A 56,400-nucleotide genomic window follows, 5' to 3' on the forward strand; every position below is an offset into this window, starting at 1 on the left:
CCGTGACCAAAGCGCCCACCGCTAAACCGGCCGATCGTTCTGACCACACACTGGGGCCCTCCACCCTGGCTCCGGCGGGCGCCCCCGACGTGCTGCACCGAGGCTTGGGGTTGCCGCAGGCGGTAAGACTTCCTATCGCGTCAGCCGAGATAGGGATAGAGCGGGAAGCGATCGGTCAGCGCCACGACCTTGGCCTTGACCGCAGCTTCGACAGCGGCATTGCCCTCGTCGGAATTCGCAACCTTGAGACCGTCCAGCACTTCGGCGATCAGCTTGCCGATCTCGCGGAATTCGGCCTGGCCGAAGCCGCGCGTGGTGCCGGCCGGGGTGCCGAGACGCACGCCCGAGGTGACGAAAGGCTTTTCCGGGTCGAACGGGATGCCGTTCTTGTTGCAGGTGATGTTGGCGCGGCCCAGCGCCGCCTCGGCGCGCTTGCCGGTGGCGTTCTTGGGCCTGAGGTCGACCAGCATGAGATGGTTGTCGGTGCCGCCGGAGACGATGTCGAGACCAGTCTCCTTGAGGCTGGAGGCGAGCGCCTTGGCGTTGGCGGCGACGCTCTCGGCATAGACCTTGAAGCTCGGCTTCAGCGCTTCGCCGAAGGCCACCGCCTTGGCAGCGATGACATGCATCAGCGGGCCGCCCTGCAGGCCGGGAAACACCGCCGAATTCATCTTCTTGGCGATGTCCTCGTCATTGCACAGGATCATGCCGCCGCGCGGGCCGCGCAGCGATTTGTGCGTCGTGGTGGTCACGACATGGGCATGCGGCAGCGGCGACGGATGCACGCCGCCGGCGACCAGGCCGGCGATGTGCGCCATGTCGACCATCAGATAGGCGCCGACCGCATCGGCGATCTCGCGAAAACGCTTCCAGTCCCAGACGCGCGAATAGGCGGTGCCGCCGGCCAGGATCAGCTTCGGCTTGGTCTCATGCGCGGTCTTCTCGATGGCGTCCATGTCGAGCAGATGGTCGTCCTGGCGCACGCCGTAGGAAACGACCTTGAACCATTTGCCGCTCATGTTGACCGGCGAACCGTGGGTCAGATGGCCGCCGGAATTGAGGTCGAGGCCCATGAAAGTGTCGCCGGGCTGCAAGAGCGCCAGGAACACCGCCTGGTTCATCTGGCTGCCGGAATTCGGCTGGACGTTGGCGAAGTTGCAGCCGAACAGCTTCTTGGCCCGCTCAATGGCCAGTTCCTCGGCCACATCGACGAACTGGCAGCCGCCATAGTAACGCTTGCCCGGATAGCCCTCGGCATATTTGTTGGTCATGATCGAGCCCTGCGCTTCAAGCACCGCGCGGGAAACAATGTTTTCCGAAGCGATCAGCTCGATCTCGTGGCGCTGGCGACCGAGTTCGTTGCGGATGGCGCCGAAAATCTCCGGATCGGCGTCGGCCAGCGTGGTTTCGAAGAAGGATTCGAATTTGTTCGACACTGCCGCTGCTGTTGCCATGGCCTGAAATCCTCGGGGTTCGGGGACAATTTTTGATTTATGCATGTCGTTGTCCCAAAATCGCTGCACACTTTTGGGCGACATGCATTTGCCGCGCCATTAACACAGTTGTTTTCGCCCCGCCACGTTTGCGGCGCGAAATTTGCTGGCCGGATTGCGCCAGCGAAGCCGCAGGCCGCTATTTCCTCGCCTTGCGGCCTTTCAGCAAGGCCTCGGTGAGCGTGATCTCGGTAAACAGCGCCTGCGACGTATGGTCGTTGATTTCGCCCCGACGAAACATGGCACGCACGGCCTCGCGCTCGGCTTCGATGCCCGCAAATCTCAGTTCAAGTTCCAGCCTTCCGGCTTCGCGCGCCTCGGCGCGCGCCTCATCGGCTTCGTCGGAGGCGGCGATGCGGCGCCGGTAACCGGCGACAATGCTATCGGCGGCGGCAAGCCTGGCGCCAGGCACCTCGCCTCCCTCATCATCAGCAACTCCGGCGATGCTCTCGATGCGCGCGATTGCCGCCTTGGCAGCGCCGACACGCGCCAGGCGCTCCTCGGCGGCACCGGCATCCTCACCGGGCTCGACCAGCCCCCTGGCGATCGTCGGCAGAGCGAGACTGGCGAAGACAAGCGTGCAGATGATGACGCCGGCGGCGAGGAAAATGACCAGGTCGCGCGCCGGAAACGGCGAGCCGTCCGGCATGGCGAGCGGCAGCGACAGGATGCCGGCCAGCGTGATCGCGCCGCGCACACCGGCCACTGAACCGGCGAGCCGCACGCGCAGCCCGAACGGCTCCACCTTGCGCTTGCCCAGACGCGCGGCGATGCCGGCTGCGATATCGCCGATCCATATCCACAGGAAGCGCAGCGCGATCAGGCACAGCGTCAGCGCGATGACGGTCGCGATCGGCTGGATGATCGGATGCAGGCTCATGAGTTCCGGCGGCACACGGCGGATGATGTCGGGAAGCTGCAGCCCGAGCACGATGAAGAGAGCGCCGTTGAAAACAAAGGAAAGCGTCGTCCATAGCGACATCGTCTGCATGCGCGCCGAGACGCCGAGGAAGCGGAACACGCCGGAGCCGCCGGTGAGCAGGCCGGCGGTGACCGCCGCCAGGATGCCGGACGCTCCGACGTGCTCGGCGCTGAGATAGGCGATGAAGGGCAGCAGGATCATCACCAGCACCTGCGCCTCGGCCGGCACGCCGCCGATGCGGTTGAGCAATTGCAGCAGCTTGGCGGCGACGAACAACGCCGCCACGCCGATCAGGATGCCGGCGGCGACGGCATAGAGGAAACTGAGCGAAGCCGCGGCGAAGGAAAAGCTACCTGTCAGCGCCGCCGCGACGGCGAAGCGGAACATGACGAGGCCGGAAGCATCGTTGAGCAGCGACTCGCCTTCCAGAATGTGCATCAGCCGCGCCGGAACGACATTCTTGTCGACGATGGAGGACACGGCCACCGCGTCCGTCGGCGACAGCACCGCGGCGAGCGCGAAGGCGACCACCAGCGGGATGCTCGGCACCAGCCAGTGCAAGGCATAGCCGAAGCCGACGATGGTGAAGAAGACGAGCCCGATGGCTAGATCCAGGATCGGTCCACGCAGCGCCATCAGTTCGCGCTTCGGCGCGCCATAGGCATCGCCGAACAGCAGCGGCGGGATGAACACCAGCAGGAACAGTTCCGGATCGATCTCGACATGGATGCCGCGCACGGGCCAGGCGAGTGCGGCGCCGATCGCGATCTGCAGCACCGGCAGCGGCACGCGCACCAAGCGCACCAGCGCGCCTGAAAGCGCGACGAAGACGAGCACGATCAGAATAAAGACGGCGACTTCCATGATCCGGCTCCAGACTTGTCCGCCGACCATGCGCAAAGCCGGCCGATCCGTCCAGCCGCCCCTCCCGCGAAAAACGCAGCGGGACCCAAGCAACGAAAAGGCCGCCCTGACAGGCGGCCTTTTCTGTAAAAAAATCAGCTATTTAAAGCGATGACGTGATCTGCAGCTCGTTATTGCCATCGAGCGCGTAGACGTCGTCGCGGAACTGCACGACGCCCGGGCCTGTCGACCAAGCCGAGAGGTAGAGGAAGTGGACCGGCACCGGGTTGGTGACCTGGACCGGGGTGTTTTGGCCGGTCTTGATCGCCGCCTCGAAATGCTGGCGGTCCCAGCCGGGCGTGTCGCGCAAAATCCAGGTGACGAGGTCGCGCACGTTCTGTACGCGCACGCAGCCCGAGGAATCGAACCGCATCATCTTGCCGAACAGGCTCTGCTGCGGGGTGTCATGCATGTAGACGCCGTCGGGGCTCGGGAAATTGATCTTGACCGAGGCCATGGCGTTTTCCGAACCCGGATCCTGGCGGAACCGGTACTTCTCCGCGTCGTCGGTCGACCAGTCCACGTTCAACGGGTCGACTTCGCTGCCATCCGGTGCGAACAGGCGGATATGGCTGTCCTTCAGATAATCGGGATTCTTCCGCATCAGCGGAATGATATCCTTGCGCACGATCGAGACCGGCGCGTTCCAGTACGGATTGACGATGATCTCGTTGATCTTGGAATTGACGATCGGCGTCTGGCGATCGATCTTGCCGACGATCGCGGTATGGCGAAGCACGACGCGGTCGTTCTCGACCGCTTCGATCTGCGCTGCCGGAATGTCGACCAGCACATAACGGTTGCCCAGCGTGCCGGCCTTTTCGCGTAGCCGCTGCAGATTGGTCTGCAACTGGCCAAGCCGTATCTGCGCCGAGACATTCATCGCCGCGTAGGTGTATTTGCCGAGCGCACCGTCGGCAGGCAGGCCGTGGCGCAGCTGGAAGCGCTTGACCGCCGAGTCGACGTAGGAGTCGAAAGCTGTCGAAATGCCGGCGCTCTGCGACAGGTCGCCCGCGACCATCAAGCGCTTGCGCAATGGCACCACATCGGGATCATCGACGCCGAGCTGCAGTTTCTTGGTCGCGGGAACATCGACCCAGCCACCCTGCCCGACAATATTCTGATACTGCGCGACTGCCTGTTCCGTGAAGGCGACGGTCTGCAGACTGAAGATCGGCAGCGTCGAGGCCACCTTTCCGCCCTCGCTGGCGCGGGCGTCGAACTGGTCGTCCCAATTGCCGCGCGCCGAGGATTTCAGGATATCACCGATCACATCTTGCGCATTGGCGCCGCCGGCGACCACCGCTGCTGCGAGCGCGGAGGCTCCGGAGAGGAAAAAACGACGGCTGGTTCTCATGGACGTTCCAGACATTTGTAGCAGTTCGATCACTTGCTGCGTTGATCACCGGGCGATCTCGCCCGCACTGTAAAATTGGCAATCTTAACAATTAGCCAACCATGCTCCGTATCACCTTGGTGTGACAGCGCCCAGGCGCGATACGGATTGCGGGTGAACGCATGGTCTTCACACCAGCATCACTGCCACTCTCGGTTCCATTGGAATATGGCGGCAACGTGGCCTTGGCCCGCGATTTGCATCGGGCGCCGCAGCGAAATGAAAGGCCCGTGCTTTTTCGGTATCGATCGGCATCCTTGATCGCGTCAAGCAGACGGCGGTTCGGCCGCTCCACGAGACGCGCTGCCTATCCTCACGATCCCTCAGTGTGAGGTTTCAACCTTTGGGCCCGGACCTGGCTTCGCCTTCAATTCCGAACATCGTTGCAACACCTCATGCTGGGGGTAGCGCAGGACTTTGTTGTCCTCGAGTTTGAGCAGCAGCTCCCGCCTCTTGTCTGTGCTCTCGCCGTCCGTACACGTCATATCCAGGATGACGACATCCAGGCGGTTGATCTTCTGAACCTTGTCCAACGTGCAGCGGACCTCCCACATTTCCATTGCTTTGTCGGTAAACGTCACTATCGAGTCATTGTTGTCACAGGGCTCGCTGCCTTCCCCAGCGAAAGAATCCTTCCACCATTCCTCGGCAAAAGCCGTTTGCGAGACCAACAAAAGCACTGCGGCAACCGAGCAAATCTTCGTGCGTTTTCCCTCACCCATAACGCGCCCCTCCAGGCCGTGACATTAGGCACTGCTGCAGCGAAAGCAAACCTGGCCGGATATTTGGGCTTTGGGATCAGGAAAAGAAAAGGCCGATGCCTCTCGGCACCGGCCCTGACTGAAGGTCGATATTTCGGCCGCGCTTCTGTGGCGCGGGCCGGATCCGATGCGGCGCCTTACATCCGGTAGGCGATGGTGTCGTTCCAGAAGCGGTCGAGCCGCTGCAAAGCGCGGTTCATCTGCTTGAACTCGTCGGTGTTGATGCCGCCGACCTGTTCGATCGAGCCGACATGACGCTCGTAGAGGCCGGCAACGACCTCCGCCACCTCGTTGCCCTTCGGCGTCAGCGAGACACGGACCGAACGGCGGTCGATGCGCGAGCGCTGGTGGTTGATGAAGCCGAGATCGACCAGCTTCTTCAGATTGTAGGAGACGTTCGAGCCGAGATAGTAGCCACGCGAGCGCAGCTCGCCGGCGGTCAGCTCGGAATTGCCGATATTGAACAGCAGCAGCGCCTGGATGGCATTGATGTCGGAACGGCCGTTGCGGTCGAATTCGTCCTTGATCACATCAAGCAGGCGGCGGTGCAGCCGCTCAACAAGCTGCAGCGATTCCATGTACAGGGAACGGATAGCCTCGCGGCGATCGTCGGATACGTTGGCGGTCTTCGCCGCCGGACGCGAATTGATCATTGTCTTTGCCTCTCGTTTGTCGCCCTGGTGATTTTTTGTTTTTCACCTTGATCGCGACACTATCGAATACTCATAAAATTCGACTTAAACGCTAGGGCTAACAAGAGCTTACCGGTAAGAGGTTTCGCAAGAGGCTTAACGAACGGTCACCCGAGCAAGGATAATTAACCTAAAGATTTCGGCAACGATTGCGGGGCTCATTCGAGGCGACAGCGGGGCCGCCAATGTGCTCAAGGGCTTAGTGGCGGACCGGGCGCTTCTGCAGGTAGATGACGACGCGGAAGACAATGTAGAGCACCGCCACCGCCGCATGCGAGACGACAATCAGCAAGCGATGGCCGAATAGCTCGGGAAAGCCGGCATACATGACCGTCTCGGTCACCGCGCAAATGAACCAGATCACCGGGCCCCAGGACGCCAGCATCCACAGGCCGGCAGCGGCAAAGGGGAAGAACACGGCGAGCACCACCGCCGCGACCTGCCAGTGCACGGGCATCAGGTCGAACCGCCACAGCGTACCCGGATAAAAGCCGATCAACCTGATCCAGTAGAGAATGCCGAACAGCAGGCAGTAGCCCGATATGACGCGCTGGAACCAGGCGAAGATCACCTCCACCCCGGAGGGCTGCAGCACGACGCGCCTCGAGGTCACCTCGCTCATATCAAGAGTTCCCGTTCGCCGAGCGGAGCGAAATAGGCATCGACATCCGCTTCGCTGACCGCAGCGAGGCTTGCCGGCCGCCATTGCGGCTTCGAGCCCTTGTCGATGATGGCGGCGCGGATACCTTCGTAGAAATCATGGCCGGCGAGCATCCGGTTGAGGATGCGGAACTCCATTTTCATGCAGGCTTCCATGGACAGCGTCAGTCCGGCGCTGATCTGCCGCCAGGCGACGCGCAGGCTGGTCGGCGAGCAGGTGCGGATCGTCGCCAGTGTCTTTGCCGCGAACTCATCGGCGGCGGCCGCACGCTCGAGGCTGTCGATGACGCGGTTCAGGGACGGTTGCGAAAAATGGCGGACAATCGCCTCCAGCGTCGGTCTGTCGGTTTCTCGCCTTGCCTGCACGAAGAAGCCGCGCAGCACCGATTCCGGATCGCCGGTCAGTGTCAGCCGGTCGAGGAAGCCAGCCTGGTCCTCGGCCTTGATGGTGTGGGTGGCCAGCCCCGACCACAGCGCATCGCCATAGCGGATGCGATTGCCGGTCAGCGCCAGATACATGCCGAAGGAGCCGCCGAGATCAGGCAGCAGGTGGCTGGCGCCAACATCCGGAAAAAAGCCGATGCCGACCTCCGGCATGGCAAATTGGGCATTCTCGGTCATCACCCGGTGCGAGCCATGGAAGGAGATTCCGACACCACCGCCCATGACGATGCCGTCGATCAGGGCCACATAAGGTTTCCTATAACTGTTGATGCGGGCGTTGAGGCGATATTCGTCGGCGAAGAACTCGACCGGCGGTTTTCCCGCCCGGCCTGTCTCATAGACATGCAGGATATCGCCGCCGGCCGAAAAGGCCCTGCCCTCGGCCCTGACGACGACGACATCGACGCCCTGGTCGGTCTCCCAGGCGGAAAGGGCAGCGTCGAGCGCCCCGATCATGCGGTGCGTCAAGGCATTGAGCGCCTGCGGCCGCGTCAAGGTGACGACGCCGGCCCGGCCCAGATGTTCGAAGCGGATCTCGTCGCCTCCGCCAAAATCCATCGTGAAGAATCCCTCCCCCGGCCGCCGGGACTGAAGTGCTAAAGCGTGGCGCATGGGTGCGTCAATGGCGAGCACACCGGTGCAAGCTCTGGCCCGGACCAGGAGCCGGTACTAAAAATCGAGCTGCAATACTGAAAAACTGGATAGAGTTCATTGCAGCGCAGCTCTGGCGGGTCTTCGAACGGGACGATTGGTTATGACTCGATTTTCACGCTTTGCGCCGGTGGCAATTGGGCTGAGCATCTGCTTGGCTGTTCACCCTGTCATGGCGGGGACTTTGGAAGACCTCTACAGTTCGCAGACCATCGTCAACGGCAAGTACGAGAAGAACCGCCAGTCCGGCTTCAAGCGCTGTCTCGACGCGGTTCTGGTGCGGATTTCCGGTGATCAGCGCCTGCCGGCGAAACCTGAAATGACGGTATTGCGTGATAAGGCCGGCAGCTTCGTCGCTGGCTTTCGCTACCGCGACCGCATGGAAGGCATTCCCAACCATGACGATCAGGGCACGTACGATCGGCCTCATAATCTTTATTGCCAGTACAAGCCGGCTGACATCGACCCGGTGCTGGCTTCGCTCGACAGCAGGCCGTGGCTGACCGAGCGGCCACGGCTGGCGGTGTTTTTGGTGACCGAACGCGGCCCAAGGCATGCCGCGCTCGATGCCAATGACGAGCGCGGCATGCTGATGCGCGAATCCTTCAGCAATGCCGCCGCGCCACTGGCCATGCAGGTGGCTTTTCCCACGGCAGCACTGCTGTCGCAGGCCGGGCTGGACGATCAGACACTTCGCAACGCCGAGATGACCAAGCTCGACAGCATCGCGAAAAAGGCCGGTGCCGACCAGGCGCTTTCCGGCAACCTTGTCTGGAGCGACAAGGAACTGGGCTGGATCGCCGACTGGCGGCTGGCCATGGCCGGCAAGACCTACATCTGGCAGGTGCGCGGTGTCGGCTTCGACGAGGCTTTCCGTGTCGCCATCAGGGGCGCAGCACAGATTCTGTCAGGCAATGGGCAACCCGAATAGACCTCGACCGCGTCGCTGGCACAATCGTGCCGCATTGGTCAGCGGCGGGAGCTCGTGGTAAAAGCCTGCCCGAACGAGAGTATTGGCGATGAACAAATTCACCCCCGCAAAGCCCGCCGGCGCGCGCGGCGTCGACGAGATCACCGGCAGCCGCCGTCTGCGCCGCATGCGCAAGGCCGACTGGTCGCGCCGCCTCGTGCAGGAGAACCGGCTCACGGTCGACGACCTGATCTGGCCGATCTTCGTCGTCGAGGGCAAGGGTGTCCGCGAGCCGATCGCCGCCATGCCCGGCGTCTTCCGCCTGTCGATCGATCTCGCCGTCAAGGAGGCCGAACGCGCGGCAAAGCTCGGCATTCCCGCGCTCGCCACCTTCCCCAATGTCGACATCTCGCTGCGCGACCAGACCGGCTCGCACATCCTCGACCCCGACAATGTCATCAACCGCGCCACCCGCGCGATCAAGGACGCGGTGCCGGAGATCGGAATCATCACCGACGCCGCGCTCGACCCGTTCACCAGCCACGGCCATGACGGCATCCTGCGCGACGGCATCATCGTCAACGATGAGACAGTGGAACAGGTAACCGCCGCTGCCGTCATCCAGGCGGCCGCCGGCGCCGACATCATCGCGCCGTCCGACATGATGGACGGCCGCATCGGCGCCATCCGTGACGCGCTCGACGCCAACGGTTTTCAGGACGTCGCGATCATGTCCTACGCGACCAAATTCGCGTCGGCCTTCTACGGCCCCTATCGCGAGGCTGTGGGCACCGCCGGCCTGCTCAAGGGCGACAAGAAGACCTACTATATCGACCACGCCAATTCCGACGAAGCAGTGCGCGAGGCCGAACAGGACATTGCCGAGGGCGCCGACATGCTGATGGTCAAGCCCGGCCTGCCCTATCTCGACATCATCCGACGGCTGAAAGACGAGTTCCAGATGCCGACCTTCGCCTACCAGGTGTCGGGCGAATATTCGATGATCAAGGCGGCAGGCGCCAATGGCTGGATCGACGGCGAGAAGGCAATGCTGGAATCGCTGCTCGCCTTCAAGCGCGCCGGCTGCGACGGCATCTTGACCTATTTCGCGCCCGAAGTGGCGGAACTGCTGAAGGGATAGCCGACATTGCTGCGAAGGCTGGGCAAGCATTTCAGATCATTGTTTGTCCCCGTGCCACGCGGCGACACTGCTACGCCCGGCTATCACGCCTACGTCACGCTCCATGACTGGATTGTGCCGAGCCTAAAACTGTCAAACGCTATCGGGCAGCTTTCGGACAAACATAAATCCGCGGTCGAGGCGATATGGGCAGAGCTGGAGAGCGGCCTCGCCGGCTGGAGGACGAAGCATCTGATTCTGGCAGCGGATATTGCCACTGAAGTCCGGGATAGCGTATCGGCGCCTGACCGCGCTGACACGGTCGTCTCCATTCTCGTCGACCAGTCCGGATCGATGCGCGGCCAGAAAATGCTGTACGCGGCTGCTTCAGTCGACATTGCACAGGAGTTTCTGCGGACACTCGGCATAAAGGTCGATATCCTTGGGTTCACCACGCGCAATTGGCGCGGTGGGGAATCGCGGCGCATCTGGAATGAAGATGGCCGGCCCAAAAATCCGGGAAGGCTGAACGACCTGCTGCACATTATCTACCGGCAGGCCGACGACAGCCGTCAGAGCAGTTTGGGTCATGTTCTCAAGCCGATGTTACGGCCGGACCTTCCCAAGGAGAACATCGACGGCGAAGCCATCGAGTGGGCCGTTGGGCGTCTGCGAGAACGACCCGAGGCCCGTAAGGTTCTGCTTGTTGTCTCAGACGGAGCACCCGTTGACGACGCCACGCTGCTGGCAAATGGAGCGCACTATCTCCAAGACCATATTTTGCAGGTGATTGGGCAGGTTGAGGCAGCCGGAGATATCGAATTGCTGGCCGTTGGTCTGGGCTTTGCCGTCGACCGATACTACCGGACGTCGGCGCATTGCGAGGCGCCCGACGAGCTTGCCGGGACGGTGTTGTCCCTCTTGCGGGACCATTTGATCGCTAAACGGGACAGTAAAGTCGAGCCGAGCTGACAAGGCTGCACCCCGCCTTTCGTACCCCAGCGTTGCAGGTCCGCTACGTTGGGAGATTGCTGCCGCCAGAAAACTGCTTGCAATTAAAAACCAGTTTGATACAAAACAACTGCTTGCAAAATACAACTGGTTGTCGAGGAGGCTCGCATGTCCAAACTTCGCGTCAACGCTTTCACCCTGTCGCTCGACGGCTATGGCGCCGGTCCTGATCAGGATCTGCAAAATCCGCTCGGCGTCGGTGGGGAATCCTTGCACAAGTGGTTTGTCGACACCCGCACCTTCCGAGAGATGGTGCTCGGACAAGATGGCGGCACCACCGACGTCAACGAGGCGTTCGCGGCGCGCAGCTTCGAAAATGTCGGCGCCTGGATCCTCGGCCGAAACATGTTCGGACCGATCCGCGGCGAGTGGCCTGACGACAGCTGGAAGGGCTGGTGGGGCGACAACCCGCCCTATCATGTGCCGGTTTTCGTGCTCACCCATCACAAGCGGGAACCGATCACGATGGAGGGCGGCACCACTTTCCACTTCGTCACTGACGGTATCCATTCAGCTCTTGAACAGGCTAAGGCTGCCGCTGGCGGCAAGGACGTGCGGGTCGGCGGCGGCGTCGCCACCATCCGGCAATATCTGCAGGAAAAACTGATCGACGAGATGCATCTGGCGATCGCGCCGGTGCTGCTGGGCACGGGCGAGAACCTTTTTACCGGCCTCGACATGCTCAAGCTCGGTTATGTCTGCAACGAGCAGGTGGCGACGCCGCTCGCCACGCACGTCATCATCAAGCGGGCGTAGGTGGAGAGCCAATCTCCCCCCTCGAGGGGGAGATTGCAGCTTCGTCTATCTCAATACTTCTCCGGCACGTAAAGCTCGCGCGGCAGCACTTGGCGTTCGTATTCGGGGTTGAAGACGCGCTCCGGCAGCGTGATCTCCTCGTGCGGCACCTCCTCGTAGGGCAATTGCTTGAGCAGATGGTCGATGCAGTTCAGCCGCGCGCGCTTCTTGTCGTTGCCCTCGACGATGAACCAGGGCGCTTCCGGGATGTTGGTGCGGGCGAAGGTCTCTTCCTTGGCCTTGGTGTATTGCTCCCAGCGCACGCGCGACTGCAGGTCCATCGGCGACAGTTTCCACTGCTTCATCGGATCATGGATGCGCATCAGGAAGCGCATCTGCTGTTCCTCGTCGGTGATCGAGAACCAGTATTTGACCACGGTAATGCCCGAGCGGACCAGCATGCGCTCGAACTCCGGCACGTCGTGAAAGAATTCTTCGACCTGATCGGGCTGGCAAAGCCCATCACCCGCTCGACGCCCGAGCGGTTGTACCATGAGCGGTCGAACAGCACGATCTCGCCGCCGGCCGGCAAATGCGGGACATAGCGCTGGAAATACCATTGCGACTTTTCGCGCTCGGTCGGTGCCGGCAGTGCCACGACACGGCAGATGCGAGGGTTGAGCCGCTGGGTGATACGCTTGATGACACCGCCCTTGCCGGCCGAGTCGCGTCCCTCGAAGATCACCACCAGCTTCTTCTTGTGATAGACGACCCAGGACTGCAGCTTGATCAATTCGGACTGCAGGCTGATCAGGTCGCGAAAATATTGCATGCGATCGATCGAAGGCGGATGCGAATTCTTGTAGATCTTGGCGATCTCCATCGACAGCGCCGGCTCCGACATTTCGAGCTCATAGTCTTCGTCGAGCGTGTCGGCGAGTTCGGCTTCAAGCCAATCCCTGGCCGCAGAATTCTGTTTTAGCTCGGTCATTATCGGCTGCTCCACTTGCAAGCTCTGTCGATCCACGTCCGGCGCCCCAAACTCCCGGCTTACAGCCCGGAACGGCAACGCCTGAGCCGACTTCAATATAGGCCCGCAATGACGGTTTTATTGCAGCCTGACCTGATCGCCATCACTGGAAAAACCTGCGAGGCATGATCGATCCGCCGCCCTGGCATGGAGACATACCGCGCAAATTGTCCTACAAATAGCAGCCACATTCGGGCGCCCTTCCCAACCCCTTCTCAATGCAATCGCGAGGACCGACATGGAATACCGCACTCTCGGCCGTTCCGGCCTGAAAGTATCGACGCTGACCATGGGCACCATGACTTTCGGCGGCGCCGGTGCATTTTCGGCTGTCGGCAAGACCGACCTCGACGAGGCGCGCCGGATGATCGATCTCTGCATCGACGCCGGCATCAATGTCATCGACACCGCCAATGTCTATTCGAACGGCATGTCGGAAGAAATCATCGGCGAAGCGCTCGGCGGCAAGCGCAAGGGCGACGTGCTGATCGCCTCCAAGGCACGGATGCGGATCGGCAAAGGTCCCAACGATGAAGGCCTGTCGCGCCATCACCTGATCCGCGAATGCGAGAAGAGCCTGAAGCGGCTCAGGACCGACGTCATCGACATCTATTTCCTGCACGAATGGGATGGCGTGACACCGCTGGAGGAAACCATCGCCGCGCTCGATACGCTGGTTGCCCAGGGCAAGATCCGCTATGTCGGCTGCTCCAACTATTCCGGCTGGCAGGTGATGAAGGCGCTCGGCGTCAGCGACAGCCATCATCAGCCGCGCTTCGTCACGCAGCAGATCCACTACACGCTGGAAGCGCGCGAGGCGGAGTACGAACTGCTGCCGATTTCCGTCGACCAGGGGTTGGGCGTTCTGGTCTGGAGCCCGCTTGCCGGCGGATTGCTGTCCGGCAAATACCGCCGCGACAGCCCCACTGCCCGCCAACTCGCAGGCTGGTCGGAACCACCGATCCGCGACGAGGACCGGCTGTGGCGGATCGTCGATGTGCTGGTCGAGATCGGCACGCAGCGCGGCGTGTCGGCAGCGCAGGTGGCGCTGGCCTGGCTGCTTGGCCGGGCGGCCGTCAGTTCGCTGGTGATCGGCGGCAGGACGGAAACGCAGTTCCGGGACAACATCGCGGCGGCAAGCCTGGTGCTTTCCGGCGAGGAGCGCGAGCGCCTCGACGCGGTCAGCCGGCCGCCCTTGCTCTATCCCTACTGGCACCAGCAATTGACGGCAAAGGACCGGTTTGGCGCCGCCGATCTGGTGATTGACCGAAGCGGCATCTGATCGGCAAATCGACGGCGATAGGTATCGGCCGCCGCAATGATGAGCCTGGCCCCTTCATTGCAACGCGCATCTTGCAAGCCTGGCCATCATCGACGCACTATCGCTTCAGCTGTTGTGTTTGACGGCTAATGCTCCTAGGCAGGACCAGAGCCGCGAGGCAGTGAAAAGGAGCCGATATGGCGCGACCACCAAATTACGATCAGGAACGCAAGGAACGCGACCGCCAGAAGGCGGCCAAGAAGGCCGAGAAGCTGGCAGCCAAGGTTGCAGCGAGGGAACGTTCGAAGCCCGAAGACGAGACTGAAGCCGAAACCGAAACGGCAAAGTGACGGCAAACGGCCCGCAGATGCGGGCCGCGCCTCAATTCGGATTGCCGCCCCGGATGTCGCCTTGTGTCAGGCCGGCGCCTTGTCGCTGACGAACACGTCCACTTCGCGTGCTGCCGCGATGAAGGCGCGCCTGGCGTTCATCGCCGGCTTGTCGCCGGCCAGTGCGTCATGGCAGGCCTGCAGGGCCGCGCGATGCTTGGGGCTGCGCTTGCCGGGCCAGTTGTTGAGGAGGTAGTCGGAAGCCTCACGCGCCGTGCGCAAGAGCTGAGTGCTTCCCGCCGCGACTGACTTCACAGTCACAGGTGTTTCAAATCGGTTGTTTTCCATGGCCGCTCCTTACGCCATCGGCGTCTGCGAAGCGAGGCGAAAGTGCGCATACATCCAGACGCCGCTTTGCGCCCCTTCATCCACTCTCAAGCAGCAACGACGGCAAAGCCTCTGGCGCGAAGACCGCGCCGATCGTTGGCGAGCGACGTCACCAGCCGGTCGCGGCTGCCGACGATGTGGACCGAGAGCAGGCGCGCGGCTTCATCGGCGTCGCCAAGGCGCGTGGCCGCCAGAATGGCGCGATGTTCAGCCCAGGCGCGGGCAAGGGCCGCTTCGTCGCGAACCTCCAGCCAGCGCGCCCGCGACAGGCGCGTCATGGCATCGCGCACCGCCCTAAACAGGAATTCATTGCCCGACAGACGCGCCAGTTCGATGTGAAAATCCATGCCGACGCGATGCCATTCCTCGCGCGGCGTGTCGTTGTCGCAGGACTCGAGCATCGCCTCGATGACATCGACGGCGCTCCGGTCCGCCAGGCTGCATGTCAGGCGAAGCGCCGCAACCTCGACCGCCTCCCTGTAGACGGCGATCTGCTCGAGTTCAGCCAGATTGATCGGCGACACCGTCCAGCCACGTCCGTCCCTGCCGACCAGGCCCTCGGTCTCAAGCCGCAGCAGTGCTGCCCTGACCGGGGTTCGCGACGCGCCGAAGCGGCTTTCGATCCAGCGCTCCGTCAGTTTCTCGCCGGGACCGATCTCGAGGCCCAGGATCATCTGCCGAAGCTGTTTTTCGACGCTCTGCATCTGCGACATTTTTGCTCCCGGTTTCCGGTCGTTATGGCTTCGGACCGTTTGACGACGATCACATTTGAGGTTGCATTGACAGCGGCCAAGCTTGCGTCCATGACGTGCACCATCTTGGTATCCCAAATTGGTATCCGCAGCAACCATCGATAAAAGAGTTGCTGGGACAGGACATATGACATGCAGCAGAGCACGCCCCCGGCAACCGACAGCACCTACAACATCCACTGGCGGCGCAACCTGTTCGTGTGCTTTGCCGGCTCGTTCTCGACGCTTGTCGCCATGACGCTGCTTTTGCCGTTCCTGCCGCTCTATATCGAGCAGCTGGGTGCCGAGGGCCACGCGGCGATCGTGCAATGGTCGGGGATTGCCTATGGCGCGACGTTCTTCGCGGCGGCGCTGGTGGCGCCGCTCTGGGGACGTCTCGGCGACAGCTACGGCCGCAAGGTGATGCTGGTTCGCGCCAGCTTCGGCATGGCCATATGCATGTCGCTGACCGGCATGGTGCAGACCGTCTGGCAACTGGTGCTGCTGCGGCTGCTGATCGGTTTTGCCGGCGGCTATTCCTCGGGATCGACCATCCTCGTCGCCATGCAGACGCCGAAGGAGCGTTCCGGCTGGGCGTTGGGCCTGCTGTCGGCCGGTATCACGGGTGGGGCTCTGGTCGGCCCGCTGGTTGGCGGCGCACTGCCGCCGCTGATCGGCATCCGCGCCACCTTTCTCCTCTCCGGCGGCGTCATCTTCCTGGCGTTCCTGGCGACCACGTTTCTGATCAAAGAGAATCCCCGGCCGAAACCGGCGGGCGCCGCCTCGAAGGAGAAGCCTAAAGGCGGCTGGGCACAAATTCCCGACAAACGGCCTGTCGTCGCCATGCTGGCAACCGGCATGCTGTTGAGCTTCGCCACCATGTCGATCGAGCCGATCATCACGGTCTATGTGCAGCAGCTCATTGAAGACCAGAGCCGCGTCACGCTGATATCAGGCGTCGTCATGTCGGCGGCCGCGCTGGGCGCCATCCTGTCGGCCTCGCGCCTCGGCAAGCTCGCCGACCGCGTCGGCCACTGGAACGTCATCATCGGCGCACTTGCCGTCTCGGCGCTGCTGCTGATCCCGCAGGCCTTCGTCACACAAAGCTGGCAACTCATCGGCCTGCGCTTCCTGATGGGCTTGGCGCTGGGCGGTCTGTTGCCCTGCATCACCAGCGTGATCCGCCACAATGTTCCCGATGGCGTCGGCGGGAATGTGCTCGGGTTGTCGATTTCCGCCCAGTATGTCGGGCAAGTCGCCGGCCCCTTGCTGGGCGGCTTTGCCGGCGGTCATTTCGGCATGCGCTCGGTGTTTCTGTGCACATCCGTCTTGATGGCTGGAGGCGCGGTGTATAACTGGCTGGCACAGTCACGCCGCGAGCAGGACATGCTTGCCAACCCCGGCAAGCCCTGACGGGTCAGGCATATCCCTCTGATACCACGGAGCCACGGACATGAGCACGGCCGAGCAATTTTCCGGCACCAGCACCCGTATCCTCGTCCTGGCCGGAGGCCTCTGTGGCGCGGCCGGCGTGGCGCTGTCGGCCGCGGCGGCGCATCTGGGCGGCGCCTTCGTCGGCACCGCCGCATCGTTCCTGCTGATGCATGCGCCGGTCTTCCTTGTCGCCGGATTGCTTGGCGCGAACCGGACCCTGCGCATCGGCAGCCTGATCCTGCTGGTTGGGCTTCTGCTGTTCTGCGGCGATCTGCTGGCGCGCGATTTCATCGGGTCGCGGCTGTTCCCGCTGTCGGCGCCGATCGGCGGCACGCTACTCATTGCCGGCTGGCTGGCGATCGCTGCCTCAGCGCTGGTGCGCGTGCGTCCCTGACGCCTCGGCGCGCCCGCCGACACCAAACGTCAAAGCATGGCTGCTAGTCTTGCCGACGCTCGGGCTGGATGAGCAATTCGCGATTGCGTCGCCGCAGCTTGGCCAACCAGCGCTCTTGCGGCCTTTTGGAAGCCGGCGCGATGCCCCAATAGTTGCGGTAGATGTCTTCGAACAGATAGCTGACGGGATGCATGATGTGCTTCCTTTAGATTCTTGAACCGATCCAATCGACAGGCGCGAAAACCGACCCCGCTCAGCTCCGCTTGCGCTCCACAAGGAACCGCAACTCGCGAACCCATGGGCTGGCTTTGCCGCGGCGCTTCTGCGTCGTGGTGTTCGACGAGATGCTCCAGTCGTTGCGGTAAATGTCTTCGAACAGGAAATTGACGGGATGCATGGCACAACTCCCCTGAACATGTTGAATCGATCCAATTCAGAGAACCATCGCTCACTTGGATCGATCCAAATATACGCCTTGGCGAGGCTGCGATCAAGTCAAAATTTGAACCGATCCAACGAAAGTGTTAGATGGAGGAATTCAGGAGACGAAGATGGCGCCACTTATCTCTGCAAAGACAAGACCGGTCCGGCTGGCGGACATTGCCAAGGCGGCCGGCGTGTCGCACGGCACCGCGTCCAACGTGTTCGCCCGTCCGGAGATCGTGCGCGAGGAGGTCCGCGAGCGGGTCAAGGCGGCAGCCGAGGCCATGGGATATGGCGGCCCCGATCCCAAGGGCCGGCTGCTGCGCGCCGGCAAGGTCAATGCCATCGGCGTCGCGACCGCGGAACCCCTCTCCTATTTCTTCGACGACCCCTTTGCCCGGGTGATGATGGCCAGCATCTCGCAGGCTTGCGACGCGACCGGTGCGGGGATTTCGCTGGTCTCCGCAGCCAACAACGAACAGCTTGCCTGGAACATACAGAGTGCGCTGGTCGACGGTTTCATCGTCTTTTGCGTCGATGGCGGTTCAAGGCTGGTCGAACTGGCGCGTGAACGCAAACTCCCCTTTGTCGCGCTCGATCTCGATTCGGACGACGACGACGCCGTTGCAGCGATCGGCGTCGACAACATCGCCGGGGCTGGCCTGGCGGCCCGCCACCTGACCGAACTCGGACATCGCCGCTTTGCCGTGCTTGCCCTGCCCGTCGCGGACTCCGGCTTCGGCCCCACCACAAGGGAGCAGATGGAGAAGGCCCTCTATTCCGGGACGCGCGACCGCCTGCGTGGCTATTTCGCGGAACTCTCCCGCGTCGACATCGACGTCGAGCGTGTGCCGATCTACGAAACCGTCAATGACGAGGAAAGCGTGTGGGCCGGTCTCGATCATATTTTCGCCGGCGCCGAGACCCCGACCGCCATCCTGGCTATGTCAGACAGGATGGCCTTGCATGCATTGGACTGGCTGCGGCAGCGTGGCATCACGGTACCCGGCGACGTTTCGATCGTCGGCTTCGACGGTGTTCCGGAAGGAGCGGTTTCCAGTCCGCCGCTTACCACGATCGTCCAGCCGATCGCCGAGATGGGCCGCCTTGCCGTCAGGGCGATCCTTGAAAATGACGGCTCGTTCAGCCGGCAATCGCTGCCGGTCGAACTGGTGGTGCGAGCCTCATCCGGCCCCTCGCCCGCCTGAGCTCAACGGCCCATTCTTGTCGCCATGGTCGGCATAGCGAAGGATGCAGCATGGACGGGCGGTGCGGCGTGAGCCGGCCTGCTTTTGGCGGACCAGCCAAGGCCCGAAAGCCATTCGAGATAGTAGGCAAGCGCGAACTGCATGACGATGCCGGCCGATATCAACAGGCTGTCATAGGCAAATCCGCCCGGATTGATCAGCTTCAGCACCTGCGCCGCCATCGCGAGCACCGTGCCGGCAATGAAAACCGGCAACGATCGTTTGCCCAATATGGCAAGCGGATGATCGCGCCCGGTGCGAAACAGGTTCGAGATGGCGGGGAATGCCACGATCAGGTAGCTCACCGCCAATATATGCAGCAGCCTCGGCAGCGACAGAAATGTCTTGTCGAAGCCGGTCAGCACCGGAGGCAGGCCCAACCAGGAGATATGCCCCCAAAGCGGGCTGTGCACCCAGACCAGCGCGGTTGCGGTGTAGGCCAAGGCAGCGCCAACCAGCCAGCGATTGACCGGGATGATGCCGCCGCGACGCACATGCAGCGTGCCTGCCAGGCCGATGTTGAAAAGGAACTGCCACGACAGCGGGTTGAGAAACCAGAAGCCGGGCTCGGGATAGTTGGGCGGAGCAATTTGATAAACCCCCGCGACCAGCCACAGGGCGCCGGAGGCGACCAGTGCCAAGACCGGCCGATAGCTGACAATGAGCAGGAACACCGGCGTCAGCAAGAGCAGCACCGCATAGACGGGCAGTATGTTGTTGTAGCCGAGTTGGTGGCCGAGCGTCACGATGCCGATCAGCACCTGCGGCGTATTTTTGATCAACGGCTCGATGTTGATCATCGTCAGAAGCTCCGGCCGCCTGACGAACACTGCCGCCGCACAGAAGATGGCCATCACCACCATGGTGGTGACGATGTGGGCGGCATAGAGGACACCGGCGCGGCGCCACATCTTCAACGTTACCAGCAGCCGGTTTCCAGGTTGGAATTTCCTGCCATAGGCAAGTGCGACCGAGATGCCGGAGATCAGTACGAAGACTTCCGCCGCATCGGAAAAGCCGAAATTCTTGTAGGTCAGATACTCGAAGGCGGTACCTGGCACATGGTCGACATAGATGGTCAGCAAAGCGAGAGCACGGAGCACGTCTATGCGCGTGTCGCGCTCAGTGCGGTCTGAGACACGCGCATCGCGGTCCGACACGCGCGACTCGCGGTCTGGGACACGCCCATCGCGGTCCGGGGAAATCTGGGTGGTCATCGACAAAAAGGCCTCAAAGCTGGTTGTTCATACCGGGCAATGCGGCCCCCGGCGCACCGCTTCGATTCCTCCCGAAGGAATGTTATCGGCGGAGAAACGGACTGTAATGCGCCCGGTTCAATCAACTTTCTCGGAGCTTGAAAATATTGCGTTTTGAAGCCGGCAAATTGAGCGAAACCTCATATAATCAAGAGGATGCGCGATGATCGAAGAGATCTCACAAGATGGTGCGTTGCGGCGTGATCTCGCCTTCAGCTACCGGCTTTACAGCCCGGCGGATTCAACCGGCGAGTGCTTCTTCCTGCTGCATGGGTCGGGTGTCGACGAGACGACACTGGTGCGGCTGGCGCGAGAGATCGCACCGCGTGCCACGCTCATCGCGGTGCGTGGCCGCATTGTCCAGGAGGATGGTTTCCGCTGGTTCGGGCGCATCACGCCGACGCGCTTCGAACAGCACAGCATTCGCACCGAGACCGATGCCTTTGCGGGCTTCGTCGCCGACGCGGCCACACGCCACCATCTCGATCTCTCACGCGCGACGTTCCTCGGCTATTCGAACGGCGCCAATCTGATTTCGAGCCTGATGCTGCTGCATCCGGGTCTTATAGAGCGCGCCGCACTGCTGCGGCCGATGCCGGTGCTCGATGACGTGCCGGCGACGGATCTGTCAAAGGTGCGGGTGCTGATGATCGCCGGCGCCACCGACCTCACCTATGCGCCTTTCGCCCCTGCTCTGGTGACATTGCTCAGCCGGCATGGCGCCGAGATCGACGCCAGGATTGTCCCGTCAGGTCATGAATTCGGCAGCGCTGACGCGGCAATCGTCAGGCAATGGCTGCGGGGATCGGCGGCACAGGCAGGCTGACCAGCATGATCAGCCGCCTACCCTCGTCCCATCCTATTCCAGGCATCCAGTCCGGCGATCTTGTAGGCTTCGGCAAGCGTCGGATAGTTGAAGGTGTTGTTGACGAAGAAGTCGACGGTGCCGCCGAGATTGATCACCGCCTGGCCGATGTGGATGAGCTCGGTGGCGCCCTCGCCGATGATGTGCGCGCCGAGCAGACGGCGCGTTTCGATCGAGAACAAGAGTTTCAGGAAGCCGGTGTTGACGCCCATGATGTGGCCGCGTGAAGTTTCGCGAAAACGCGCCACGCCGACCTCATAGGCCGCACCGCTTTCACGCACCTGTTCCTCGGACTGGCCGACCGTCGAGATTTCCGGCACCGCATAGATGCCATAGGGGAATGTTTCCGGTGGCGGCGGCAAAGGCACACCGAAGGCATGGCAGGCGGCCACCCTGCCCTGCTCCATCGAAGTCGAGGCCAGGCTCGGAAAGCCGATGACGTCGCCGGCGGCATAGATGTTGGGCACGTTGGTCTGGAAGGACTGCGGATCGACCTTGATGCGCCCTCTGGAGTCGGCATCGATGCCGACGACATCCAGGCCCAGGCTGCCGACATTGCCGGTGCGGCCGGCGGCGTAGAGCACGACCTCGGAACGGATGGTGCGGCCATCGGCCAGTTCCACCTCGGCGGCATCAGGCTTGGAGCGGATTTCCTTCACCGCGCTGCCCAGCCGGATGGTCATGCCACGATCGCGCATCTGGTGAATGAAATCGTCGACGATCTCGCGGTCGACGAAATCGAGGATGGAGTTGCGCGGCTCGACCAAGGTTACCGGCACGTCAAGCGCGGAAAAGATCGTGGCATATTCGACCCCGATGACGCCGGCGCCGATCACGGTCAGCGTGCGCGGCAAGCGATCAAGCTCCAGCATCTCGTCACTGTCGAAGACGCGGGTCTTGTCGAAAGGCACGTCGCGCGGCCGGTGCGGCCTGGTGCCGACCGCGATCAGCGCATTGGCAAAACCGACCTCGCTGTAGTCGCCGGTGTCGGTGGTCAGGCTGACCTTGTCGGGGCCAAGGAATTTCACCGCAGCCCGGGCGCTCTTGACCGTGTTGCGCATGAACTGGTGCTGCAGCACCTCGACCTCATGGTCGAGCGTCTTGTGCAGGCGCTCGACCAGATCGCCGACCGAGATGTCTTGCTTGACCCGGTAGCCGCGCCCGTAGAAGCCGCGCTCACGCCAACCCGAAAGGTTGAGCACCGTTTCGCGCAGCGTTTTCGACGGGATGGTGCCGGTATGCACCGAGACACCGCCCAGACGCCGGCCGCGATCGACCACCAGCACCGACTTGCCGAGCTTGGCCGACTGCACCGCGGCCCGGCGACCGGAAGGGCCGCTGCCGATGACCAGCATGTCGTAGTCCATATTGCCCCGTCCCCTGCCATGTGCGCTTTTGCTGCGCCGCAGCAAGCTAATGCTATCCGCGCCGCAAGTTCAACCGGTTCAGATTGCGCCTGGCGCCTTGAAGGCCGGCGCACCGCAAGAAGCCCGATCTTGATTCCGCCACAGGCCTTCACCATTTCATGGCTGAGCGGTCCGCACCCTATGTCGGACCTTGTTACGAGGAAATGACATGGACGCGCGCGTTCTCGACGGCGAAATCATCACCAGCAGGCTCGACGATGTCAGGGCCTATGACGGTGTGCGCACGAAGCGCATCCTGGCGTTCGTGGTCGACTACATCATCGTCGCGCTGCTCACCATTCCGTTTGCCATTCTGGTGTTTTTCCTCGGCCTTTTGACCCTCGGTCTTGGCTGGATGCTGTTCGGCGTCCTGGTGCCGACTGTGGCCATCCTCTACATCTGGAACACGCTGGGCAGCACCGACCAGGCCACCACAGGCATGAAGATGATGGGCATCCGCCTCGACCGGCTCGACGGCAGGCCGATCGACGGCCTCACCGCGGTCGTCCATTCGGTGCTGTTCTGGGCCGGCAACGTCATCCTGTCGCCGCTCGTCCTGCTGGTGACGCTGTTTTCCGACCGCAAGCGCACCTTGCACGATCTTTTGCTTGGCACGGTCGTCAGCCGCACCGACCGCTGAAACGGCCCTCTGAAGAGCAGTCGCAACCGATTGAGCGCAAATGTGAAGGCGTCGAGTCGACCACGCCCACATAATCCTGTTGAATTTTTCGCCGTCCGCGCCAAAGGTAGAGCGATTCGAAGGAGTGTTTCCAAGGCTCGATGACGCAGCATCCGACCCAGTCGCCGCAGTTCTTCCTGACCGCGCCGTCGCCGTGCCCCTATCTCGACGGCCAGTTCGAGCGCAAGGTGTTCACGCACCTGGTTGGAGACAAGGCGGCGGAGATGAACGACCTCTTGACGCAAGGCGGCTTCCGGCGCTCGCAGAACATCGCCTACAGGCCGGCCTGCGAGACCTGCCGCGCCTGCGTTTCGGTACGCATCCTCGCCCAGGAATTCGTCGCCAGCCGCAACATGAAGCGCGTGCTGCAGCACAATTCCGACCTCGTCGGCCACATGCACAATGCCGAGCCTTCGACCGAACAATATTCCCTGTTCCGCAGCTATCTCGACGCCCGCCACCGCCGTGGCGGCATGTCCGACATGACGGTGCTCGACTATGCGATGATGGTCGAGGATACCCATGTCGACACCAAGGTGATCGAGTATCGGCGGCGTGGACCCGATACGTTCATCACCGGCAAGGGACAGGGCGAGCTGATCGCGGTGGCGCTCACCGACAAGATGGCCGACGGCCTGTCGATGGTCTATTCCTACTTTAATCCCGATTTCGAGGAACGGTCGCTCGGCACGTTCATGATCCTCGACCACATCGCCCGCGCCAGGGCGATGGGCCTGCCCCATGTCTATCTCGGCTACTGGGTCAACGGCTCGCGCAAGATGAATTATAAGATGCGCTTCATGCCGCAGGAGCATCTCGGCCCGAAGGGCTGGGAGCGCTACACCAACGAAGCGGTCGCGCGCTGATTAGTCTTTCCCAAGTCCGGGCTTAAACATTTTCAATCGAGACGATGCTGGTCTTTCCGCTGGTTGGCGGAGAGCGTGAGATTGCGCCGTCCGCCATCCTCTCCCGAATTCATTGTGAAAGTCGCTGCATGTCGTCTCACGATACTCACACCAAAGGACTTCTGCTCACCGCATTTGGCGGGCTGACGCTGACCGTGGATATCCCGCTGATCCGGCTCGCCCATGGCGAGGCGTGGACAATCTTGCTGCTGCGCACCGGCTGCACCTTGGCCGCGGCACTGATCATGTGGACCATCTGGCGCTCGTTCAGCAAGAATGCGCCGCAGCTGATACCTGGCTGGTCGGGCCTGATCGTTGCCGCGATCTACGGGCTCGGCGCGATTGCGTTCATCACAGGCGTCTACAACACCTCGACCGCCAACCTGGTGTTCATCCTGGCCTTCACAACCATGTTCGCCGCGCTGCTTTCATGGGTGTTCCTGAAGGAGCGGCCGCGGCCGCTGACCCTTGCGGCATTGGCCATGATGATTGTCGGCGTCGTCATCATCGTCGGCGATTCCGTCGGCACCGGACATCTGTTCGGCGACCTGATGGCGTTGTGTTCGGCCTTCCTGATCGCCTGCGCCATCACCATCTCGCGCGCCAGCGGCAAGGATATGGGCTTTACCTCACTGATCGGCGTCGTCCTGCCTTTCGGGCTGGCGGCGTTCATGGTCTCCAAGACCGGCTTTCAGGTGGAGGCGCCCTGGTGGATCATCCTCAACGGCGCCGTCATCATGCCGATAGCGTTCTTCTGCCTTGCCGCCGGGCCAAAATACATTTCGGGACCGGAAGTGGCGATGTTCTACCTGCTTGAAACCGTGCTGGCGCCGGTCTGGGTGTGGATGATCTTTGCCGAAACACCGACGCGCAACAGCCTGATCGGCGGCGGGATCCTGATCGTCACGCTGGTCGCGCATTCGCTGTGGCAACTTCACGAGGGACGCAAGCGGCGTGGCGACCTTGCGGTGCAACATCCGGCCTAAGGTGCGTTGAGATCAGGCGCTGGCCTTCTTCGCCACGTCAGGTTCCGGCAGGACCTCGATTTGCGGACCGGCTTCGATTTCGGCTGCCGAGCCCGGGATGATGTCGTCGGCCAGTTCGACCTCGCGCAGCCATTCGCGCCAGATCGCGACCAGCAGCGCCATCAGCACCGGGCCGATGAACAGGCCGAGAAACCCCATGGTCTTGACGCCGCCGATCAGGCCGAAAAACGTCGGCAGGAAGGGCAGTTTTATCGGCCCGCCGACGAGCTTCGGGCGCAGTGTCTTGTCGACGATGAACAGTTCGACCGCGCCCCAGATGAACAGCGCCAACCCGGCCATCGGCGAGCCGCTGGCGGCGAGGTAGATCGAGACCAGCGTGAAGGACAGCGGTGCACCGCCGGGGATCAGCGCCATGACGCCGGTCAGGGCGCCGAGTGTTACCGGTGACGGCACGCCGGCCAGCCAGTAGGCAATGCCCAGCACCAGGCCTTCGCCGATGGCGATGACGGTCATGCCGGTCACCGTCGACGAGATCGTTGCCGGCACGACGCGCGAGATCCGCTCCCATCTGGTCGGCAGGATGCGCTCGCCGAGACGGTCGACCTGGCCGGCAAAATGCTCGCCGTCGCGATAGGCGAAGAACAGCGCGATCATCATGAACAAAAGCGTCAACAGCAGCCCGAACGCGCTGCCGCCAGCCGCCAGCACACCGCGATAGATGCTGCCGATATTGGCGCCGCTGACCAGCTGGATCAGTTCACCAATGCCGCCCGGATGGCCGAAATTGGTCGTCCACTGCTGGTTCAGCCACTCGCCCACGACAGGCAGCGTGACGATCCAGTGCGGTGTCACCGCGCCATGACGGTTGGTCTCGATCGCCCAGGCGACCCATTCGCGGACCTCGTTGATCGCATAGGTGCCGGCGAGCGCGATCGGGATCACCAGGAAGGCGAGGATGAAGAGGATGGCTAAGGTCGCGGCGATGGTGCGGTTGCCACTGACCGCGACAAGCAGGCGGCGGTAGAGCGGCCAGCTGGCGAAAGCGATGACGAGCGCCGCCAGCACCGGAAACAGGAAGCCGTGGAAGAAATAAACGCCGGCGGCGACGATCAGCACCAGCAGCCAGCGCGCCGCCGACAGCGGCGGGATGACGGCGGACCTGAGCGGCGTCGACAGGCCGAACAGGCGTTGCTGCCGTTCCGGTTTCTGGACTTTTGCTTCCTTCAAACGCCTGGCTCTCCCAAACACCCCTCCTGTCTATGCACTGATATAGTGCAGCAATCGTGACGATAGTCCAAATGGTGATGGAGTTGCGCGCGCCATTGGCGTCGCCGCGGGCCAGCACCCCCCTCTGTCCTGCCGGACATCTCCCCCGCAAGGAGGGAGATTGGCTGTCATGTCGGCTTTCGCAAATCGCCAACATTGGAAAGCGGGCAGAAAGGGCGAAGCTTCCGATCTCCCCCTTGCGGGGGAGATGTCCGGCAGGACAGAGGGGGGTGTGAAGGATTGCTAGCGCCTGAGATTTTCAAACCTGAAAACTGCCGCTACCCAAATTTCCCCGTCCTCGGGAATCCCTTCGGCACCATGCGTCCGGCTGAGGCGCGGGCGCCGATCCACTCAGTCAATTCCTCACGCGACCGGATGAAAGTGCGGTCGGCCGAATCCTGCCAGGATAGGCCGGTCTCCAGCGTGAACGGCTTGAGGTCGAGAAGGCCGCCATCCTTGTATTTCTGCAGCCGCACGCCCTTGCCGCGGCCCATTTCCGGAATCTCGGAGAGCGCGAACACCAGCATCTTGCGGTTCTCGCCGACGATGGCGAGATGGTCACCGGTGACCGGGATGCAGCGCTTGGCTTCGTCCGGCGCCTTGACGTTCATCACCTGCTTGCCCTTGCGGGTGTTGGCGACGACTTCCTCCTCCGGCACGATGAAACCGTTGGCGTCGTGCGAGGCCAGCAGCAGCTTGCGCTTTGGGTCGTGAACGAAGGCGGTGACGATGTCCTGGTCATTGTCCATGTCGACGATGATGCGGATCGGCTCGCCATGGCCTCGCCCGCCAGGCAGCCGGTCGGCGCCGATGGTGTAGAATTTGCCGCCGGTGGTGAAGACCAGCACCTTGTCGGTGGTCTGGGCATGGAAGGCGAGCTTGAGGCTGTCGCCCTCCTTGAAGGTCAGCGTCGAGAGATCGGCCAGATGCCCCTTCATCGCCCGCAGCCAGCCCTTTTCCGAGACGACGACGGTGACCGGCTCGCGCTCGATCATGGCATGTGCGATGTCGGTCAGATCATGCTCGGGCGCGTCGGCGAACTGGGTGCGGCGCTTGCCGAGTTCGGTCTCCGGACCGAACTTGTCGCGGATGTTGGTGACTTCCCATTTGATCGTCGCCCACTGCTTCTCGTTCGAAGCAAGCAGTGCCTCGATCTGCTTCTTCTCGGCGCTCAGTCCGTCGAATTCCTTGCGGATCTCGAATTCTTCCAGCTTGCGCAAAGCGCGCAGCCGCATGTTGAGGATGGCTTCGGCCTGGGTGTCGGTGAGCGACCAACGGGCCATCATGACCTGCTTTGGCTCATCCTCCTCGCGGATGATCCTGATCACCTCGTCGATGTTGAGGTAGGCGATCAGGTAACCGGCAAGGATTTCCAGGCGCCGTTCGATCTCACCGAGGCGGTGTTTCGAGCGGCGGACCAAAACGTCGCGGCGATGCTCGAGCCATTCCTGCAGCACGCCCTTCAGCGACAGCACATTGGGCACCTTACCGCGCGACAGGACGTTCATGTTGAGCGGGAAGCGGCTTTCGAGTTCGGTGAGCTTGAACAGCGATTCCATCAGGATGCCGGGGTCGACCGAACGGCTCTTCGGCACCAGCACGACGCGGATGTCCTCGGCGCTTTCGTCCCTGATGTCCTCGAGCAGCGGCAGCTTGCGCGCCATCAGCAGCTCGGCGATCTTCTCGATCAGCCGCGCCTTCTGCACGCCATAGGGAATTTCGGTGACGACGATGCTCCAGGTACCCCTGCCCTGGTCCTCCTGGAACCACTTCGAGCGCACGCGAAAGCCACCGCGGCCGGTTTCGTAGGCTTCGAGGATCGAGGCGCGGCTGTCGACGATGATACCGCCGGTCGGGAAATCCGGCCCCTGGACAAAGTCCATCAGCTTCGCCACCGGCGCGTCCCGGTTTTCGATCAGGTGAAGTGCGGCATCGCAAAGCTCCGCGGCGTTGTGGGGCGGGATCGATGTCGCCATGCCCACCGCGATGCCGGACGAGCCGTTGGCCAGCAGATTCGGAAAGGCGCCGGGCAAAACCACCGGCTCCTCGTCTTCTTCATTGTAGGTCGGCCGATAATCGACGGCATCCTCGGTGATGCCGGACAACAGTTCGGTCGCCACATCGGTCATGCGCGCTTCGGTGTAGCGCATGGCGGCGGCGTTATCACCGTCGATGTTGCCGAAATTGCCCTGCCCGTCGACCAGGGGATAGCGCATCGAAAAATCCTGCGCCAACCGCACCAGCGCGTCATAGATCGACTGGTCGCCATGCGGGTGGAACTTGCCCATCACCTCGCCGACGATGCGGGCGCATTTGGCAAAGCCCTGGTCGGGGTTGAGCCGCAGCAGGCGCATGGCATGCATGATGCGGCGATGGACCGGCTTCAGTCCGTCGCGCACGTCGGGCAGCGCCCGGTGCATGATGGTCGACAGCGCATAGGCGAGATAGCGCTCTTCCAGCGCCTTCTTCAGATCGACCGGCTCGATATGATCGCCACCGCCATTTTCAGGCGGCAAAAGCCTTTTTCCCATGGGCTCGGACTAGCCGAGCGGGTGATTCGCGGCAAGAGCCCGACAGAGATACCGGCCCTTCTGCAACATGAAACCGCACCGCGGGGGATGTCGGCCAACATCAGGCTGTTACATGCGGGTTCTATGGCCAAGCGTGACGATATCCGGCTATCGGCTCTTCATGACAAATTCACCGGTTTGCGCAAAGACGGCGGGATCAGGTTTGCCTTTCACCGCGATTTTTGACCATTGTGCCGGGACACGCCTTTTTCCGGTCCAGTTCGTCACGGAATGGTGATGGCGCAAATAATTGAAAAAACAATTTCAGGACACTCTCAGGGACCTTGCGATGACAATCAAACGCTCAACTCTTAGGAAATTAGCCCTTTCGACCTTCTTGCTCACGCTGCCGCTGAATGCGGCCCTCGCACAGGATACGGCAGTGGCCGACCGGCTGAAGGCCGCGCTTGTCGCACAAGGTGTCGACATCACCTGGACCGGCGTGACCGGCGACAACACCAGCATGGTGCTGCAGGGCGTTGCCATCAAACCGGCGGCGGAGAAGGAAGCGCTTCCCATCGGCGACGTCAAACTCGAAGGTGTGACCGAGGCAAATGGCGGCTATGACATCGCCACCGTATCGACGGCTGCCTTCACACACAGCAAGGACGGCGTCACCCTCGACCTCAGCCCGTTCGTCATCCATGACATGACAGTTCCGGCCGACGGCGCCACCGGCCCGCTCGGCTCGCTGATGATGTACAAGTCCGCCGAACTCTCGAACATGACCGTCAAGGTCGCCGACAAGACCGCCTTCTCGATGGACGGGCTTGCCATCGAAATCACGCCGCCGGCGGACGGCAAGGCGATGGAATTCACCGCCACCACGGAGAAATTCAACGCCGATTTGACGCTGGTGGACGATCCCAAGTCCAAGGAAGTCATCAACGCGCTCGGCTACCAGAACATCGCAGGCAATCTCGAAATGGCCGGCACCTGGCAGCCCACGGACGGCAAGATGGAACTGTCGAAATACGACATCTCGGTCGAGAATGCCGGCACGCTCGGCATGACGTTCAATCTCGGCGGCTACACGTTGGACTTTATCAAGTCGCTGCAGGAAATGCAGAAGAAGATGGCGGCACAGCCTGAAGGCGCCGACAATTCGGCGCAAGGCATGGCCATGCTCGGCCTGTTGCAGCAGCTTTCGTTCAACAGCGCCTCGATCCGCTTCGACGACGATTCGCTGACCAACAAGGTTCTGGACTATGTCGGCAAGCAGCAAGGCATGTCCGGCAAGGACATCGCCAACCAGGCCAAGGCGATCGTGCCGTTCGGCATGGCGCAGCTCAACAATCCGGAACTGACGGCGCAGGTTACGGCCGCGGTCAGCAAATTCCTCGACGATCCGAAAAGCCTCGAAATCTCGGCCGAGCCGCCGGCATCCGTGCCGTTCGCACTGATCATGGCGGGCGCCATGTCCAACCCGCTCGACCTGCCGAAGACGCTCGGCGTCACCGTCAAGGCCAACGAAGATTGATCGAAGCGATCTCAGTATGCGAAAAGCCCGGCATGCCGGGCTTTTTTTGTCGGGATTAGCGAATCGAAAGAATCGGTTCGGGCGGTTCTTTAAGGCATCGCCCGAAGCGCGATCAGGCGTCCTTCTTGGGCACGGCAACGCGCAGCGCCAGGTCGCGAAGCTGCTGCGGGCTCGCTTCCGACGGTGCGTTCATCAACAGATCGTAGGCCTGCTGGTTCATCGGGAACATGGTGATCTCACGCAGGTTCTTGGCGCCGAGCAGCAGCATGACGACGCGGTCGACACCGGCGGCCATGCCGCCATGCGGCGGTGCGCCATACTGGAAGGCACGATAGAGGCCGCCAAAGCGCTCCTCGACCGTGGCGCGATCCAGCCCGACCGTCTCGAACGCCTTGACCATGGTTTCGGGCAGATGGTTGCGGATACCGCCTGAGGCGATCTCGAACCCGTTGCAGACCATGTCGTACTGGAACGCCTTGATGCCGAGCAGGTCCTCGCCATTCAGCGCATCGATGCCGCCTTGCGGCATCGAGAACGGGTTGTGCGCGAAGTCGATCTTCTTCTCTTCCTCGTTCCACTCGAAGAACGGGAAATCGACGATCCAGCACAGTTCGAAACGCTCGCGGTCGACAAGGTTCAGCTCCTCGCCGGCGCGCGTGCGCGCCGCACCCGCGAAGGAAACGAATTTCTTCGGATCGCCGGCGACGAAGAAGGCAGCGTCGCCATCGGCAAGGCCGAGCTGCTGCCGGATCGCTTCGGTCCGCTCCTCGCCGATGTTCTTGGCGAGTGGGCCGGCGCCTTCGAGCTTGTCGCCCTCCTTGCGCCAGAAGATATAGCCCAGCCCCGGCTGGCCCTCGCCCTGCGCCCAGGAATTCATGCGGTCGCAGAAGGCGCGGCTGCCGCCGGTCTTGGCCGGAATGCCCCATACTTCGGCCTTCGGATCGTTGGCCAGGATGTTGGCGAACACCTTGAAGCCGGAATCGCGAAAATGGTCGGAAACGGCCTGCATCTCGATCGGGTTGCGCAGGTCCGGCTTGTCGGAACCGTACTTGCGCATGGCGACATCATAGGGGATGCGCTGGAATTTCTGCGTCACCGGCTTGCCGTTGGCGAAGGTCTCGAAGACCCCGCGCATGACCGGCTCCATGGTCGACAGCACGTCGTCCTGTTCGACGAAGCTCATTTCCAGGTCGAGCTGGTAGAATTCGCCGGGCAGACGATCGGCGCGCGGATCCTCGTCGCGGAAGCAGGGCGCGATCTGGAAATAGCGGTCGAAGCCCGACACCATGATCAGCTGCTTGTACTGCTGCGGCGCCTGCGGCAGCGCGTAGAAGGTGCCGGGGTGGATGCGCGACGGCACCAGGAAGTCGCGCGCGCCTTCCGGCGACGAGGCGGTGAGGATCGGCGTCGAGAATTCGGTGAAGCCGACATCGCCCATGCGCTTGCGCATTTCGGCGATGATTTTTGTCCGCGCAATGATGTTCTTGTGCAGCGTCTCGCGGCGCAGGTCGAGAAAACGGTATTTCAGCCTGATATCCTCGGGATAATCCGGCTCACCGAACACCGGCAGCGGCAATTCCTTGGCCGCCGACAGCACTTCGATCTCGCGGGCGAAAATCTCGATCTCCCCGGTCGGCAAATTGGCGTTGGTGGTCTCGGGCAAGCGCGCCTTGACCTCGCCGTCGACCCGAATGACCCACTCGCCGCGCACGGTCTCGGCAACCTTGAAGGCAGGCGAATCCGGATCGGCAACGATCTGGGTCAAGCCATAATTGTCGCGCAGGTCGATGAAGAGCAGGCCGCCATGATCGCGCACGCGATGCACCCAGCCCGACAGGCGAACGGTCGAGCCGACGTCGCTCTTCCTCAACTGGGCACAGGTATGGCTGCGGTAACGGTGCATTGTCATTGGTAAAGTCCGGGGTGCTCTAGTTGCCGGCCGAGGCATCACGGCCCGGCCCTGAAAATTTGCGCGAAAAGCGCATGGGAGGCCGGATTTGTCAAGGCAAGCGGCCCGTGTTGGTATCTTGGTTCCGCTTTCCCAGGCGACCTATGAGCCCAGTGCCGATAGCCGAAGACGCTGGGCAAGGTGCTCGACGACCAATGCAGCGCTGGCGGACGACGTTGCGGCATGATGAAGGCGAATTTCCGCCCCCGGCAGCGGGGGCACATGCCGGCCGGGATGGACATCTCGCAGGCCAGGCGCAAGCATGCTGCCTTTGACCACGGTGACCGCCAGTCCCTGTTCGACAATTGCCTCCGTGGCTGAAAGGCTTGGACTGACATAGGCCAAACGCCATGGCCGGCCTGCCTTGTCGAGCGCCTCAATGGCCCAGGAGCGAAACAGGCAATCGGGGCTCGACAGAGCGACCGGCAACGGATCGAGTTCCTCGACGGCTCGCGTCGCCGCCGCCGCCCAAATCGCCCTTTCGCGGCATATCAGATCCCCCTCGGTTGTGCCTTCCGGGTGCATGGCGATGACGGCGTCGAACGACGACCCAAGCCGTTTCAGGAGCCGGGCGGTGAGACCGATCTCCATTTCGACCTGCACCAACGGAAATCGCTCGGCGATGCCAGAAAGGAGGCGCGGCAGGATCTTGGTGCCATAATCTTCCATGACCCCGATGCGAACCTGTCCGGCCACCTGCTGACCGGAAACACGCGCAATCGCCTGCTCATTGAGAGCAAGTATGCGGCGGGCATCGATCAGAAAGCCCTCCCCGGCGGCGGTGAGTTCAACGCGGGCTGTCGAGCGCCGGAACAAGATGGTCTCGATGCGCTCCTCAAGACGTTTCACCTGCAAGCTGACGGCCGCCTGCGTTCTATTGAGCTGCTCGGCGGCTCGCGTAAACGAGAGGCGCTCGGCAACGACGACGAAGGCCCGCAGAAGGTCCGGATCGAGATTCGGGATGCTCATAGTGGAATGTTATCAAACTCATTGAGCTTATTCGATTCCTTATGGCCCGCCTGCCCGATATCCGTGGTTCAGAGTTGGCAAGGTCAGGAACCATGGAAATCACAGGAGTGCTCGCCGCGATTCTCTCCAGCGCTTTTGGGGGTACCGCCGTTGGCGCAACGCGATATCTCGCGGGCACGCTCGATCCTCTCGTTATCGGTGCGGTCCGGTTCGGCGGCGGCTTTCTGGTTTTGGCCGCCGTAGCTCTCTGGCGACGAGACAGGTGGCCGCCGAAGAGCGACTGGCTCGGCACTGGTGCATTGGGTCTTCTGTTCTTCGGGCTGTTTCCGGTGCTCTTCAATGGAGCCCTTGTCTACACAACGGCCGCGCGAGGTGCGCTTGCGCTTTCGACACTGCCTCTGCTCACAATGCTTGCCGCGGCAGTTCTGAGGATCGAGCCGCCGACCATCCGCAAGATCGTCGGTGTCCTGATCGCAATGGCAGGGGTGGCCGTAGCGCTCGGCACGAGCCTGACGACTGCTCCCCCAGATGCCTGGCGCGGAGATCTTCTCATGGTCGCGGCCGCTTTCTGCATGGCGCTCTACAACGTCTGGTCGAGACCATTTCTATCCCGCACCGCGCCAATCCCGTTCGTGGCGTTTGGCATGGGCGTGGGCGCGGTCTGCCTATCGGTCCTGGTGGTTTCGAACGGAGGCTTCGCGCGACTTGCCACTCTCAGCGCACCTCAGTGGATCGCAAGCGCATATCTGGCCATAATTTGCGGCGCCTTCATTTTCTTCCTCTGGGCATTCGCGCTCGAGCGCGCGTCGCCGACACTGGTTGCCGTCTCCGTTGCGGTTAATCCGGTGACGGCATCGATCTTTGGTGTTGTCTTCCTGGGCGAACAAGTAAGCGCGAACCTGATTGTCGGGCTGGTGGCAGTCCTCGCAGGCATAGGCATCGCAACGGGAGCAGCCGAGCGGCTCAGCCTGTGGCCCGACGATCGGCAGTCACGTCGCCGGCAGCCTTGAGCGCTGACCAAGCAAAACGCGGAAACGAATCCAGGCAAATATAGCGATCATCCCTGTTGGCGCAGGGAATTGCTGCTGGCGTTGGCCAGGGTGATGGTCCAAGAAGGGATCACCGACACGTGATCGCCTCTTCATGTCCTCCATCCGCCCGATGATCCCGCTCCTTCTCGCCGCCGGCATTTTGCTCGGCGGCAATGGGCTGCAGAGCACGCTGATCGCGCTGCGCGGCGCGCAGGAAGGGTTTTCGGCTTCCGACATCGGCCTGATGGGCACCTTCTACTTTGCCGGCTTCCTGCTCGGCTGCCTGGCCATCACCCGCATCATGAAGGCGGTTGGCCATATCAGGGCGTTTTCGGCGCTGGCGGCGATCGCCTCGGTGGGCACCTTGCTTCTGGTGCTGGTCATCGATCCGGTGATGTGGTGCGCGGTGCGCCTTGCCGGCGGCTTCTGCTTCGCCGGGCTGTTCACCATCGTCGAAAGCTGGCTGAATTCCGGCGTCGGCAATCACGATCGGGCACGCGTGCTGGCGATCTACCGGATGGTCGACATCGGTTCGGTGACATCAGCCCAGTTCCTGATCCCGGTCTTCGGCGCCGGCGGTTTCGCCATATTCGCCATCATGTCGATGATGATCACCTTGTCGCTGGTGCCGGTGTCGCTCGGCGACCGCTCCAACCCGGCACCACCCGAAGAGGTCAAGCTCGACCTGGCGCGCGTCTGGCGGATTTCGCCGCTGGGCTGCTTCGGCTGCGTCGCCGTCGGCGTCACCAACAGCGCCTTTCGCACCCTGTCGCCGGTCTACGCCGAGCAGATCGGCATGTCGGTCGCCGATGTCGTCACCTTCGTCAGCGTCGGCATTTTCGGCGGCGCCATCATCCAGTATCCGCTGGGTTACCTCTCCGACCGCTGGGACCGGCGCCGGGTGCTGCTGATGACGACCTGCTGTGCGATGTTTTCGGCGCTGGCGCTGGTGTTCATCGCCGGCAGCAATCCGGCGCTCAACTTCATCCTCATCTTCATCTTCGGCTGTTTCGCCATGCCGCTCTATTCGCTGTCGGCGGCGCATTCCAACGATCGCGCCGACACGGGCGAGTTCGTGCTGATCAACGCGGCGCTGATGCTGTTCTATTCCTTCGGCGCCATTGGCGGCCCGTTCGCCGCCTCGACCGCGATGCAATATTTCGGACCGGGCGCCCTGTTTGTATTCAGCGCGGTGGTCTATGCGATCTTCATCGCCGTCATCCTTTACCGCATGCAGGCCCGGTCCGGTGTGCCGGCAGGCAGGCGCGGCCGCTTCACCGCGCTCCTGCGCACTTCGACGGTTTTCGCGCGGCTGGCCAGGAGAAACGACGATTCCGATGGTCCGGGAACCTGATGATGGCGGTGCCAAAGCTTGACGAAAGCCCCGGCGGCTGAAATCTAGGAAGACCTTACTCCTGTCAAAAGCGATTTGATGAACGTCATCACCACCCAGAAAGAACTCGAGACCGTTCTCGCCGCTTTCGAAAAGTCGGATTTCGTCACCGTCGACACCGAATTCATTCGGGAAACGACCTTTTGGCCGATCCTGTGCCTGATCCAGATGGCTGCACCCGGCGTGACAGCACTCATCGATCCCCTGTCGCCCGATATCGACCTGAAGCCGTTCTTCAGGCTGATGGCCAATGAAGCGGTGGTCAAAGTCTTCCACGCCGCGCGGCAGGACATCGAAATCATCGTCCACCTCGGCGATCTGGTTCCGCATCCGGTGTTCGACACGCAAGTGGCGGCGATGGTCTGCGGCTTCGGTGACAGTGTTTCCTACGATCAGCTCGTGCAGCGCATTACCGGCGCGCGGCTCGACAAGTCGTCGCGCTTCACCGACTGGCGCCACCGGCCGCTTTCCGACAAGCAGCTCGACTACGCGCTGGCCGACGTCACGCATCTCATCGAGGTCTATCAGCACCTCAGCGCCGAATTGGAGCGGGAAAACCGCGCCCATTGGCTCAACGAGGAGATGGAGGTGCTGACCTCACGCGAAACCTATGATCCGCATCCCGAGGACGCCTGGAAGCGGCTGAAGATGCGGCTGCGCAAACCGCAGGAATTGGCGATCGTGCAGGGCGTTGCGGCGTGGCGTGAGCGCGAGGCGCGCGAACGCGACGTCCCGCGCGGCCGCGTGCTCAAGGACGACGCGATCTACGAGGTGGCGCAGCAGGCGCCGCGCGACACGGCAGCCCTCGGCAAGCTGCGCACGACACCGAAGGGCTGGGAGCGCTCGTCGACGGCAACGGCGCTGCTCGGCGCGGTCAACACCGCACTTGCCTTGCCCAAGGAGCAGATGCCGAAATTGCCGAAGAGTTTCCAGCCGCCCGAGGGCTCGAGCGCCGCGGCGGAACTGTTGAAGGTGCTGCTGCGGATCGTCGCCGAAAAGGAAGGCGTCGCCTCGAAGGTGCTGGCCTCCAGCGACGACATCGACCGTATCGCCGCCGAGGGCGAGGAGGCCGACGTACCGGCCCTGCAGGGTTGGCGCCGCGCGGTGTTCGGCGAGGCCGCGCTCAAGCTGGTGCGCGGCGAGATCGGCATCAAGTTCGACAAACGCAAGATAGCGGTGTTCGATCTGTAGACGAGCGTTCTTTCCTTCTCCCGCAAATGGGGAAGGGAGAGCTGCTCTGCTCAGACCGCGCCGAGCAGGTGCAGCGCGAACCAGATCCATCCCAGCAGAAGAATCACCGCACTGACGAAGAATGACCGGCTGCGCAGCAGCAGATTGTTGCTGGTCAGGTGAACCCAGGCATGGAAATAGCGCGACGCGACGAAAATCCACATCAGCGCCAGGGTCAGATAGTTGACGCCGTTGGTCAGGTGCAGCGTCAGGCACAGCACATAGAACAGCACCGGCAGTTCGAACTGGTTGGTGAGATTGGCGGCAACGGTGACGCTGGAGGCCGGCTCGGTCGAACGCACCTTGAACTGACCGGGTTTCGCCTCGCCTGACCTGACTGCGCCGTATCTGCGGCGACCCAGGACGCAGTATACGATGTAGATCAGCAGCACATGCGCGAGAACGGGCCAGAAGATCGTGGTCTGGTTCATCAAGTGCCCCCTGCCCGGTTGGGCTTCGCGTGCGGCATCAGGCCTGGCGTTTCTGGCCTGCAAGCCAGAAGGCCGCAATGACGATCACCGGTATGGCGAAAAGCGCGAATTTGGTGACGGTGAGCGCCGAGGCGAAAGACAGCGAGTCCGGGTTGGCCGACAGGAAATCGGACAGAAGCCGCGCCACCGCAAAGTTCTGAACGTAATGTGCAAGCGTGTAGGGAAGCACCAGGACCAACGCGAAAATCGACTGCAGCTGCGCCGGCAGCACGCGGAAAGCCTTCAATCGCCGGCCGGTGGCCAGGATGAGGCTGACCAGCGTGACCGACAACAGCGCCGGGAACAACAGATCGAAGGTCAGATAATGCCAGACGAGAATGATCTCGCCGCCGCGCCGGCCGAGCGCCGTCAGCCAGGCCATGCCTTCGTCCGGCGTAAACCCTAAAATGCGCATGTCGAGTGACGGCAAGCCGCCGCTCAACTGGCGGAAATAGAAGAATTCCAGCGCCGTCATGGCGATGAAAACCACCCCTGACAGGAAACAGAGCGCGCCTGCGTGGCGCGATAGCCGCAGGATCGTTGCCGTCAGGTTCCGCCCGAGCCCGTACTGGTCAGGCTCCGCCGGGATAGTTCGGGCTTTCGCGGGTAATCGTGACGTCATGGGCGTGGCTTTCACGAAGTCCGGCATTGGATATGCGCACAAAAGTGGCGCGCTCGCGGAAATCGGCAAGATCACGGCCACCAACATAACCCATAGCGGCTTTCAAGCCGCCCGCAAGCTGGTGCAGCACGCCGGACACAGGTCCTTTGTAGGGAACCTGCCCTTCGATGCCTTCCGGGACCAGTTTCAGCGTGTCGCGCACCTCGGCCTGGAAGTAGCGATCGGCCGAGCCACGGGCCATGGCGCCGACCGAGCCCATGCCGCGATAGGCCTTGAAGGAGCGGCCCTGGTGCAGATAGACCTCGCCAGGGCTTTCGTCGGTTCCAGCCAGCAGCGAGCCGATCATGGCGGCACTGGCGCCGGCGGCCAGCGCCTTGGCAAGATCGCCGGAATATTTGATGCCGCCATCGGCGATCACCGAGACGCCGGATTTGTGCGCCGTCTCGACAGCCGACATGATGGCGGAAAGCTGCGGCACGCCGACGCCGGCAACGATGCGGGTGGTGCAGATGGAACCCGGACCGATGCCGACCTTGACGGCGTCGGCACCGGCGTCGATCAGCGCCTGCGTGCCCGCGGCGGTGGCGACGTTGCCGGCCAGGATGCGAACCGAGTTGGAGAGCTTCTTGGCGCGCGTCACCGCGTCCAGCACGCGCTGCGAGTGGCCATGCGCGGTGTCGATCACCAGAAGGTCGACGCCGGCATCGATGAGGCGCTCGGCGCGTTCGAAACCGTCATCGCCAACGCTGGTGGCGGCGGCGGCACGCAAGCGGCCCTGCGAGTCCTTGCTGGCGTGCGGGTTGAGCTGCGACTTCTCGATGTCCTTGACGGTGATCAATCCGACGCAATTGCCCTGCCTGTCGACGACCACCAGCTTTTCGATGCGGTGCTGATGCAGAAGCCGCTTGGCCTCGTCCTGGTCGACGTTCTCCTTGACTGTGATCAGGTTGTCACGGGTCATCAGCTCATGGACCTTCTGCGCCGGATCGGACGCAAAGCGCACGTCGCGATTGGTCAGGATACCGACCAGCCGTCCGATCTTGTGGCCGCCGCTGCCGCCGTTCTCCACCACCGGAATGCCCGAGATCGAATAGCTGCGCATCAGGCCAAGCGCGTCGGCGAGCGTCGCGTCGGGGCCGATGGTGACGGGATTGACCACCATGCCGGATTCGAATTTCTTGACCTGCCGCACCTGCTCGGCCTGTTCGGCCGGCGAGAAATTACGGTGGATGACGCCAATGCCGCCGGCTTGGGCCATGGCGATGGCGAGCCGCGCCTCGGTGACGGTGTCCATCGCCGCCGAGAGGATCGGCACGTTGAGGTCGATGTCGCCGGCGATGCGGGTGCGGACATCGGTTTCGCCGGGCATGACCTCGGAATGACCGGGCTGTAGCAGCACGTCGTCAAAGGTCAGCGCCAATGCGCCGGTGGACGTTTCGATGATTTTTGCCATAGCCAGTCCCTTGAATATAAAACGCGGTGGGGGAATACAAAAAAGCGCTGGACCGGAATGGACAGCGCCGACTCGTTTCTTCCCTTTCAGGATTGGCGCTGGCTGGTACCACGTCCGGGCGCCGATGAAAAGCCGATGATTTCACGCTCCCGGAAAGGTGACTTTTCGGCGAAGGGATGCGACCTGTGGTTGCCGGTCGCACAAAAGTGACAGCAAATTAATGCGACATGCCGGCGAAGGCATGGTAACCGCCCGCCTCAAGGCCGACATGCAACCGGCAACGCAACATTCAAGTCTGGACGCGTTCCTTGAACCGCACCATTCCGCTTATACTGGCGGTCGCCCTTTTCATGGAAAACATGGATTCGACCGTCATCGCGACATCGCTGCCGGCGATCGCCGTCGACATCCACACCAGCCCGATCGCGCTCAAGCTGGCGCTGACTGCCTATCTGGTATCGCTGGCGATCTTCATTCCGATCAGCGGCTGGATGGCAGACCGTTTCGGCGCCAAGAATATCTTTCGCGCCGCGATCGCGGTCTTCATCGTCGGGTCGATCGCCTGCGCCCTCTCCGGTTCACTGCCGGCTTTCGTGGTGTCGCGCTTCCTGCAAGGCATCGGCGGCGCCATGATGACGCCGGTCGGGCGGCTGGTGCTGGTGCGCGCGACACCGAAAAGCGAACTCGTCGCGGCGATGTCCTGGCTGACCGTTCCGGCGCTGGTCGGACCGCTGGTGGGCCCGCCGGTCGGCGGCTTCATCACCACCTACTTCACCTGGCACTGGATTTTCCTGATCAATGTGCCGATCGGTCTGATCGGCATCTGGCTGGCGACGCGTTTCCTGCCGGAGACCGAACCCGCGCAGACCCCACCACTTGATTTCATCGGCTTCGTGCTGAGCGGGCTGGCGGCATCCGGCGTGGTGTTCGGCCTGTCGGTGGTCAGCTTGCCCTATCTGCCGCCAATCGTCGGTGTCCTCACCGTAGCGGTCGGCCTCGTATCGGGCGCGCTCTATCTGCTGCATGCGCGCCACGCCAAAAACCCGCTGCTGGCGCTCGAATTGTTCCACAACCAGGTGTTCCGCTCCTCGGTGCTTGGCGGCGGGCTGTTCCGCATCGGCATTGGTGCTGTGCCGTTCCTGCTGCCGCTGATGTTCCAGATCGGCTTTGGGCTGACGCCGTTCCAGTCCGGCATGATCACCTTCGTCTCTGCAATCGGCGCCATCGGCATGAAATTCGTCACCGCGCTGATCTTCCGCGTCGCCGGCTTCCGCCGCGTTCTGGTTGTCGGTTCGCTGGTCGCCGCCGCCTCGATCGCCATCAACGGCCTGTTCACACCCGACACACCCTATCTCTTGATGCTGGCCATGCTGCTCGTCGGCGGCTTCATCCGCTCGATGTTCTTCACCGGCGTCAATGCGCTCGCCTATGCCGAGGTTTCGGCTGAAGACACCAGCAAGGCGACGCCGATTACAGCGGTGTTCCAGCAGTTGTCGGTCGCGCTCGGCGTGGCGCTGGCCGGCGGAATCCTGGAAGTATCGACGAGCCTGAACGACAGGTCATTGACACTGGCGGATTTCCACACCGCGTTCTTCGTCGTCGCGGCGATTTCCGCCGCCGCGTCCCTGTCGTTCATGCGGCTGGCGCCCGATGCCGGAAACGCCATCTCGGGCCATGGCCGGCTGACCGTGCCCAAGACGCTGGAAACGGTGAGCCCGCCCGGCAACTGATGCGGCTGGCTTTACGTCTCGTCGTCCTCCGGCCCTTCGCTATGGCTCCGGGCGCTCGAGTCCTTCGGAACGTCCACTGGACGTTCCGATCCGCCTGGCGGCGGACCGGCCTCTCGCCCTTTAAAATCCTTGGCCAGCAGATAGAGCTCGACCGATTCATCCCGCGACGCCGGCGGCTTGACGTGATGGACGGAGCGGAAGTTCTTCTTGAGCATGGAGAGCAACTCGTTTTCGGCGCCGCCCTGGAAGGTCTTGGCGAGGAAATGCCCGCCCGGCTTCAGCACCGACAGCGCAAAATCGGCCGCCACCTCGCACAGATGCATGGTGCGGATATGGTCGGTCCGCTTGTGGCCGGTGGTCGGCGCCGCCATGTCGGACAGCACGATATCGGGATCCCCACCCAGCGCCTCGGCCAGCTTCTGCGGCGCCAGCGGATCGAGGAAATCCATCAGCAGCACCGGCGCGCCGGGCACGGCGTCCATTTCGAGATAATCGATGCCGATGACATGCGGCTTGTCGGCCGTCGATTTCGTCCGCGCTGCCGCGACCTGGCACCAGCCGCCGGGGGCGGCGCCGAGGTCGATGACCTTCATACCGGGTTTCAGCAGATGGTGCTTGTCGTCGATCTCGATCAGCTTGTAGGCCGCGCGCGAGCGATAGCCGTCAGCCTTGGAGCGCTGGACATAGGGATCGTTGATGTGGCGCTGCAGCCAGCGGCGCGACGATTCCTTCAGGCCGCTCTTCTTCTTGATCCGCGTCTTCAACACGCGAATGCTGGCGGATCCTGGTTTTTCCGGTTTCTTGGTCATTGCTTATTTCTTCGGTTCGGGCTCACGCTCTGCCACGCCCATCGTTGCGCCAGACGCCGTCATCGGCCATCAGCTCGCTCAATATACCTTCGCGCAGGCCACGATCGGCGACTCGCAGCCGCTCGGACGGCCACACGGCGCGGATCGCTTCGAGGATAGCACAGCCGGCCAGCACCAGATCGGCGCGATCGGCACCGATGCAAGGGTTGGCGCAGCGCTGCTGGAAATCCCAGCCGACCAGTCTTTCGACCATGCGATCGACGCTGTCGCGGTCCATCCACAGCCCGTCGACACGGCGGCGATCATAGCGCTCGAGCTCAAGGTGGACACCGGCCAGCGTCGTCACAGTGCCTGACGTACCCAGCAGATGGAAATTCGGGCTGGCCTTGAGATGGCTCAGCCGATCGCGACCGTCGAAGCTGGCCAGCCGGCCGGCAACGTCGTCGACCATGGCGGCAAAGATCTCGCGCGTCACCGTGCGACCGCCAAAGCGCTCGGCCAGCGAGACGACGCCGACCGGCAGCGACGTCCACGACACGATATGATTGGCCAGCCTCGGCGAACGGCGGCCGGCGAGATCGATGAGCGCGATTTCGGACGAGCCACCGCCAATATCGAACAGGACGACGCCTTGGGTGTCGCGCTCGACCAGCGAGCCGCAGCCGGACACCGCCAGCCGCGCCTCGGTCTGGCGGTCGATGATCTCGAGCTTCAGGCCGGCCTCGCGTTCGACACGGTCGATGAACTCGACGCCGTTTTCGGCCGTGCGGCAGGCCTCGGTGGCGATCAGCCGGGCTTTCCTGATCTTGCGGTTGCGCAATTTGTCGCCGCAGATTTTCAGCGCCTCGACCGCGCGGTCCATCGCCGGCTGGCCGAGCCGGCCATTGGCGGTGAGCCCCTCGCCCAGCCGGACGATGCGAGAAAAAGCGTCGATGACGCGGAACTGGCCATGCCGCGTCGGCACGGCCACCAGCAGCCGGCAATTGTTGGTACCGAGGTCAAGCGCCGCAAACACCGGAAGCTCCTGGACCGGCGGCCGACGGGCGCTCTGTTCCGGCCGTGGCACTACAGCGGCGGGCGAGACCACCGATTCCGCCGGTCTGTGGGACTCCGCCGCCGGGACACCGGCTTTGCCCGGCGCCGGCGATCGATTCTCCGTGGGACGTGCCTCGTCGCGCGCAAAAACCTTGCGCCCGCGCCTTCGCTTGCGCCGCTTCTTGGGCTTGCCTTTGTGGGGTGCGTCGCCCGCCTGCCCGTCCGCGGAGCGGAGCTCCGTCGGGCGACGTTGCTGCCAGCTTGCGTTCCCCGGGCCAGCCGACCGCTGGGAAGCGCTGGACACGCCCACCTCCGGCGCGCCGGCGCCGGTGTCGTGGTCTTCCACTGTCGTTCCTTCCGGCGCCGCGCGAACCTATGATGGACGCAGCAGGCGCTTCAGTGTTTTAAGTTGCCGCCAGACTAACAGCGCCGCGCCCGATCACCAAGAGCCGCGTGCCGAATTTTGCCGGCAGGCCGCAAACCGCCGTTCCGGTGCGGCCGCGTAATGAACCCGCACGCCGCAGATGCCGGCGCTACGCCTGCCGGCATCTCTTTCGGCCGCTCACGACGGACAAATCTTGCCGGCCGCCGCTGCGACAAGGGTTCGCGGTTGAATAGCCGGCTTCGATGAGGCATTTCTGAAATGAGCGGAAGAATCCGGCAAGCCGGCCTCCCACCAGCCACGGAAAAGGAAGCGGCCCCGCAACGCATGGCAGTCAGGCAATGAATTGGCAGGCAATGAACTGGAGACGCTATTTCTGGCCGGTTGTCGGCATCGCCGCCGTGATCTTCTCGCTGCTGCTGCTCTGGCACGAACTGCGCGGCGTTTCCCTCGACGACGTCTGGGACGGTATCACGGCCATTCCGACCCGGGGTTGGGTCCTTGCCGCGCTGTGTTCGGTCATCGCCTATGCCTCGCTTGCCGGCTACGACCACATCGCGCTCCTGCATATCGGCAAGCGCGTGTCGTGGCTGTTCGTCACGCTGTGCTCCTTCACCACCTATGCGCTGTCGCACAACATTGGCGGTTCGGTGTTTTCGGGCGCAGTCATCCGCTATCGCGCCTACGGTACCAGGGGCCTGACCGGACAGGATGTCGGCGTGCTGGTGGCGGTCTGCTGGATCACCTTCGTGCTGTCGACGATTTTTGCCTCGGGCCTCGTTCTGGTGTTCGAGCCCGAGATACTCGACCGGTTTTCCGGCATCGCCCATCATGGCCTGTCGGAAGCGGCCGGTATCGCGATGCTGCTGCTCGTCGCCGCCTATGTCTTCGGCAGCTGGCTGCATCTGCGCCCGCTGAAGATCGCCAGCTTTCAGCTCCACTATCCGGCGCTGCCGATCGTCGCCCGGCAGCTGCTGATCGGCCCGATCGAACTGCTGGCCGCCGCCGCGATCATCTTCTTCGCCCTGCCCGAAGCCCACAATCCTGGTTACTTCGTCATATTGGGCGTCTTTCTCGTCTCCTTCTCGATCGCGCAGATCTCGCATGCGCCGGGCGGCCTCGGCGTCTTCGAAGTGGTGTTCCTGGCGGGGCTTTCCGACATGGATCCGGTCGGCGTGCTGGCGGCGCTGCTGGTGTTCCGGCTGTTCTACCTGATCATCCCGCTGATTCTGGGCCTGGGGGTGGTGCTGTTCTTCGAACGCTCGCAGTTCAGCCGGACGGAACCTTGAGGCGTGGGATTGGACTGGGAGCCGCGCGCCGGCATCTGAAGTGTGGCGTCTGAATCACCTGACGAAACCTGCCATTGAACCACAGAGCAGGCTTGACTATTTTCCGCTGGCGGCTACAAGGCAGCGCTCACAGCGGCTTAGCCGCTCGGCCCGCACGGTTCATGACCGCGCCTGCTGGGGAATAGGTTAACGGTAGACCCACGGACTCTGACTCCGTTAGTCCTGGTTCGAATCCAGGTTCCCCAGCCAAAATCCCACAAGCAAACCAATGATTTAGCACGCCAATTTGGCATCGTTTTCATCTGCATCGCTATGTCAGTAACGCACAGTACCGGGCTTTTACGGGCGCTACTCGCAGTTGCCCGCAATTGAGCCGGTCGAGATTCCCGGAGCGAAAAAGATCGTTGCCGCCGGCGCGTGCTACTCGCTAAGCTTCATGAAGGTTCCAGCACAATGCCGCGTCATGCTCACTGACAGCCAGTACATTTTCGAAAGCATCAAGGAGGGCTGCTTGACGCTCTCCGATGACGAGTTCGTCATCGACAGGCTGGTGAAGTATTTCGGCAATGGGAGGATCCGGTGGCACGTCGAATTCCGTGGGCATCGCGTCGAGCTGACGACAGGCCAGCTCAAGAAGCAGCCGACCTTCCGCAGGAAGATACTCGAACAGGCTGGGGTGCTGCCGCCCCAGCGTGCCGGGACCGACTACAGGCGATGGGCACTGGATCTGAGGAAGAATGCCATCGAGCTTCCGTGGCGGGATAGGCCGGTGGACGTCGGTTTCGCCATCGACAGGCTGACCAGCCATGGCGATGAGCGCTGGACGGTCGAATACCAGGGCAAGGCCATCAAATTCACGACGACCAAACTCCGCAGGCAGGTGAGTTTCCGCAAACGCATGCTGGCCAAGGCCAAGGTGTTGCCGCCTCAGTTGGACCCGGCTGCCTATCGGAAGTGGATGGACTGGCTCATTCAAAACGCCACCGCGGCTGACCCGCAGGCCGGCGATGCCTTGGTGACCGAGAAAAGTTGGCTGGACGACCTGCCTGAGCTGGCCGGCTGGTAAAACGAAACGCTGGCCAAACGACCAGCCGGAGGTGGCGGAAATATGTAAGCAAAGCCGCAATGGCACTCGTTGCGTTTGCCACGCCTGCGGATTTCGGCACACATCGATGGCGAGGACTCTGCGACAGCTTGGGTCGCACCCCACAGGATTTGAGTGAGACCCCATGGACCGCTTCGACCTCGGCACCTACCGCCGCCCCATCTCCACTCGCTCCACAGAAACCCAACGTTGGTTCGATATTGGCCTCAACTGGTGCTACGGCTTCAACCATGAGGAAGGCATCAAGTGTTTTGAGAAGGCGCTCGAAACAGATCCTGAATGTCCGATGGTGCATTGGGGCATCGCCTATGCCGCCGGACCTTTCTACAATCTGACCTGGAAGGAGCATGGCGAGGCCGAGGCCGACAGCGCGGCCAAGCGCTGCTTCGAGCATGTCCAGCTTGCGCGGGCCAATGCGGTTGCCGCCAACGAAATCGAGAAGCGGCTGATCGAGGCGTTGGCCGCCCGCTTCCAGAAGCCGCACCGGGTGAGCCCCGAGGAATTCGAACGGTGGGGTGACGCCTATGCCGCCGCGATGCGGCTTGTGTACAGCGACTTTCCCGACGACCATGATGTGATGGCACTGCTGGTCGAAGCGCTGATGATGCGCACGGTGCGGCGGCTGTGGAACCTCAAGACCGGCGCGCCGGCTCCGAATTCCGATGTCGTCGAGGCGCTCGACGTCTGCGAGCGGTCGATCCGGCTTGCCGACGAGGCCGGCGCGGCACAACATCCGGCGATCGTCCACCTGCACATCCATCTCCTGGAAATGTCCACCATGCCGGAGCGCGGCATGCGCTCGGCGGATCTGCTCGGCGAGATGTGCCCCGATGCCGGGCATATGAACCATATGCCGGGGCACATCTATGTGCTGTGCGGCGAGTATGAGAAAGCAAAACGTGCCAGCGAAAAGGCGGTGCGCGCCAACGACCTGTATCTCGCCTATGCGGACGAGCCGACCTACTATTTGCTGGGCTGCTGCCACGATCTGCACCTGATGATGTTCACCTGCATGTTGTCGGGCCAGTACCAGCCTGCACTGTGGGCCGCCGACAGAGTGCGCAGCCTGGTCACGCGCGAGGTGGTCGCCATCCAGGGCCGGCCCAAGCTCACGCAGACGGTGGAAGGCTACCATGCGATGAAATCGCATGTTCAGGTGCGCTTCGGCCGCTGGCAGGAGATCATCGACGAGCCTGTAACCGCGGAGCCCGGCCTCTATGTGCTGACGGCGGCCATGCAGCACTACGCCAAGGGCGCCGCGCATGCGACGCTTGGGCAATTTGCTGAGGCCGAGCGCGAGCGCGAAGAGTTCCATCGGCATCTGAAAGATATTGCGCCCGAGCGGCGCTTCCTCAGCAACCCGGCGCAGGCTTCGCTGGCTGTCGGTGTCGCTCTGCTCGACGGCGAGCTGGCGTACCACCAGGGCCGGCATGACGAGGCCTATGGCCATTTGCGGCAGGCGGTCGAGCTTGACGACAATTTGTCCTACACCGAACCGTGGGCCTGGATGCACCCGCCGCGCCATGCGCTGGCGGCGCTGCTTCTCGACCAGAGCCACGCGCAAGAAGCAGAACAGGTCTATCGCGACGATTTGGGCCTGAGCGGCAAGGTGCAGCGCTGCGCCCAACATCCGAACAATGTCTGGGCATTGCACGGGCTGGTGGAATGCCTGAAACGGCGCGGCGAGACTGATGAATTGTCGATACTGCAGACAAGCCTTGCCGCGGCGATGGCCAAGGCGGATGTGCCGATCACCTCGTCCTGCCTGTGCAGGACGAGCGCGCATCAAGGCTGCTGTCACTGACGCGAAGTCAGCCTGTCGCCACTGTTGCGGCCGATCGGCTCGCCAAACAAATTGTCGGCCGATCGTCGTTGGCGGTGGAAACCTCGCCGCCCGGTCGTGTCACCTGCCGATCGGCCAAGGCTCCATACCGCGTCGTTCCACGCCTTCCTCGATCAGCACGGAGCAGTCTATCTCATCGTGAAGTTGAGCGTTTGGGTCAGACGAAAGCCAGGAAGCATAGGACCGAAGCTGTTTGAGCCTGGCTGTTTTCTCAAGCCGTGCCTGGCGCTCGTCCTCGGCAGGTTGAGCAGGTCTTTTGTTCTTCTGGGCAGGAAATTGCATCCTGGCTCTCCTCGATCACCGAGCCTATGGAGACAGACGCTCAATGGGACCTTGGCCTATTGCCAACACATGCGCTGACGAGAGTCGCCATCCATCTTGATGATGGCGGACCCTTATCAACAATGCACCCGCGCCACCCGCCAGGTGCTCCCGGTCCGGGTTCGCTGCGGCGCATCGGCACTCGGCAGCCGGACTCAGCTGCAGGGGAATGGAACCAGATCGGCCGTGCGACGTCATAGAAGCAGGTGCTCATACAGGAGTGTGACGTCCATGATCAGGCTCGTTCTTGCCGCTGCCGCCATGCTCTTCATGGCATGCGGCGCAACGGCGGCAAAACTGGACGCGGCCACCGTCAACAACGCCCAATTTGACGGCAGCGAAGCGAAAGGCGTCAGTGCGACCGTGCTGAAGGCGCAAATCCTCCTGGATCGTGCACGCTTCTCGCCAGGCCTGATCGACGGCCGCCAAGCAGAGAACTTCACCCGGGCAGTCAGTGCGTTTCAAGCGGCCAGCGGATTGCCTGCCGACGGCAAGCTTAGCCGCGAGACATGGGACAAGCTGGTCGCGACCTCCTCGCGCCCCGCGCTTGAGACCTACGAGTTGACGCGCAAGGATGTGCGTGGACCGTTCACCAAGCGAATTCCGGCGCGCATGGAGAGGATGGCCCGCCTGCCCCGGCTCGCCTATCACAATGCCTTGGAAAAGGTGGCGGAGCGCTTCCACATCAGCGAGCAGCTGCTTGAACGGCTCAATCCCGGCATCGGCTTCAGAAAGGCGGGGCAAAAGCTGCTGGTGCCAGCTGTCGCCCGAGGTGATCCGCCGCAAGACATTGGGAACGTCGAGGTCGACAAGAGCGCTCGCCAGGTTCGCGTGCTCGACCCTTCCGGCAAAGTGCTTGCGACGTACCCCGCCTCGATCGGGAGCCAGGAGAAGCCCGCGCCGAGTGGCGAGGCAGAGGTCAAACGCGTGGTGCGCCACCCAACCTATCACTACGATCCAGAGTTTGCCTTCAAGGGGGTGAAGACCAAGCGCCCCTTCACGATCGCTGCCGGACCAAACAATCCGGTGGGATCGGTCTGGATCGATTTGTCCATCGATAGTTATGGCATTCACGGGGCGCCGGACCCAGGCAAGATCGGAAAGACCTTCTCGCATGGTTGCATCAGGCTGACCAACTGGGATGCCGAAGACCTCGCCTCCGAAGTGCAAAAAGGCACAAAGGTCGTCTTCAAGGACGAAGCGGCAGGATCGGTCGAACAAGGATCGCAGTAGGTAGGCGCTACCGGCTAACCCGCTTTCGATCGTGGGGCTGGCGTCACCGAAGGCATGGGGCGGCGCTCCTTACCCCAGCCATTTCTCGTAGTCGGACACCAGCAGGTGCACCGGGGCAACGTCTTCGTCGATGTTGGAAAAACGCCCGATCGGTTCGCGGAACACATTGTCGGTGAGATCGTCATTGACGGTCGAGACCTCGCCGATCAGCACGTCCTTGCCCTCGGCCCAGAAGGCATGCCAGACGCCGGGCAGCAGCGTGACGCTCTGGCCCGGGTCGAGCTTCAGGAGCCCACCCGCAGGCAGCCTGTGGATGGTTCCGTCGACCGGCACCGAGACCTCGGCCTTGGGATCGATGCCGCCGTCGCGGTCATGCATGAACAGTTCCAGCACCAGCTTGCCGCCGCCACGGTTGATGATGTCCTCGGCCTTGATGTTGTGGCGGTGCATCGGCGACAGCTGGTCCTTGCGCGAGATCATGATCTTCTCGGCATAAAGCATGCCCATGCCCTTCTTCATGTCCTCGTAGCGGCCGTTGCGAACGGTGAACAGGAACAGGCCGAGTTCCCTGAATTTCTCTTGCCCGTAATCGGTGATGTCCCAGCCAAGCCGCGAGGTGAATACGGCCGACGAGTCGACCTGACGCGCCTTCGCCTCCTGCGGCGACCAATAGGCGAAGGGCGGCATGATGTAGCCGAACGAGCGGATGAAAGCGTCGGCTTCGCGAATGATGTCGTTGATGGCGGAGCGCTTCATGATCATGATCCCTTCGTATCGATTTGTCTGGCAAATCGCATAGCCGAACGTCGATGCGTGTCGATCCATCTCGCCGCCTGTCCGGCGTTGCGCTTAGGCGCATGGACCACAGATCCGCTTCGCTGGCCGCGTGACATCACGGATTTTCAGGGCCATAAAACCCGCGGATTCCTCATGGGGTGAAAGATGATGCCGACCGTTCACGATCTCGATACGCCATCCATCCTGATCGACACCACGCGCGCGGAAGCCAACATTGCCCGCGCCCAGGCGCATGCCGACAAGAACGGGCTGAAGCTCAGGCCGCATATCAAGACGCACAAATTGCCCTACTGGGCGAAGAAGCAGGTGGCGGCCGGCGCCGTCGGCATCACCTGCCAGAAGATTGGCGAGGCCGAGGTGATGGCGGATGCCGGGCTGACCGATATTTTTCTTCCCTACAACATCCTTGGGCGCGCCAAGCTGGAGCGGCTTCTGGGGCTGCACGGGCGCGTCACCCTGTCGGTGACAGCGGACAGCATGGAGACGCTCGAAGGGCTGGCAACCACCTTCACCGATGCCGGTCATCGCTTGCAGGTGCTGGTCGAATGCGACACCGGCATGGGCCGCTGCGGCGTGCAGTCGGCTGATGAAGCGGTCGCGCTGGCAAGACAGATCGACAGAGCCGGCGGCCTCGCCTTCGGCGGACTGATGACCTACCCGGCCGCCGGGCGGGCAGCGGAGGCCGAAGCCTGGCTCACCGAGGCCAAGCAGGCACTTGCCGCGTCGGGCCTCGCCTGCGAACGCATCTCCAGCGGCGGCACGCCGGATATGTGGCGCTCCAGCGATACATCTGTTGTCACGGAGTATCGTCCAGGCACCTACATCTATCTCGACCGCTATCAGGTCGCCAAAGGCGTCGGCGGCCTCGACGACTGCGCGCTGACGGTGCTGTCGACGGTGGTCAGCCATCCCACAGCGACGCGCGCTATCCTCGATGCCGGGAGCAAGGCGCTGTCCAGCGATACGCTGGGTCTCGCCGATTTTGGCGAGTTGCTCGGCGTGTCGGGAGCGCGGGTGACGGGCCTGAGCGAGGAGCACGGCACCGTCACGCTTTCGGGCGACGGCAAGCTGCGCATCGGCGAGCGCGTGCGCGTCGTGCCCGACCATTGCTGCGTCGTCACAAACCTGTTCAACGAGGTCAATCTGGTCGACGGCGACAAGGTGCTGGAAACGCTCCCGGTGGCGGCGCGCGGAAGGATGGGGTGAGGGTCATCGTCAAGGCCAGCGAAACGCCGCAGTATCTTCAGCACGCCGGCGGGACAGCGCCCCCTCTGGCCTGCCGGCCATCTCCCCCTCAAGTGGGGAGATCAGCAGCTTCAGCGCCCCACTCACTGCTCAGAGATAGACGTTGGCGAAAGCGAAAATTACAGTCGACGCGCGTCAGTTGGCGGACCGCTCGGCCTGCCGTGCCGCAACCCTGCGCATGGCAATCACCCGGCGGCGGCGGATTTCGGTGCGCATCGCCATCAGGTGCAGCGCGAAGAACAGCACGGTAAAGCCGAGCGCCATCACCAGAAGCGGCCATAGCAGGCTGGAGTCGATGGTCGAACCGCCCATGCGGAACACCGAGGCCGGCTGATGCAGCGTGTTCCACCAGTCGACCGAGAACTTGATGATCGGGATGTTGATGAAGCCGACCAGCGTGATGATGGCGGCGGCCCAGGCGGCGCGGCTGGCATCGTCGAGCGCGCGGGTCAGCGCGATGATGCCGAGATACATCAGGAACAGCACGAAGACCGAGGTCAGCCGGGCATCCCAGACCCACCAGGTGCCCCACATCGGCTTGCCCCAGATCGAACCGGTGATCAGCGCCAGCGCGGTGAAGACGGCGCCGATGGGGGCTGCGGATTTCAGCGCGACATCTGCCAGCGGGTGCCGCCAGACAAGCGTGCCCAGCGCCGAGACCGCCATCAGCGTGTAGCACATCATGGCCAGCCAGGCGAAAGGCACGTGGATGTACATGATGCGGACGGTTATGCCCTGCTGGAAATCCTCAGGCGCGGCGAAGCTCATATAGAGCCCGACGGCGAGGATGAGTGTGGCGATCGTGGCCAGCCATGGCACGACCTTGTCCGCCAGCCCGACGAAGCGCGTCGGGTTGGCGAGATCCATCCAGCCGGTCAGGCGTGAAGTCGTGTCGCTCATGCGGTTCTACATAAACCGCCACGGCGTTCGGGGCAATCGAGCGGTGGTGTCGCAGACGCAATTGGGGCGGCCGTGCCTGTACTCTCACCTGGACCTATGGTCCGACAAGGGGAGGTCGGAGAAAGAAGCTCAGGCGGCTGCTTCCTGCTGTTGCAGCACGGTGCGGCTGAGGCGGCGAACCTCCTCGTCGTTGAGCAGGCCGCCGGCGCGCAGCAGGCTGGCAAAGCGGCCATTGCGCAGCGACAGCTCGGTGAAGCCGCCCATCTCGACCACCCTGCCCTTGTCCATGAACACGACCAGATCGGCGTCGCGAACGGTGGTCAGGCGGTGGGCGATGATGAAGGTCGTGCGGTCGCGGCGCAACTCGTCGATCGCTTCCTTGACGCGGTCCTCGGTCTCGACGTCGAGCGCGCTGGTCGCCTCGTCGAGCACCAGGATCGGTGCGTCCTTCAGCACGGCGCGGGCAATGGCGATGCGCTGACGCTCGCCGCCCGACAGCTGGCCGCCACGTTCGCCAACCACCGTGTCGTAGCCATTGCTCTTGGACAGGATGAAGTCCTGTGCGGCAGCCGCATTGGCGGCGGCATGGATCTCGTCATTGCTTGCATCGGCGCGGCCAACACGGATGTTGTCCTCGATCGAGCGGTTGAGCAGGCCGGCATCCTGGAATACGGTGGCGATCGAATGGCGCACCGACTTGCGGGTCACCGTGCGGGTGTCGATGCCGTCGATCAGGATACGGCCATGGGACGGCGAGAAGACACGCTGCAGCAGGTTGATGAGCGTGGTCTTGCCGGCGCCCGTCGGGCCTACGATGGCGACGGTCTGGCCCGCCTGCACCTCGAAGGACACGTCGTCGATGCCTTGGCCGGAATTGGCGAACTCAAAGCCGACATTCTCGAAGCGGACATGGCCGGTGACGTTGGCAAGATCGCGCAAGCCGTCCGGCTCGGCGGCATCAGCCGCGGAGTCCTCGAGGTGGTAGAAATCCTCAAGTTTGGCACGGGCCTCCGAAATCTGGTTCGCGAAAGCCGACATCTGGTCGAGGCGAGCGATCAGCATCGTGGCAAAACCGGTGAAGGCAATGACGTCGCCGACACCCAACTGACCATGAGTGACGAGATAGGAGCCGATCGACAACACGATCAGCATCGAGATTGCCGATGACAGACGGTGCAAGGCATTGGCCAGCGCCCACCAGTCGAGCACGGGGTTCTGCGCGTCGAGCAGGTTCTTGACGTAGCGGCGCAGCGTATCGGCCTCGTGGCCGAGGCGATTGTAGCTCTGCAGCACCGCAACGTTGCTGACCGAGTCGGTCACATGCGCGAACACCTTGTGGTAGTGACGCTCGACCGCAGCCTGGCCCGCCTTGGTGCGGCGCATGACCATCCGGCCGATGCCGACATAAAGCAGCCCGAGGCCAAGCAGCACCAGCGACATGCGCAGGTCCATGCTGATCGCGGTCGGAACCAGCAGCACGAGGGCGACAGCCGTGGACAGATGCTGGCGCATGAATTCGAGCCAAAGGCTGAACAGGGTTTCGACGGCGCGCAGCATCGTGTGCAGCGCATTGGAGGTGCCGTGCTGATGGTGCCAGGCGAGCGGCATGGTGATCACACGCTCGAAGGACTGGCACAGCACTTCGCTGCGCCGAGCATGGGCGAAGCGGTCAGCGCCGCGCGCCACCATGACGAAAGCAACGATGTTGAAGGCGCCGAGACCGGCCCACATGACCAGCGTGGTGAAGACAGAGCCACGCTCGGAGATGGCGCCGATGACGCGACCGAACATAATCGGCTCGAGAAGCGCTACGATGGCGAGAGCCACGTTGGCCGAACAGATCAACGCAACGCGTTTCCTGTCCGCGGCCAGATAACCGAGAGCTCGCCAGTAGATTTGCAGAAGGGTCACCCCAGTTACTCCGCCACGCTGTTTATTGTGCACTGCATCATTTTATTCGTACCGGTTGATACGTCGCAAAACAATGGCCGTGTACCCCTTCAGTTCCCTTAGAGCGAACAAAAGATGGCGACGTTCCGAAATCTGCCGTGATCACCTAACGGTTTGAGAAGACAGGTAAAATGTCAGGCATGCGGCGAAATCATGGCAGTTGGCAGGTGCTGCCATAATTTTAATCAGCAACAATGTCGGGCGGATGACTAAGGCCGCAATCGCCTTTTGCGAAGTATAGAGCGAAACAAAGCTGCAGGGCGCCCTTCCAGGTGAAGGGAGGCCAAACTCTCACTGCTCGTGGCGCCCCTGTCGGACGCCTCAAGCCTTTGATTTCATGCACTCCTCGGTGGCATGTCCTTCAATCGGCAGGCGGCAACGCCAGGCGGGACGGCCTCTCATCCCGCCGTGGCGGCAAAAGTCGCGCCCCGGATCCCAGGCTCGAGCGCATAGTTTTTGAGCAACATTGCATTAAGCCGGGATCCGGATGACCACCTCGGCAACTTCGCCGTCCTTCAGTTCGACTGCCGAAACCTTGGTCTTTGCCCCATTCACCTCCAGCGACACGGCCTTGGCCTTATTGTCGCGGATGACGCGAACCCTGAGTTCCGCTCCCAGCATTTTGAGATTTGCCGAGTACCCATTCCAGTGGCTCGGCAGCTTCGGCTTGAACTGGACACGTTTGCCGCGCCGTTCGATGCCCAGAATGCCCTCGACCGCAGCCCTGTAGAGCCAGCCGGCAGAGCCGGTGTACCAGGTCCAGCCCCCACGGCCGCCCTTGCCGTTGCCGGCATTGTCGTCGCCGGCATAGATATCGGCCGCCACGACATAGGGCTCGACACGATAGTGCTCGGCCGTGGCCTCGTCGGTCGCATGGTTGACGGGGTTCAGCATCGAGAAACAGCGATAGGCCTCGTCGACCTGTCCCATCTCGGCAAGCGCGATGACGAACCATGTGGCGGCGTGGGTGTACTGGCCGCCATTCTCGCGTACGCCGGGCGGATAGCTCTTGATGTAACCCGGATCCTTTTCCGTCTTTGAGAAGGGCGGCGTGAACAGCTTGACGATCTTCAGCTTGTCGTCGACGAGCAGCTTCGTTGCTTGCTCCATCGCGGTCGTCGACCGTGCCGGATCGCCCTCTCCCGAAAGCACGCTCCAGGACTGGGCGATCGAGTCGATCTTACACTCCTGCGAGTTGCGAGACCCCAAAGGGGTGCCGTCGTCGAAACTGCCGCGCCGGTACCATTCGCCGTCCCATGCGGTGCTCTCAAGCGCCCGCTTCAGAACATCGGCATGCTTTGCCCAGGCCTGTGCTCGCTTGGCGTCGCCCTCGGCCTTGGCGACGGGGGCGAAGTCGCCCAGCGTCTTCAGCAGGAACCAGCCGAGCCAGACGCTCTCGCCCTTGCCGTGCTCGCCGACGCGGTTCATGCCGTCGTTCCAGTCGCCGCCGAGGATCAGCGGCAGGCCCGCGGGGCTGCTGCGCTTGATGGCGAGATCGAGCGCACGCGCGCAATGGTCGTAGAGCGACGCTGTCTTCTTCGAGATTTCCGGGGTGAAGAAGGCATCGTGCTCGCCCTCGCCCAGCGGCTGTCCATCGATGAAGGCCAATTGCTCCTTCAGGATGGTGGCATCGCCGGTGACCAGCAAATAGCGCGCCGTGGCGTGGGCAAGCCAGACCACGTCGTCGGAGATCAACGTACGCACGCCAGCACCCGTGCGCGGCAGCCACCAGTGCTGCACGTCGCCTTCGGGGAACTGCCGCCGCGCCGCGTTGAGGATTTGGTCGCGCGCCAGTTGCGGGTCATGCGCCAGCAGCGCCAGCGTATCCTGCAACTGGTCGCGGAAGCCGAAGGCACCGCTGGCCTGATAGAAGGCGGAGCGGGCACGGATGCGGCAGGCCAGGCTCTGATAGGGCAGCCAGTGATTGACCATGGCGTCGAGCGCCTTGTCAGGCGTCTCGACCTGGATGGTGTCGAGAAAGCCGCGCCATTCGCGCTCATTGTCGGCCAGCCGCTGGTCGAAATCCTTGACCCGGTGCTCTTGCACCAGCGCGCTAGCCTCCTCGGCGGACTCGGCGTCGCCGAGCAGCCAGAGCAGCGTCACGTCGCCGCCAGCCGGAATCTCGACATCGCGGGCAATCGCCGCGCACGGATCGTCACCAGCCTCGACACGGCCAGACAGCGCCGCACCACTCAGCACCGCCTGGGGTAGCTCGCTGGAACCATGCCGGCCCAGGAACTCCGATCGGTCTGTTGTCACCGAATGGACGCCACCGTCGGCCGCGAGGAAAGCAACGC

At 62.7% G+C, this 56,400-nt stretch carries 51 protein-coding genes, 1 tRNA gene and 1 pseudogene (1 of these 53 only partly in view); 25 read left to right on the plus strand and 28 right to left on the minus strand.

Annotation, left to right across the window (positions count from 1 at the left end; all coding sequences use genetic code 11):
- Positions 1 to 140: 140 nt before the first annotated feature.
- The 7 genes from glyA to NKI21_RS12010 form a co-directional block, all read right to left on the minus strand.
- On the minus strand, positions 141 to 1,454 hold the full coding sequence (glyA, locus tag NKI21_RS11980; RefSeq protein WP_013532252.1) for a serine hydroxymethyltransferase: 1,314 nt from the start codon (positions 1,452 to 1,454) through the stop codon (positions 141 to 143).
- A 178-nt stretch (positions 1,455 to 1,632) separates the two neighbouring features.
- Positions 1,633 to 3,279, minus strand: a complete 1,647-nt coding sequence (locus NKI21_RS11985; protein WP_352865688.1) for a Na+/H+ antiporter — start codon at positions 3,277 to 3,279, stop codon at positions 1,633 to 1,635.
- A gap of 142 nt (positions 3,280 to 3,421) precedes the next feature.
- Positions 3,422 to 4,675, minus strand: coding sequence for a L,D-transpeptidase family protein (locus tag NKI21_RS11990; RefSeq protein WP_352865691.1), 1,254 nt, complete (start codon positions 4,673 to 4,675; stop codon positions 3,422 to 3,424).
- Positions 4,676 to 5,037: 362 nt separating this feature from the next.
- Complete coding sequence (locus NKI21_RS11995) at positions 5,038 to 5,436, minus strand: hypothetical protein (protein WP_352611698.1); 399 nt, start codon at positions 5,434 to 5,436, stop codon at positions 5,038 to 5,040.
- A 176-nt stretch (positions 5,437 to 5,612) separates the two neighbouring features.
- The gene (gene ldtR / locus NKI21_RS12000) at positions 5,613 to 6,128 is read right to left on the minus strand and encodes a transcriptional regulator LdtR (RefSeq protein ID WP_008875359.1); all 516 of its coding nucleotides are present in this window, start codon (positions 6,126 to 6,128) and stop codon (positions 5,613 to 5,615) included.
- A 238-nt stretch (positions 6,129 to 6,366) separates the two neighbouring features.
- Entirely contained in the window at positions 6,367 to 6,789 is a 423-nt protein-coding gene (locus NKI21_RS12005) for a DUF6163 family protein (protein ID WP_023810222.1), read from the minus strand.
- On the minus strand, positions 6,786 to 7,829 hold the full coding sequence (locus NKI21_RS12010; RefSeq protein WP_352865695.1) for an enoyl-CoA hydratase/isomerase family protein: 1,044 nt from the start codon (positions 7,827 to 7,829) through the stop codon (positions 6,786 to 6,788). Before NKI21_RS12010 ends, NKI21_RS12005 begins: the two co-directional genes overlap by 4 nt.
- Before the next feature lie 247 nt (positions 7,830 to 8,076).
- On the opposite strand from NKI21_RS12010, the gene NKI21_RS12015 reads away from it, so the two are divergent.
- The 4 genes from NKI21_RS12015 (at position 8,077) to NKI21_RS12030 (ending at position 11,719) form a co-directional block, all read left to right on the plus strand.
- Complete coding sequence (locus NKI21_RS12015) at positions 8,077 to 8,853, plus strand: DUF8605 domain-containing protein (protein ID WP_352442542.1); 777 nt, start codon at positions 8,077 to 8,079, stop codon at positions 8,851 to 8,853.
- 88 nt (positions 8,854 to 8,941) lie between these two features.
- Positions 8,942 to 9,973, plus strand: coding sequence for a porphobilinogen synthase (hemB, locus tag NKI21_RS12020; protein WP_352442541.1), 1,032 nt, complete (start codon positions 8,942 to 8,944; stop codon positions 9,971 to 9,973).
- A gap of 6 nt (positions 9,974 to 9,979) precedes the next feature.
- Positions 9,980 to 10,924: a cobaltochelatase CobT-related protein gene (locus NKI21_RS12025; RefSeq protein ID WP_352442539.1), complete on the plus strand. Its 945-nt coding sequence runs from the start codon at positions 9,980 to 9,982 to the stop codon at positions 10,922 to 10,924.
- 147 nt (positions 10,925 to 11,071) lie between these two features.
- Positions 11,072 to 11,719 carry a dihydrofolate reductase family protein gene (locus NKI21_RS12030; RefSeq protein WP_023810218.1) on the plus strand — a complete coding sequence of 216 codons (648 nt, stop codon included), beginning with the start codon at positions 11,072 to 11,074 and terminating at the stop codon, positions 11,717 to 11,719.
- 50 nt (positions 11,720 to 11,769) lie between these two features.
- On the opposite strand, the pseudogene ppk2 reads toward NKI21_RS12030, so the two are convergent.
- Positions 11,770 to 12,689: pseudogene (gene ppk2, locus NKI21_RS12035) on the minus strand (polyphosphate kinase 2).
- 277 nt (positions 12,690 to 12,966) lie between these two features.
- Here ppk2 and NKI21_RS12040 point away from each other — a divergent pair.
- Both NKI21_RS12040 and NKI21_RS12045 read left to right on the plus strand, forming a co-directional pair.
- Positions 12,967 to 14,010 (plus strand): aldo/keto reductase, encoded by a 1,044-nt coding sequence (locus NKI21_RS12040; RefSeq protein WP_352442537.1) that lies wholly within the window; start codon positions 12,967 to 12,969, stop codon positions 14,008 to 14,010.
- A 176-nt stretch (positions 14,011 to 14,186) separates the two neighbouring features.
- Complete coding sequence (locus tag NKI21_RS12045; protein ID WP_013532262.1) at positions 14,187 to 14,339, plus strand: hypothetical protein; 153 nt, start codon at positions 14,187 to 14,189, stop codon at positions 14,337 to 14,339.
- Positions 14,340 to 14,405: 66 nt separating this feature from the next.
- Here NKI21_RS12045 and NKI21_RS12050 read toward each other — a convergent pair whose 3' ends face one another.
- Both NKI21_RS12050 and NKI21_RS12055 read right to left on the minus strand, forming a co-directional pair.
- Entirely contained in the window at positions 14,406 to 14,666 is a 261-nt protein-coding gene (locus NKI21_RS12050) for a DUF982 domain-containing protein (RefSeq protein ID WP_109668581.1), read from the minus strand.
- 86 nt (positions 14,667 to 14,752) lie between these two features.
- Positions 14,753 to 15,418 (minus strand): GntR family transcriptional regulator, encoded by a 666-nt coding sequence (locus NKI21_RS12055; RefSeq protein WP_128305704.1) that lies wholly within the window; start codon positions 15,416 to 15,418, stop codon positions 14,753 to 14,755.
- Positions 15,419 to 15,589: 171 nt separating this feature from the next.
- Between NKI21_RS12055 and NKI21_RS12060 the strand changes: the two genes are divergently transcribed.
- Together NKI21_RS12060 and NKI21_RS12065 are read left to right on the plus strand one after the other, a co-directional pair.
- On the plus strand, positions 15,590 to 16,849 hold the full coding sequence (locus tag NKI21_RS12060) for a multidrug efflux MFS transporter (RefSeq protein WP_352442536.1): 1,260 nt from the start codon (positions 15,590 to 15,592) through the stop codon (positions 16,847 to 16,849).
- A 40-nt stretch (positions 16,850 to 16,889) separates the two neighbouring features.
- Positions 16,890 to 17,264: a DUF423 domain-containing protein gene (locus tag NKI21_RS12065; RefSeq protein ID WP_352442535.1), complete on the plus strand. Its 375-nt coding sequence runs from the start codon at positions 16,890 to 16,892 to the stop codon at positions 17,262 to 17,264.
- A gap of 43 nt (positions 17,265 to 17,307) precedes the next feature.
- Here NKI21_RS12065 and NKI21_RS12070 read toward each other — a convergent pair whose 3' ends face one another.
- Both NKI21_RS12070 and NKI21_RS12075 read right to left on the minus strand, forming a co-directional pair.
- The gene (locus tag NKI21_RS12070; RefSeq protein WP_352865703.1) at positions 17,308 to 17,457 is read right to left on the minus strand and encodes a hypothetical protein; all 150 of its coding nucleotides are present in this window, start codon (positions 17,455 to 17,457) and stop codon (positions 17,308 to 17,310) included.
- Between the two features lie 60 nt (positions 17,458 to 17,517).
- Positions 17,518 to 17,661, minus strand: a complete 144-nt coding sequence (locus tag NKI21_RS12075) for a hypothetical protein (protein WP_126068772.1) — start codon at positions 17,659 to 17,661, stop codon at positions 17,518 to 17,520.
- A 154-nt stretch (positions 17,662 to 17,815) separates the two neighbouring features.
- On the opposite strand from NKI21_RS12075, the gene NKI21_RS12080 reads away from it, so the two are divergent.
- Positions 17,816 to 18,895 carry a LacI family DNA-binding transcriptional regulator gene (locus NKI21_RS12080; RefSeq protein WP_352865706.1) on the plus strand — a complete coding sequence of 360 codons (1,080 nt, stop codon included), beginning with the start codon at positions 17,816 to 17,818 and terminating at the stop codon, positions 18,893 to 18,895.
- Between the two features lie 2 nt (positions 18,896 to 18,897).
- On the opposite strand, the gene NKI21_RS12085 is transcribed toward NKI21_RS12080, so the two are convergent.
- Positions 18,898 to 20,151: an OpgC family protein gene (locus tag NKI21_RS12085; RefSeq protein WP_352865709.1), complete on the minus strand. Its 1,254-nt coding sequence runs from the start codon at positions 20,149 to 20,151 to the stop codon at positions 18,898 to 18,900.
- 202 nt (positions 20,152 to 20,353) lie between these two features.
- Between NKI21_RS12085 and NKI21_RS12090 the strand changes: the two genes are divergently transcribed.
- Positions 20,354 to 21,016: an alpha/beta hydrolase gene (locus tag NKI21_RS12090; RefSeq protein ID WP_352865712.1), complete on the plus strand. Its 663-nt coding sequence runs from the start codon at positions 20,354 to 20,356 to the stop codon at positions 21,014 to 21,016.
- Positions 21,017 to 21,033: 17 nt separating this feature from the next.
- On the opposite strand, the gene sthA is transcribed toward NKI21_RS12090, so the two are convergent.
- Positions 21,034 to 22,422: a Si-specific NAD(P)(+) transhydrogenase gene (sthA, locus tag NKI21_RS12095; protein ID WP_352865715.1), complete on the minus strand. Its 1,389-nt coding sequence runs from the start codon at positions 22,420 to 22,422 to the stop codon at positions 21,034 to 21,036.
- A 208-nt stretch (positions 22,423 to 22,630) separates the two neighbouring features.
- On the opposite strand from sthA, the gene NKI21_RS12100 reads away from it, so the two are divergent.
- The 3 genes from NKI21_RS12100 to NKI21_RS12110 all read left to right on the plus strand — a co-directional run bounded on the left by NKI21_RS12100 (position 22,631) and on the right by NKI21_RS12110 (position 25,031).
- Positions 22,631 to 23,101: an RDD family protein gene (locus tag NKI21_RS12100; RefSeq protein WP_352865718.1), complete on the plus strand. Its 471-nt coding sequence runs from the start codon at positions 22,631 to 22,633 to the stop codon at positions 23,099 to 23,101.
- Between the two features lie 140 nt (positions 23,102 to 23,241).
- On the plus strand, positions 23,242 to 24,006 hold the full coding sequence (locus tag NKI21_RS12105) for an arginyltransferase (protein ID WP_023810205.1): 765 nt from the start codon (positions 23,242 to 23,244) through the stop codon (positions 24,004 to 24,006).
- A gap of 128 nt (positions 24,007 to 24,134) precedes the next feature.
- Positions 24,135 to 25,031, plus strand: a complete 897-nt coding sequence (locus tag NKI21_RS12110) for a DMT family transporter (RefSeq protein ID WP_352442529.1) — start codon at positions 24,135 to 24,137, stop codon at positions 25,029 to 25,031.
- Between the two features lie 12 nt (positions 25,032 to 25,043).
- Here the strand turns inward: NKI21_RS12110 and NKI21_RS12115 are convergent, their stop codons facing one another.
- Together NKI21_RS12115 and parC are read right to left on the minus strand one after the other, a co-directional pair.
- A complete protein-coding gene (locus tag NKI21_RS12115) occupies positions 25,044 to 26,258 on the minus strand; it encodes an AI-2E family transporter (protein WP_352442528.1) in 1,215 nt (404 codons plus the stop codon).
- Between the two features lie 317 nt (positions 26,259 to 26,575).
- Positions 26,576 to 28,828 (minus strand): DNA topoisomerase IV subunit A, encoded by a 2,253-nt coding sequence (gene parC / locus NKI21_RS12120; RefSeq protein WP_023810202.1) that lies wholly within the window; start codon positions 28,826 to 28,828, stop codon positions 26,576 to 26,578.
- On the opposite strand from parC, the gene NKI21_RS12125 reads away from it, so the two are divergent.
- Together NKI21_RS12125 and NKI21_RS12130 are read left to right on the plus strand one after the other, a co-directional pair.
- Positions 28,784 to 29,053 carry a hypothetical protein gene (locus NKI21_RS12125; protein WP_164893083.1) on the plus strand — a complete coding sequence of 90 codons (270 nt, stop codon included), beginning with the start codon at positions 28,784 to 28,786 and terminating at the stop codon, positions 29,051 to 29,053. The two genes, parC and NKI21_RS12125, sit on opposite strands and share 45 nt — an antisense overlap.
- A gap of 103 nt (positions 29,054 to 29,156) precedes the next feature.
- A complete protein-coding gene (locus NKI21_RS12130) occupies positions 29,157 to 30,347 on the plus strand; it encodes an aq_1923 C-terminal domain (protein ID WP_127267503.1) in 1,191 nt (396 codons plus the stop codon).
- Between the two features lie 112 nt (positions 30,348 to 30,459).
- Here the strand turns inward: NKI21_RS12130 and aspS are convergent, their stop codons facing one another.
- Complete coding sequence (gene aspS / locus NKI21_RS12135; RefSeq protein ID WP_352442547.1) at positions 30,460 to 32,250, minus strand: aspartate--tRNA ligase; 1,791 nt, start codon at positions 32,248 to 32,250, stop codon at positions 30,460 to 30,462.
- Positions 32,251 to 32,397: 147 nt separating this feature from the next.
- Positions 32,398 to 33,264: a LysR substrate-binding domain-containing protein gene (locus NKI21_RS12140; protein WP_352442527.1), complete on the minus strand. Its 867-nt coding sequence runs from the start codon at positions 33,262 to 33,264 to the stop codon at positions 32,398 to 32,400.
- Between the two features lie 92 nt (positions 33,265 to 33,356).
- Here NKI21_RS12140 and NKI21_RS12145 point away from each other — a divergent pair, with 92 nt between their 5' ends.
- From NKI21_RS12145 to rnd, 3 genes are all read left to right on the plus strand, one after another.
- The gene (locus NKI21_RS12145; RefSeq protein ID WP_023810195.1) at positions 33,357 to 34,274 is read left to right on the plus strand and encodes a DMT family transporter; all 918 of its coding nucleotides are present in this window, start codon (positions 33,357 to 33,359) and stop codon (positions 34,272 to 34,274) included.
- Between the two features lie 133 nt (positions 34,275 to 34,407).
- Positions 34,408 to 35,649: an MFS transporter gene (locus NKI21_RS12150; protein WP_352442525.1), complete on the plus strand. Its 1,242-nt coding sequence runs from the start codon at positions 34,408 to 34,410 to the stop codon at positions 35,647 to 35,649.
- Between the two features lie 78 nt (positions 35,650 to 35,727).
- A complete protein-coding gene (rnd, locus tag NKI21_RS12155; RefSeq protein ID WP_023810193.1) occupies positions 35,728 to 36,879 on the plus strand; it encodes a ribonuclease D in 1,152 nt (383 codons plus the stop codon).
- 50 nt (positions 36,880 to 36,929) lie between these two features.
- Here the strand turns inward: rnd and NKI21_RS12160 are convergent, their stop codons facing one another.
- The 3 genes from NKI21_RS12160 to guaB are packed head-to-tail and all read right to left on the minus strand — an operon-like array spanning position 36,930 to position 39,463.
- A complete protein-coding gene (locus NKI21_RS12160; RefSeq protein WP_127288888.1) occupies positions 36,930 to 37,349 on the minus strand; it encodes an MAPEG family protein in 420 nt (139 codons plus the stop codon).
- 37 nt (positions 37,350 to 37,386) lie between these two features.
- Complete coding sequence (locus NKI21_RS12165) at positions 37,387 to 38,010, minus strand: hypothetical protein (protein ID WP_352442524.1); 624 nt, start codon at positions 38,008 to 38,010, stop codon at positions 37,387 to 37,389.
- Positions 37,961 to 39,463 (minus strand): IMP dehydrogenase, encoded by a 1,503-nt coding sequence (gene guaB, locus NKI21_RS12170; protein WP_023810190.1) that lies wholly within the window; start codon positions 39,461 to 39,463, stop codon positions 37,961 to 37,963. The genes NKI21_RS12165 and guaB overlap by 50 nt, the downstream gene beginning before the upstream one ends.
- 308 nt (positions 39,464 to 39,771) lie before the next feature.
- Between guaB and NKI21_RS12175 the strand changes: the two genes are divergently transcribed.
- Entirely contained in the window at positions 39,772 to 41,193 is a 1,422-nt protein-coding gene (locus NKI21_RS12175; RefSeq protein WP_352442523.1) for an MFS transporter, read from the plus strand.
- An 11-nt stretch (positions 41,194 to 41,204) separates the two neighbouring features.
- On the opposite strand, the gene NKI21_RS12180 is transcribed toward NKI21_RS12175, so the two are convergent.
- Complete coding sequence (locus tag NKI21_RS12180) at positions 41,205 to 42,002, minus strand: RlmE family RNA methyltransferase (protein WP_352442521.1); 798 nt, start codon at positions 42,000 to 42,002, stop codon at positions 41,205 to 41,207.
- A 22-nt stretch (positions 42,003 to 42,024) separates the two neighbouring features.
- On the minus strand, positions 42,025 to 43,383 hold the full coding sequence (locus tag NKI21_RS12185; RefSeq protein ID WP_352865727.1) for a Ppx/GppA phosphatase family protein: 1,359 nt from the start codon (positions 43,381 to 43,383) through the stop codon (positions 42,025 to 42,027).
- A gap of 392 nt (positions 43,384 to 43,775) precedes the next feature.
- Between NKI21_RS12185 and NKI21_RS12190 the strand changes: the two genes are divergently transcribed.
- The 4 genes from NKI21_RS12190 to NKI21_RS12205 all read left to right on the plus strand — a co-directional run bounded on the left by NKI21_RS12190 (position 43,776) and on the right by NKI21_RS12205 (position 47,617).
- Positions 43,776 to 44,708 carry a lysylphosphatidylglycerol synthase domain-containing protein gene (locus NKI21_RS12190; protein WP_352553982.1) on the plus strand — a complete coding sequence of 311 codons (933 nt, stop codon included), beginning with the start codon at positions 43,776 to 43,778 and terminating at the stop codon, positions 44,706 to 44,708.
- 175 nt (positions 44,709 to 44,883) lie between these two features.
- Positions 44,884 to 44,957: transfer RNA gene (locus tag NKI21_RS12195), tRNA-Gln, on the plus strand.
- Positions 44,958 to 45,171: 214 nt separating this feature from the next.
- Positions 45,172 to 45,774, plus strand: a complete 603-nt coding sequence (locus tag NKI21_RS12200; protein WP_352865885.1) for a hypothetical protein — start codon at positions 45,172 to 45,174, stop codon at positions 45,772 to 45,774.
- 163 nt (positions 45,775 to 45,937) lie between these two features.
- Positions 45,938 to 47,617, plus strand: a complete 1,680-nt coding sequence (locus NKI21_RS12205; protein ID WP_352865731.1) for a tetratricopeptide repeat protein — start codon at positions 45,938 to 45,940, stop codon at positions 47,615 to 47,617.
- A gap of 99 nt (positions 47,618 to 47,716) precedes the next feature.
- Here NKI21_RS12205 and NKI21_RS12210 read toward each other — a convergent pair whose 3' ends face one another.
- Positions 47,717 to 47,938, minus strand: a complete 222-nt coding sequence (locus tag NKI21_RS12210) for a hypothetical protein (RefSeq protein WP_127288900.1) — start codon at positions 47,936 to 47,938, stop codon at positions 47,717 to 47,719.
- Positions 47,939 to 48,208: 270 nt separating this feature from the next.
- Here NKI21_RS12210 and NKI21_RS12215 point away from each other — a divergent pair, with 270 nt between their 5' ends.
- Positions 48,209 to 49,210, plus strand: a complete 1,002-nt coding sequence (locus NKI21_RS12215; RefSeq protein WP_352865888.1) for a L,D-transpeptidase family protein — start codon at positions 48,209 to 48,211, stop codon at positions 49,208 to 49,210.
- A 69-nt stretch (positions 49,211 to 49,279) separates the two neighbouring features.
- Here the strand turns inward: NKI21_RS12215 and NKI21_RS12220 are convergent, their stop codons facing one another.
- Complete coding sequence (locus tag NKI21_RS12220; RefSeq protein ID WP_127258087.1) at positions 49,280 to 49,966, minus strand: D-lyxose/D-mannose family sugar isomerase; 687 nt, start codon at positions 49,964 to 49,966, stop codon at positions 49,280 to 49,282.
- Positions 49,967 to 50,155: 189 nt separating this feature from the next.
- Between NKI21_RS12220 and NKI21_RS12225 the strand changes: the two genes are divergently transcribed.
- Positions 50,156 to 51,214 (plus strand): D-TA family PLP-dependent enzyme, encoded by a 1,059-nt coding sequence (locus NKI21_RS12225; protein WP_352865891.1) that lies wholly within the window; start codon positions 50,156 to 50,158, stop codon positions 51,212 to 51,214.
- A gap of 174 nt (positions 51,215 to 51,388) precedes the next feature.
- Here the strand turns inward: NKI21_RS12225 and NKI21_RS12230 are convergent, their stop codons facing one another.
- From NKI21_RS12230 to NKI21_RS12240, 3 genes are all read right to left on the minus strand, one after another.
- A complete protein-coding gene (locus NKI21_RS12230) occupies positions 51,389 to 52,153 on the minus strand; it encodes a heme ABC transporter permease (protein ID WP_128305095.1) in 765 nt (254 codons plus the stop codon).
- 129 nt (positions 52,154 to 52,282) lie between these two features.
- Positions 52,283 to 54,064, minus strand: coding sequence for a glucan ABC transporter ATP-binding protein/ permease (locus tag NKI21_RS12235; RefSeq protein ID WP_127288908.1), 1,782 nt, complete (start codon positions 54,062 to 54,064; stop codon positions 52,283 to 52,285).
- A gap of 510 nt (positions 54,065 to 54,574) precedes the next feature.
- A protein-coding gene (locus tag NKI21_RS12240) for a glycoside hydrolase family 94 protein (RefSeq protein WP_352865738.1) crosses the window boundary here: on the minus strand, positions 54,575 to 56,400 show its final stretch. The gene runs 6,757 nt beyond the window's last position; only the last 1,826 of its 8,583 coding nucleotides appear in the window; the start codon falls outside the window, past its right edge; it ends in the stop codon at positions 54,575 to 54,577.

Source organism: Mesorhizobium sp. M0715 (assembly GCF_040320355.1).
Taxonomy (GTDB): domain Bacteria; phylum Pseudomonadota; class Alphaproteobacteria; order Rhizobiales; family Rhizobiaceae; genus Mesorhizobium.

What these genes read in the sequence shown, in the direction of transcription:
- glyA (WP_013532252.1), bottom strand. Translation starts at nt 1,454, where the DNA reads ATGGCAACAGCAGCGGCAGTGTCGAACAAATTCGAATCCTTCTTCGAA.
- NKI21_RS12130 (WP_127267503.1), top strand. Translation starts at nt 29,157, where the DNA reads ATGACAATCAAACGCTCAACTCTTAGGAAATTAGCCCTTTCGACCTTC.
- NKI21_RS12080 (WP_352865706.1), top strand. Translation starts at nt 17,816, where the DNA reads ATGGCGCCACTTATCTCTGCAAAGACAAGACCGGTCCGGCTGGCGGAC.
- NKI21_RS12180 (WP_352442521.1), bottom strand. Translation starts at nt 42,002, where the DNA reads ATGACCAAGAAACCGGAAAAACCAGGATCCGCCAGCATTCGCGTGTTG.
- guaB (WP_023810190.1), bottom strand. Translation starts at nt 39,463, where the DNA reads ATGGCAAAAATCATCGAAACGTCCACCGGCGCATTGGCGCTGACCTTT.
- NKI21_RS12105 (WP_023810205.1), top strand. Translation starts at nt 23,242, where the DNA reads ATGACGCAGCATCCGACCCAGTCGCCGCAGTTCTTCCTGACCGCGCCG.
- NKI21_RS12160 (WP_127288888.1), bottom strand. Translation starts at nt 37,349, where the DNA reads ATGAACCAGACCACGATCTTCTGGCCCGTTCTCGCGCATGTGCTGCTG.
- NKI21_RS11990 (WP_352865691.1), bottom strand. Translation starts at nt 4,675, where the DNA reads ATGAGAACCAGCCGTCGTTTTTTCCTCTCCGGAGCCTCCGCGCTCGCA.
- sthA (WP_352865715.1), bottom strand. Translation starts at nt 22,422, where the DNA reads ATGGACTACGACATGCTGGTCATCGGCAGCGGCCCTTCCGGTCGCCGG.
- NKI21_RS11985 (WP_352865688.1), bottom strand. Translation starts at nt 3,279, where the DNA reads ATGGAAGTCGCCGTCTTTATTCTGATCGTGCTCGTCTTCGTCGCGCTT.
- NKI21_RS12040 (WP_352442537.1), top strand. Translation starts at nt 12,967, where the DNA reads ATGGAATACCGCACTCTCGGCCGTTCCGGCCTGAAAGTATCGACGCTG.
- NKI21_RS12030 (WP_023810218.1), top strand. Translation starts at nt 11,072, where the DNA reads ATGTCCAAACTTCGCGTCAACGCTTTCACCCTGTCGCTCGACGGCTAT.
- NKI21_RS12005 (WP_023810222.1), bottom strand. Translation starts at nt 6,789, where the DNA reads ATGAGCGAGGTGACCTCGAGGCGCGTCGTGCTGCAGCCCTCCGGGGTG.
- NKI21_RS12085 (WP_352865709.1), bottom strand. Translation starts at nt 20,151, where the DNA reads ATGACCACCCAGATTTCCCCGGACCGCGATGGGCGTGTCCCAGACCGC.
- NKI21_RS12110 (WP_352442529.1), top strand. Translation starts at nt 24,135, where the DNA reads ATGTCGTCTCACGATACTCACACCAAAGGACTTCTGCTCACCGCATTT.
- NKI21_RS12220 (WP_127258087.1), bottom strand. Translation starts at nt 49,966, where the DNA reads ATGAAGCGCTCCGCCATCAACGACATCATTCGCGAAGCCGACGCTTTC.
- NKI21_RS12145 (WP_023810195.1), top strand. Translation starts at nt 33,357, where the DNA reads ATGGAAATCACAGGAGTGCTCGCCGCGATTCTCTCCAGCGCTTTTGGG.
- NKI21_RS12225 (WP_352865891.1), top strand. Translation starts at nt 50,156, where the DNA reads ATGCCGACCGTTCACGATCTCGATACGCCATCCATCCTGATCGACACC.
- NKI21_RS12055 (WP_128305704.1), bottom strand. Translation starts at nt 15,418, where the DNA reads ATGTCGCAGATGCAGAGCGTCGAAAAACAGCTTCGGCAGATGATCCTG.
- NKI21_RS12100 (WP_352865718.1), top strand. Translation starts at nt 22,631, where the DNA reads ATGGACGCGCGCGTTCTCGACGGCGAAATCATCACCAGCAGGCTCGAC.
- NKI21_RS12190 (WP_352553982.1), top strand. Translation starts at nt 43,776, where the DNA reads ATGAACTGGAGACGCTATTTCTGGCCGGTTGTCGGCATCGCCGCCGTG.
- NKI21_RS12070 (WP_352865703.1), bottom strand. Translation starts at nt 17,457, where the DNA reads ATGCATCCCGTCAGCTATCTGTTCGAAGACATCTACCGCAACTATTGG.
- NKI21_RS12010 (WP_352865695.1), bottom strand. Translation starts at nt 7,829, where the DNA reads ATGGATTTTGGCGGAGGCGACGAGATCCGCTTCGAACATCTGGGCCGG.
- rnd (WP_023810193.1), top strand. Translation starts at nt 35,728, where the DNA reads ATGAACGTCATCACCACCCAGAAAGAACTCGAGACCGTTCTCGCCGCT.
- NKI21_RS12090 (WP_352865712.1), top strand. Translation starts at nt 20,354, where the DNA reads ATGATCGAAGAGATCTCACAAGATGGTGCGTTGCGGCGTGATCTCGCC.
- NKI21_RS12140 (WP_352442527.1), bottom strand. Translation starts at nt 33,264, where the DNA reads ATGAGCATCCCGAATCTCGATCCGGACCTTCTGCGGGCCTTCGTCGTC.
- parC (WP_023810202.1), bottom strand. Translation starts at nt 28,828, where the DNA reads ATGGGAAAAAGGCTTTTGCCGCCTGAAAATGGCGGTGGCGATCATATC.
- NKI21_RS12045 (WP_013532262.1), top strand. Translation starts at nt 14,187, where the DNA reads ATGGCGCGACCACCAAATTACGATCAGGAACGCAAGGAACGCGACCGC.
- ldtR (WP_008875359.1), bottom strand. Translation starts at nt 6,128, where the DNA reads ATGATCAATTCGCGTCCGGCGGCGAAGACCGCCAACGTATCCGACGAT.
- aspS (WP_352442547.1), bottom strand. Translation starts at nt 32,250, where the DNA reads ATGCACCGTTACCGCAGCCATACCTGTGCCCAGTTGAGGAAGAGCGAC.
- NKI21_RS12075 (WP_126068772.1), bottom strand. Translation starts at nt 17,661, where the DNA reads ATGCATCCCGTCAATTTCCTGTTCGAAGACATTTACCGCAACGACTGG.
- NKI21_RS12200 (WP_352865885.1), top strand. Translation starts at nt 45,172, where the DNA reads ATGCTCACTGACAGCCAGTACATTTTCGAAAGCATCAAGGAGGGCTGC.
- NKI21_RS12165 (WP_352442524.1), bottom strand. Translation starts at nt 38,010, where the DNA reads ATGACGTCACGATTACCCGCGAAAGCCCGAACTATCCCGGCGGAGCCT.
- NKI21_RS12230 (WP_128305095.1), bottom strand. Translation starts at nt 52,153, where the DNA reads ATGAGCGACACGACTTCACGCCTGACCGGCTGGATGGATCTCGCCAAC.
- NKI21_RS12150 (WP_352442525.1), top strand. Translation starts at nt 34,408, where the DNA reads ATGTCCTCCATCCGCCCGATGATCCCGCTCCTTCTCGCCGCCGGCATT.
- hemB (WP_352442541.1), top strand. Translation starts at nt 8,942, where the DNA reads ATGAACAAATTCACCCCCGCAAAGCCCGCCGGCGCGCGCGGCGTCGAC.
- NKI21_RS12065 (WP_352442535.1), top strand. Translation starts at nt 16,890, where the DNA reads ATGAGCACGGCCGAGCAATTTTCCGGCACCAGCACCCGTATCCTCGTC.
- NKI21_RS11995 (WP_352611698.1), bottom strand. Translation starts at nt 5,436, where the DNA reads ATGGGTGAGGGAAAACGCACGAAGATTTGCTCGGTTGCCGCAGTGCTT.
- NKI21_RS12060 (WP_352442536.1), top strand. Translation starts at nt 15,590, where the DNA reads ATGCAGCAGAGCACGCCCCCGGCAACCGACAGCACCTACAACATCCAC.
- NKI21_RS12210 (WP_127288900.1), bottom strand. Translation starts at nt 47,938, where the DNA reads ATGCAATTTCCTGCCCAGAAGAACAAAAGACCTGCTCAACCTGCCGAG.
- NKI21_RS12205 (WP_352865731.1), top strand. Translation starts at nt 45,938, where the DNA reads ATGGACCGCTTCGACCTCGGCACCTACCGCCGCCCCATCTCCACTCGC.
- NKI21_RS12050 (WP_109668581.1), bottom strand. Translation starts at nt 14,666, where the DNA reads ATGGAAAACAACCGATTTGAAACACCTGTGACTGTGAAGTCAGTCGCG.
- NKI21_RS12215 (WP_352865888.1), top strand. Translation starts at nt 48,209, where the DNA reads ATGATCAGGCTCGTTCTTGCCGCTGCCGCCATGCTCTTCATGGCATGC.
- NKI21_RS12125 (WP_164893083.1), top strand. Translation starts at nt 28,784, where the DNA reads ATGATCGCCACCGCCATTTTCAGGCGGCAAAAGCCTTTTTCCCATGGG.